At 46.3% G+C, this 57,671-nt stretch carries 36 protein-coding genes and 1 other RNA gene (2 of these 37 cut by a window edge); 13 read left to right on the plus strand and 24 right to left on the minus strand.

The genetic code is table 11. From position 1 onward, the window contains the following. The 4 genes in view from ACLHR0_RS01345 to ACLHR0_RS01360 are tightly spaced (at most 52 nt apart) and all read right to left on the minus strand, a layout consistent with a single transcriptional unit that may run on beyond the window. Positions 1–778, minus strand: the 5' portion of a protein-coding gene (locus ACLHR0_RS01345; RefSeq protein ID WP_436484325.1) for an alpha/beta fold hydrolase. It extends 35 nt beyond the left edge of the window; the window shows 778 of its 813 coding nt (coding positions 1–778); its start codon is at positions 776–778; its stop codon lies off the left edge, out of view. A gap of 52 nt (positions 779–830) precedes the next feature. Beyond that, a complete protein-coding gene (locus ACLHR0_RS01350; RefSeq protein ID WP_436484326.1) occupies positions 831–1,400 on the minus strand; it encodes a carboxymuconolactone decarboxylase family protein in 570 nt (189 codons plus the stop codon). 16 nt (positions 1,401–1,416) lie between these two features. Next, positions 1,417–1,986: a cupin domain-containing protein gene (locus tag ACLHR0_RS01355; protein ID WP_436484327.1), complete on the minus strand. Its 570-nt coding sequence runs from the start codon at positions 1,984–1,986 to the stop codon at positions 1,417–1,419. Between the two features lie 11 nt (positions 1,987–1,997). Continuing rightward, positions 1,998–2,222, minus strand: coding sequence for a 2TM domain-containing protein (locus ACLHR0_RS01360; RefSeq protein WP_429045578.1), 225 nt, complete (start codon positions 2,220–2,222; stop codon positions 1,998–2,000). Positions 2,223–2,634: 412 nt separating this feature from the next. Between ACLHR0_RS01360 and ACLHR0_RS01365 the strand changes: the two genes are divergently transcribed. Together ACLHR0_RS01365 and ACLHR0_RS01370 are read left to right on the plus strand one after the other, a co-directional pair. Continuing rightward, positions 2,635–5,106 carry a histidine kinase dimerization/phosphoacceptor domain -containing protein gene (locus ACLHR0_RS01365; protein WP_436484328.1) on the plus strand — a complete coding sequence of 824 codons (2,472 nt, stop codon included), beginning with the start codon at positions 2,635–2,637 and terminating at the stop codon, positions 5,104–5,106. 12 nt (positions 5,107–5,118) lie between these two features. Further along, positions 5,119–7,098, plus strand: coding sequence for a sigma 54-interacting transcriptional regulator (locus tag ACLHR0_RS01370; protein ID WP_436484329.1), 1,980 nt, complete (start codon positions 5,119–5,121; stop codon positions 7,096–7,098). Positions 7,099–7,189: 91 nt separating this feature from the next. Here ACLHR0_RS01370 and ACLHR0_RS01375 read toward each other — a convergent pair whose 3' ends face one another. From ACLHR0_RS01375 to ACLHR0_RS01410, 8 genes are all read right to left on the minus strand, one after another. After that, a complete protein-coding gene (locus ACLHR0_RS01375) occupies positions 7,190–10,312 on the minus strand; it encodes a glycosyl hydrolase (RefSeq protein ID WP_436484330.1) in 3,123 nt (1,040 codons plus the stop codon). A gap of 3 nt (positions 10,313–10,315) precedes the next feature. Beyond that, the gene (locus tag ACLHR0_RS01380; RefSeq protein ID WP_436484331.1) at positions 10,316–12,232 is read right to left on the minus strand and encodes a beta-N-acetylhexosaminidase; all 1,917 of its coding nucleotides are present in this window, start codon (positions 12,230–12,232) and stop codon (positions 10,316–10,318) included. Continuing rightward, positions 12,232–13,281 carry a DUF6528 family protein gene (locus ACLHR0_RS01385; protein ID WP_436484332.1) on the minus strand — a complete coding sequence of 350 codons (1,050 nt, stop codon included), beginning with the start codon at positions 13,279–13,281 and terminating at the stop codon, positions 12,232–12,234. The genes ACLHR0_RS01380 and ACLHR0_RS01385 overlap by 1 nt, the downstream gene beginning before the upstream one ends. 1 nt (position 13,282) lies before the next feature. Then, a complete protein-coding gene (locus ACLHR0_RS01390; RefSeq protein ID WP_436484333.1) occupies positions 13,283–14,392 on the minus strand; it encodes a DUF6528 family protein in 1,110 nt (369 codons plus the stop codon). 15 nt (positions 14,393–14,407) lie between these two features. Further along, positions 14,408–15,964 carry a RagB/SusD family nutrient uptake outer membrane protein gene (locus tag ACLHR0_RS01395; protein ID WP_436484334.1) on the minus strand — a complete coding sequence of 519 codons (1,557 nt, stop codon included), beginning with the start codon at positions 15,962–15,964 and terminating at the stop codon, positions 14,408–14,410. 12 nt (positions 15,965–15,976) lie between these two features. Further along, a complete protein-coding gene (locus ACLHR0_RS01400) occupies positions 15,977–19,339 on the minus strand; it encodes a TonB-dependent receptor (protein ID WP_436484335.1) in 3,363 nt (1,120 codons plus the stop codon). A 212-nt stretch (positions 19,340–19,551) separates the two neighbouring features. Beyond that, positions 19,552–20,721: a FecR family protein gene (locus tag ACLHR0_RS01405; protein WP_436484336.1), complete on the minus strand. Its 1,170-nt coding sequence runs from the start codon at positions 20,719–20,721 to the stop codon at positions 19,552–19,554. Positions 20,722–20,803: 82 nt separating this feature from the next. Beyond that, entirely contained in the window at positions 20,804–21,385 is a 582-nt protein-coding gene (locus tag ACLHR0_RS01410) for an RNA polymerase sigma-70 factor (protein WP_429045561.1), read from the minus strand. A gap of 418 nt (positions 21,386–21,803) precedes the next feature. Between ACLHR0_RS01410 and ACLHR0_RS01415 the strand changes: the two genes are divergently transcribed. Then, positions 21,804–22,319, plus strand: coding sequence for a GNAT family N-acetyltransferase (locus tag ACLHR0_RS01415; protein ID WP_436484337.1), 516 nt, complete (start codon positions 21,804–21,806; stop codon positions 22,317–22,319). A 370-nt stretch (positions 22,320–22,689) separates the two neighbouring features. Here ACLHR0_RS01415 and ssrA read toward each other — a convergent pair. The 4 genes from ssrA to ACLHR0_RS01435 all read right to left on the minus strand — a co-directional run bounded on the left by ssrA (position 22,690) and on the right by ACLHR0_RS01435 (position 27,314). Next, positions 22,690–23,063: a transfer-messenger RNA gene (gene ssrA / locus ACLHR0_RS01420) on the minus strand. A gap of 76 nt (positions 23,064–23,139) precedes the next feature. Further along, positions 23,140–24,474, minus strand: coding sequence for an RIP metalloprotease RseP (gene rseP, locus ACLHR0_RS01425; RefSeq protein WP_429045557.1), 1,335 nt, complete (start codon positions 24,472–24,474; stop codon positions 23,140–23,142). An 84-nt stretch (positions 24,475–24,558) separates the two neighbouring features. After that, positions 24,559–25,725, minus strand: coding sequence for a 1-deoxy-D-xylulose-5-phosphate reductoisomerase (locus tag ACLHR0_RS01430; protein WP_370909813.1), 1,167 nt, complete (start codon positions 25,723–25,725; stop codon positions 24,559–24,561). 89 nt (positions 25,726–25,814) lie between these two features. Beyond that, positions 25,815–27,314, minus strand: a complete 1,500-nt coding sequence (locus ACLHR0_RS01435; RefSeq protein WP_429045555.1) for a GH3 auxin-responsive promoter family protein — start codon at positions 27,312–27,314, stop codon at positions 25,815–25,817. A gap of 438 nt (positions 27,315–27,752) precedes the next feature. On the opposite strand from ACLHR0_RS01435, the gene rplU reads away from it, so the two are divergent. The 7 genes from rplU (at position 27,753) to ACLHR0_RS01470 (ending at position 32,522) form a co-directional block, all read left to right on the plus strand. Then, positions 27,753–28,055 (plus strand): 50S ribosomal protein L21, encoded by a 303-nt coding sequence (gene rplU, locus ACLHR0_RS01440; RefSeq protein ID WP_079470010.1) that lies wholly within the window; start codon positions 27,753–27,755, stop codon positions 28,053–28,055. Between the two features lie 49 nt (positions 28,056–28,104). After that, on the plus strand, positions 28,105–28,383 hold the full coding sequence (rpmA, locus tag ACLHR0_RS01445; protein ID WP_079468897.1) for a 50S ribosomal protein L27: 279 nt from the start codon (positions 28,105–28,107) through the stop codon (positions 28,381–28,383). Positions 28,384–28,447: 64 nt separating this feature from the next. Continuing rightward, on the plus strand, positions 28,448–28,816 hold the full coding sequence (locus ACLHR0_RS01450; RefSeq protein ID WP_310009742.1) for a hypothetical protein: 369 nt from the start codon (positions 28,448–28,450) through the stop codon (positions 28,814–28,816). A 120-nt stretch (positions 28,817–28,936) separates the two neighbouring features. Continuing rightward, positions 28,937–30,625, plus strand: coding sequence for a helix-hairpin-helix domain-containing protein (locus ACLHR0_RS01455; RefSeq protein ID WP_436484338.1), 1,689 nt, complete (start codon positions 28,937–28,939; stop codon positions 30,623–30,625). Continuing rightward, complete coding sequence (locus ACLHR0_RS01460; RefSeq protein ID WP_370909810.1) at positions 30,622–31,326, plus strand: PrsW family intramembrane metalloprotease; 705 nt, start codon at positions 30,622–30,624, stop codon at positions 31,324–31,326. Before ACLHR0_RS01455 ends, ACLHR0_RS01460 begins: the two co-directional genes overlap by 4 nt. A gap of 61 nt (positions 31,327–31,387) precedes the next feature. Continuing rightward, positions 31,388–32,023, plus strand: coding sequence for a DsbA family protein (locus ACLHR0_RS01465; protein ID WP_436484339.1), 636 nt, complete (start codon positions 31,388–31,390; stop codon positions 32,021–32,023). A 4-nt stretch (positions 32,024–32,027) separates the two neighbouring features. After that, complete coding sequence (locus ACLHR0_RS01470) at positions 32,028–32,522, plus strand: GNAT family N-acetyltransferase (protein ID WP_436484340.1); 495 nt, start codon at positions 32,028–32,030, stop codon at positions 32,520–32,522. A 277-nt stretch (positions 32,523–32,799) separates the two neighbouring features. Here ACLHR0_RS01470 and ACLHR0_RS01475 read toward each other — a convergent pair whose 3' ends face one another. Genes ACLHR0_RS01475 through ACLHR0_RS01490 form a run of 4 tightly spaced genes read right to left on the minus strand, consistent with a single transcriptional unit; the run spans position 32,800 to position 48,784 of the window. Continuing rightward, positions 32,800–35,283 carry a Calx-beta domain-containing protein gene (locus tag ACLHR0_RS01475; protein WP_436484341.1) on the minus strand — a complete coding sequence of 828 codons (2,484 nt, stop codon included), beginning with the start codon at positions 35,281–35,283 and terminating at the stop codon, positions 32,800–32,802. A 43-nt stretch (positions 35,284–35,326) separates the two neighbouring features. Continuing rightward, on the minus strand, positions 35,327–37,477 hold the full coding sequence (locus ACLHR0_RS01480) for an OmpA family protein (RefSeq protein ID WP_436484342.1): 2,151 nt from the start codon (positions 37,475–37,477) through the stop codon (positions 35,327–35,329). Between the two features lie 20 nt (positions 37,478–37,497). Beyond that, the gene (locus ACLHR0_RS01485; RefSeq protein WP_370909805.1) at positions 37,498–38,412 is read right to left on the minus strand and encodes a PorP/SprF family type IX secretion system membrane protein; all 915 of its coding nucleotides are present in this window, start codon (positions 38,410–38,412) and stop codon (positions 37,498–37,500) included. 58 nt (positions 38,413–38,470) lie between these two features. Beyond that, positions 38,471–48,784: a Calx-beta domain-containing protein gene (locus ACLHR0_RS01490; RefSeq protein WP_436484343.1), complete on the minus strand. Its 10,314-nt coding sequence runs from the start codon at positions 48,782–48,784 to the stop codon at positions 38,471–38,473. Positions 48,785–49,300: 516 nt separating this feature from the next. Here ACLHR0_RS01490 and ahcY point away from each other — a divergent pair. After that, positions 49,301–50,629, plus strand: coding sequence for an adenosylhomocysteinase (gene ahcY, locus ACLHR0_RS01495; protein WP_079468905.1), 1,329 nt, complete (start codon positions 49,301–49,303; stop codon positions 50,627–50,629). Positions 50,630–50,726: 97 nt separating this feature from the next. Continuing rightward, positions 50,727–51,458 carry a pyridoxine 5'-phosphate synthase gene (locus tag ACLHR0_RS01500; protein WP_429045541.1) on the plus strand — a complete coding sequence of 244 codons (732 nt, stop codon included), beginning with the start codon at positions 50,727–50,729 and terminating at the stop codon, positions 51,456–51,458. Positions 51,459–51,607: 149 nt separating this feature from the next. Here ACLHR0_RS01500 and lon read toward each other — a convergent pair whose 3' ends face one another. The 4 genes from lon to ACLHR0_RS01520 form a co-directional block, all read right to left on the minus strand. Continuing rightward, positions 51,608–54,010: an endopeptidase La gene (lon, locus tag ACLHR0_RS01505; protein WP_436484344.1), complete on the minus strand. Its 2,403-nt coding sequence runs from the start codon at positions 54,008–54,010 to the stop codon at positions 51,608–51,610. A gap of 222 nt (positions 54,011–54,232) precedes the next feature. Beyond that, the gene (locus ACLHR0_RS01510; protein ID WP_370909800.1) at positions 54,233–54,850 is read right to left on the minus strand and encodes a porin family protein; all 618 of its coding nucleotides are present in this window, start codon (positions 54,848–54,850) and stop codon (positions 54,233–54,235) included. A 113-nt stretch (positions 54,851–54,963) separates the two neighbouring features. Then, complete coding sequence (locus ACLHR0_RS01515; RefSeq protein ID WP_436484345.1) at positions 54,964–55,872, minus strand: hypothetical protein; 909 nt, start codon at positions 55,870–55,872, stop codon at positions 54,964–54,966. Between the two features lie 123 nt (positions 55,873–55,995). Beyond that, entirely contained in the window at positions 55,996–57,261 is a 1,266-nt protein-coding gene (locus ACLHR0_RS01520) for a metallophosphoesterase (RefSeq protein ID WP_436484346.1), read from the minus strand. Between the two features lie 344 nt (positions 57,262–57,605). On the opposite strand from ACLHR0_RS01520, the gene ACLHR0_RS01525 reads away from it, so the two are divergent. Beyond that, positions 57,606–57,671 carry the start of a metal-dependent hydrolase gene (locus ACLHR0_RS01525; RefSeq protein ID WP_370909797.1) on the plus strand. Its footprint extends 615 nt past the window's final position, so the window shows 66 of its 681 coding nt (coding positions 1–66); its start codon is at positions 57,606–57,608; its stop codon lies off the right edge, out of view.

Consider the following 57,671-nt stretch of genomic DNA (forward strand, 5'->3'; position numbering starts at 1 on the left):
CCTGCGGTTGAGACAGGAATGGCGAGTGGCTGGTATTTACACTGTAAATGGTTTTGATACCGGCTCCGGCGATCATACGATCCTGCAGACCCGGTGAGATCACAATGTCCCGAAGCGTTTTGATATACACCTTTTCTACCGTGCCAAAGGCGGCTGCGGTTAAGGTAACCTTGTCGCCAAATGGAATGGCCGGTTCAGCGCGATAGTTATCAATTACCTGTTGCTTGGCGGCCGGCGCACCATCGTTGATGAACAAATAGGTCAAACTGTCGCGCGCTACATCAAGTGTCAGCTTATCAGCAGACAGCGTTAGCAACGGGCCAAGTTTTGAGTCAGGGTCTGAATTTGCCAGGTCGCCAAGCGTTTGTCCTGATGTTGGAACAAAGGCTCCGATATAAACCAGCTTACTGATTTGGGCCGGCACTTTCTCCGCTACCGCGGTTACCACTACGCCGCCCATGCTGTGCCCTACCAGGATTACTTTTTCACCTGCTTTATTGATCGCGTCGATCACTTTATCCCGGTAAACATTTAAAGTAAGCGTGTGAGCCGGTGTTTGGTCGCTACCATGTCCCGGAAGTTCTACGACAATTACTTTGTTGCCTTTTTGTTCCAGATCGCTACGTACGGCATTCCATACATAAGGCGCCTGCCAGGCACCATGTACCAACACATAGGTCTGTTTTTTGGCAATCTTGTCATCATCATTATTATTGCATGATGCCAATGTCGAAAGTGTGAAAGCTGCAGTTAGCAGCGATAAAACTATTTTTTTCATTTTGTAAAAATTTATTAATGATGCGGGCTTTGTTCATTTGACTGATTTATATTTATTCATTATTGCCAGGCGCCGGTATGTCAAATCCGTTCAGAATCATAGCGATGAAAGTGTAGCCGCTGATCAGGAAGAAAAGTTCTGCCACACCATCCTTTCCCAGCAGATTTACCGCATGATTATAGGTTGAATCCGGAACAATGTGACCAGTCACCAAGGCATGCACAATGTCGTGCACGATGGCCTCCTGTTCGTTTAAACCGGATGGACGGCTGCCAGCGGCAAGTGTGGCGATAATACCCGGCGCAATGTCAAAAGCTGCTGCCATTATCTCATGTGCGTAAAGCTCAAAGCGGGCACCATAAGCACCACCTACCGTTAAAATGGCAACTTCCCTTACTGTTTTAGAAAGTGTTGCGTGCGTGTCGAGCGTCCGCAGAAAACTCAGGGCTGGTATGCCAAACTGTGGATAGTGCAGCATCGGCGCAAAAGGGCCTAACAAGGCTCCCTGTGCATCGAGCATGTTTACCTGGCTTTGACTCCGGCCAACAAGACTGGCTATCTCGTTGTGTACATTGCGGACCTCAGGGCTAAGGATATCCGGTGGCAATGGTTTTATACGCATGATGCTTGTTTGTGGATTAAACAATTTCATTGGCAAACTGCCCATCGATCAGCATAAACATCATACGGCAGATCTTACCGGACCGGTTAGCCCAGGCATGATTGGTGCCGTTCTGAATAACAATATCACCAGCCTGGATGATGGTCTCCCCCCGATCAAGGATCAATGTTATCTCTCCTTCAAGTACAATCCCGTAATCCACCGTTTTTGTCCGATGCATCAAGGGGTGAGGTGCAGCTCCATCTGATGTGGAGGCTTTCTCATCACCCATAATCCTGAATTTCGCGGCAGCATCTGCAGAGGTAAGTTTCTGTATTTCTTCGCCCTCCGGTGGAAATTCGATGACCCGGATGCGGGTACCACTTTTAGGGGGCGGCAATACCAAACCCGGTTCATCCCGCTCATCCGGTTGAGCCTGAATAAAAGCAGGTGTTTCCAACGTATGCCATACTTCAAAAAAAGTAGGACCACCCGGGCCGCCAACAAGTTGTGTATGTACTGGAGGAGCATCTGAAATAATGATTGCCTTCCCGTTTGCATCATGACCTGTTACAATACGCCTGAATGCTTTTGGTTGCTGATTCATAATCCTGGTCTTTAATTGCTTTTTGATTTTTTGAAAACAAATACCCCGAGGTAATGAAAGAGTATACCTATTGCCCACGCTGGTGTGGACCACAGCGGCCAGGGATAGGTCCGGTCGGTGAGGTACCATACCAGCCAGGTGGCCGGGGTGGCAAGCAGGAAAACAATTAGGTGGATCCTGAAACCCTTTTTAGGATCGATAGGGGTAGTTGGGTCCCATTGAGTTGAATATGTCATACAAATGGTTTTGTTGTTTCATGGCTACTTACATGCCATTTAGCAGAAACAACCCTACCAGAAAAGTGTAGATCATTAATGAATTGAAAAACAATTTTTTAGAAAAATATCAATCAGGCGGGGGCGAAAAAAATACAGGCAGGTTACTCCGAAACATTGGAGTTTAATAACAAAACTCCGGAAATATCGGAGTTTGCAATGCTATTGATCAATAAACAGGAAGAATAAAATTCTAATCAGTAAAAAATGCTATATATTGTATAAAATGCTTTCCATGTATTCCATCCCATGGCCATGAAATAAGCATTAAAAATCCAATTTGCTCCGAAGATGCTGTGATGATATTTGCTTTCTGAGTCAAAGTCCCTAAAGATCCAACTCTTCCCAGAGTTATTAATTTAAAAAGAATAACATGTCCAGGCTGACTCTTATGTACATACTGTTCGGTGTGCTGATGTTTTTTGACGGACGATCTCAAAGTTCTGCCAAAACAGAAGTGTCAGGCTATTCTTACTATCATCCGTCGAAGGATAAAGAGTCATGGCAGCGGCTGAATTTGTTGCTTAGCTCCACTTATATTGTTGTTGTAAAAGAAGGGCAGATTAGCCATGATACTTGTTTATATATGGCCAGCCGTTCCCTGGGTCTGAGCCGCTTTCCGGTGTTGGCGGAAGGAATCGGCGGCAACAAATTGTTTGAGCAATCTCATTGGATTGACCGGCGGGAACCAGGCGTTGGTATTGATCGCCTTTCAAAAGCAACAGGCCGGGAACACCTGCAATTATTGATACTCCTGGGATCCTACTATGCTTTTCAACCCGCTAACTATTACGGCTATAAGGACAGCGTTGAATACTTTCTGAACAAAGCAGTGGAAGAAAGTAAATCTTTGAAAGAAGAAAAGCTGGGTAGAATAGCACTTTGCCTGCTTGGAAAAATGTATGTACAAGTAAATGACAGTAAAGGTGATTCCATTTATAACCGGCTGATAGATGAAAGCCGGAAGGCCGGGGATAGGGAAACAGAAGCAAGGGCATTTGCCTACCGCGGCATGTATACAAGCCCCACGCGTGCTACCCTGCTTACAAAAGTCGCCGACCTGCAGAAAGCAGCGGAGCTTTATCGCAGTCTTGGCAATACAGAAGCGGAGATCAACGTATTAACTGATTTAGGCTATCTGCTCGTTGTAACCGGGCAATTGCAAACTGCCAATGAAATGTTTTCAAAAGCACTGGCGCTGGCTGAAGCAATAAACTATCCATATATCCATTATAATACGGAGGCACTTGCTATGGTTACCATGTTTCAAGGAAAATTTGGGGAACCATTAAAATATATCCTTCAAACAATCAAAGTGGCCGAAAGCTGCCGGGACAGTATTGGCTGGGGGTATTTTTATAGCCGGCTGTCGTTCCTTTACGATGCAGAGGGCAGGCAGAAAGAGAGTTTTGATATGGCGCAAAAGGCAATGAAAAGGTTCCGCATAGACCGTAATCCAACGATATACAACGTGTTAAATCAGGTAGTAAACTATCTGAACGCAGATGGGCGTGCAAAAGAAGCGCTTAACCTTACGCTGGATATGACAAAAAAGATGGGTATACCGTCGAATATTTCGGAGCAAATATTTTATTACCACACACTTTCCAACAGTTATCTATACACGGGCAACCTGGATCTGGCGGAGACATACTTAAAAAAGATAGACTCGCTGGAAACCATAGCGGAAGGCATCAGGGGGCCACTCCGGAGAACTTCGATCAATGATCAATATGCGATCATCTTGTTTGGGCGGGGCCAGTACCGGAGATCAAGAGAATTATTTGAAAACCATTTTACAACTATTTCATCAGCAGCCCGGGACTTACCATCTGACCTGGTTGCATACCGCTGGCTGATCAGTATTGATTCTGCGCTGGGCGACAAAGCGTCCGCAGCATCTCATTACGAAAAATACACACAGTTGCTCGACTCCAGTTTCAGAGTAACAAAAATCAGGCAGGCAGAGGAGCTCCGGGTAATGTACGAAACACAGGAAAAACAAGACCAGATCACATTACTACATGAACAGGCAATACTGGAAAGGGCTAACTTAAAACAGGCCAAACTGGTGAAAAATCTAACGCTTGGAGGCATTGCTGCCGTAATAATCATTGCCGGGTTATTATACTGGCAAAACCGCTTAAAACAAAAGAATAATAAAATAATCACGGACAAAAATGAGCAACTGCAAAAGTTGCTTACTGACAGGGAATGGCTGTTGAAAGAAATACATCATCGTGTAAAGAATAATCTGCAAATTGTAATGAGCCTGCTCAATTCACAGGCTATATATATAAATAACGATGCCGCATTTACGGCCATCCAGGACAGTAAACGCCGGGTGTATGCAATGTCGCTCATCCATCAAAAGCTTTACCAGTCTGAAAACATTGCCTCCATTGCCATGCCTGAATATATCAACGAGCTGGTGAACCATGTCCGGGAGAGCTTTGATGCCGGGAACCGGATAGTTTTTGAGCAGGATATTGAACCCCTGGACCTTGATGTATCGCAGGCAATCCCGTTGGGATTGATCATCAACGAGAGCATTGTAAATGCCATTAAGTATGCTTTTCCCGGTGATCGTGAAGGGATGGTGAGTATCAGCCTGCGACATAATGCGCCTGATCAGCTATTGCTGAGTATATCGGATAATGGCGTTGGCCTGCCTGCTGACCTTGATATACTGGAAAATAACTCGCTGGGGTTTGATCTGGTACAGGGGCTTGCAAAACAATTAAAAGGCCGCTTTAATATTACAAGCGATGACGGTCTGCGCATAACCATCAGCTTTGCCGTTGCCAGCAAACAAATTCCGGATGAAGCTCCAGGTAACTTTTAAGCAACAAATTTTATGAGTAAAAGAGTGCTTATTGTTGAAGATGAATTTATTGTAGCCAATGATCTGCGGTTAATATTAGTACGCGCCGGCTATGAGGTAACAGGTATTGCCGCTTCAGTTGAAGAGGCGAATGAACATCTGCTGAAGCAAGAACCGGGTCTTGTAATGCTGGATATCCGGTTAGAAGGAAATCAATCAGGTATTGACTTTGCCAGGAAATTAAGAGCTGAAAATATCGCTTTTATTTACTTGTCTGCCTACGCAAATCAACAAATACTGGAAGAAGCAAAAACAACCGAACCTTATGGATTTCTTGTTAAGCCATTCAAGGAGCAGGACTTACTGGTTACCCTGGATATTGCATGGTATCGTCACATCAATAGTCTTGAATCAAAATTGCGGCAGGAAGAACATTTGCAAAAACAGTTAACTGCAATAAGCAATGAAACTTCAGATGCGCCACAAAAATTATTGAAGGTGGCCCTGGCCATACAGCCTTTTATACCATTTGATTTTATTACATCGGGCATCAGGCCGCTTGATGCTGAACAGTTTGGTGATACAGGATATTTGCGTATCGGATTTAATGAATATCAGTTTGTTGGCGAAAAAGAATTAATGACGATTACAGGTTTAAATAAAAACCAGCTTTCCGCCATTATTGAAAATAGTTATACAGATAGCAACGCAGTTCTTTATAGCAGTAAAAACATCAATAAAAACACGTCCAGCGCTTCGCTGCAAAGGTTAATGCTGGATCATTTCCAGCTGAAGTCATATCTTGTATTTCCCGTCACGTTGGGGTATGGCCTATCTGTTCACTATTTTTTCTACAGCCGGCAGCCTAATATTTACACCAAAGATCATATAGCCTTATTGGGCCGCTTGAAGCTATGCCTGGAAGAACTGGCTGAAAAAACAATCTATTATAAAACTCCACCGGCCGGAACAAAGAACCGGTCATCTTCTGCCAATAAAGCACCGCATGAAGTATTAAACCATGCCGGGTTTAAAAATATCATCGGAAGTCATCATCTTTTGTTGTCTGCATTAGATCTTGCAGCGCAGGTAGCGCCGTATAGCACTTCTGTTTTAATATTGGGAGAGAGCGGTACCGGTAAAGAAAAAGTGGCGCAATCCATTCACCTGTCTTCGCCCAGGAAGAACGGGCCATTCATAAAGGTAAATTGTGCTGCTATTCCTCCAACATTAGTGGAATCTGAACTCTTCGGCCATGAAAAGGGTGCATTTACCGGCGCCTTTGAAAAAAGAAAAGGACGGTTTGAGCAGGCTGATGGCGGCACTATTTTTTTAGATGAGATTGGAGAATTGCCACTTGCCATGCAGGTGAAATTATTACGCGTTTTACAGGAAAGGGAAATCGAATATGTAGGTGGCAGATCACCTGTAAGAGTTGACATCCGTGTTGTGGCTGCTACAAGCCGAAACCTCGAAAAGGAAATTGCAAACGGAAATTTCAGACTTGATCTGTATTACCGGTTAAATGTTTTTCCCATCACACTGCCCCCTTTACGGGAACGAAAAACTGACATCGAAGCACTATCCATATTTTTTGCAGAAAGGTTTTGCAGGGCGTTCAATAAACCATTCAATGGCATTGCTGCATCAATGATAGGCGAACTGTACACATATAATTGGCCGGGCAATATTCGTGAACTCGAAAACATCCTGGAACAAGCCGTTGTTCTCAATGATGGTAAATCGAAATTGCAATTAGTACGAAAGCTTTCATTACCGGCCTCCAATCTCCCTGTCAGCACTGGTATCAACACCCTCGAAGAGATGAAGTACCTGCATCAGGAAACTGAAAGAGACTATATCATTTCCATTCTCAAAAAAACAAAAGGCCGGATACGGGGAGCCAATGGCGCCGCGGAATTATTGAATATTAAACCTACTACCCTCGAATCAAAAATGGCTAAGTTGAATATAAGAAGGCGGGATTTTATCAATGCAGAAGGAAATATATAACACTTATTCACTTAACCGTTTACCTGATTGTTCCACTTTTAAACCGCCAGTTCCCATCCGGAACGGCATATATTGTTGATACAAATTGACTTCAGCGCATAACTTTGATCTCGTAATCTTCTGTTAATCCGTAATCATAAACGTCATATTCATTCCCTGGTGGCTGCGTTTTTACATTGTACCATTTACCCGGATCAACCAGGCCCGGAGCCGGCTTGTTGTAAAATGGTCCTAAAACATTCTTCAAACTGCCGGTTACGGTTACTTCAATCTTATTAGTTCCCTTTTTTACAAATTCCCCGATAGACAACCTGTCGGGTTCAGCAGTGATGACGCCGGCAAGAATCCCATTGACCTTCACCGCTGCCACAGTGCCCTTCCATTTACCTAACTCCACTGCATATGACTTGCCGGGATCTGCCACTGTAAATATCTTCGTATAGGTGATACCGTGTCCATATAAAGGCAATCCCTGTTTGTTCCAGTAACCAAATTGTAATAGTTGCGGTTTAACAATGCTCCAGCCACGTGATGCCGCTTCCAGGTTGAAATCTCCCAAAATATAAACCGGTTCAATTTCAGCATAAACGCTCATAGGCGAAACGGTTACGGCCAGTTCATTATCTCCGGTTTTTAAATAGCTGCCGATCTGGTATACGCCAAAGGAGCGGTCCAGCCACCATTGCCCGGGTTCGTTTTTAATGTATTCACCATTAATTTTTACATCGTGCCAAAGTTCAGGTTGTTCTATTACCGCTTTGAAATTCCGGAAATCAACGCCAGCCTCCACATTGAAATGATAAACCGCCGTGTACCCGGTACCAGTGGAAAAAGTATCCCGGCTTACAATCGCCTGTTTAAATTGTGTACGGTTATTCCAGGGATTGCCTACGCCATCCGTAAATCCGTGGTGTTTGAAAGCTGTATTGGAGGCTACACCAACGTGTATATTGGTATAATTTGAATCCGGCTTATGTAAATGAAGATCGCAGAAATCAATCGTCAGGTTGTTGTCAAACGGCCTGCTTATTTTAGTTGCGGAAGCCTTCACAGTAGCCCATTCTGCAGCCGGTGCTTCTATTTTATATCCCGGTAATTTCTTATCCGCGATAAACAGTACCTGGCTTCCGGCTGGCGGAATATTAAAGTCGAAATGTACCTCCTGATCATGCAGCGAATAGTTAATGCGGGAAATGTTTCCCGAATTCATATCCATCTTTAACACATCCTGTCCCTGCATGTTGATGCTGCCCGAAGAAATACCGGTCATGCTGGCATTGGTCAGCAGTAATAACTCCCCGTTAGCCAGTTTACGGCGCTGATGATAAATGTTACCACCAATGCTGTCGCCTGTTCCACCCGATATGCTAAAGCCTTCATGATGGAACAGGTCCGGTAATGCCTCCCGGATCTGGCTGATGGTGGAAAGCTCATTGTTCACTGTTCCATCTACTAATCGTAATTGTTCAAAACAGATCACCCTTCCTCCCGCTGCAATATAATCTCTCAGTAAACGGAAGGTACTGCTGTTTATATTTTCCATACCTGGCGGAATCACTACCACCTTGTATGCCCGTTGTCCTACTACAAAGCTGCTTCCCTTAACACTGCCATGATCTTTGATCACGTTTTCTGACCCTAAATCATATTCCAGATGCGATCTTTGCATCTTTGTCACGAAATCATTAAAACTTTTGGTGATGTCGAAGAAACGTTTGTTCTCCCCGTCTCTGGCATAATACATCCAGGCCGAAGTGGTGGGTTCAATTACCAGGATATTGTTGTACTGCTGTCCTTTGGATAATAAATAAGATAAACGTGTGAAGTAATGATTCATGAAACGGTAATAGGGCCACCATGGCTCATGATAAGAGAAGCTGGGTGGATAATCGTATTTGCGTGCTCCCGTCAGCGTCATAAACGATAAATGCTGATTCAAAAAGTTAACGCCTAATACAAACTCCCAGTCGGCAAGGCGTTTCATATCCTTAAAAGTAAGTTCCCAACCGGCGCCACCATAGGTTTCCGACAGGGTACGTGTTTTACCCAATTGATTAGCTACACTCCCCAGCTCTTTGACGGCGCGGATATTGCCAAACTGCACCGGTTTATCTTCATTAAACTGGTTGAACAACATATCAATACCCGGCATTTGATGCCAGGCATACATGGCCATATTATCTGGTCCGTGATAAGGACTTGGCCAACCATGTTCCCAATAATGCCCAGTCCAGGTAAGCTGGTGATCACTCATATAGGTGGACACGGGTTTAGACCACCGGTCAATAAAAAGTTCCAGCAAAACCTGGTAGTAATTATGGCGTACCCGTTTCCAATCGCCTGTTTCTTTAAACAGGGATGGCAGATGTAACCTCAGATCGTACTGCCAGTCTTTATAAAACCTGTCGAACAGATCAGGAGTCCAGCGTACACAGTTATGCCCTTCGTTGATGATGGTTGGTTCGTCAGAAAAAACGCCCTTGATGGTTTTGCCAAATTCTTTGCCCACCACTTTTTCATAACTTTTGTATGCGATGTCTATGAACTTATCCGTAACGCCTTTGGCCATCAGATCTACATAAGACACGCCTATAGGACCTGCCACCGAGCCCCGGTTCGATCGTTGATAATTTACTTTTTTGAATAACTGATAATGTCCGGTTTTCCCTTCTTCGTCTTTCAAATCATTCGTTACATCTTTATAAGATCCATTTTCTTCTTTAAGAAATAAAAAGAAAGCAGAAAGGTCAGCAGGCAACCGGGTTGCTTCTTCCATATACAACATTTGACCCTGGTTGTAGGCTTCGGGCATTTGCTCTCCCACCAATCCGCCGGCAAAGCCTGTAGGGTATGAGTTTTCGTCGTATATCCAGATATTGAGTCCCAGTTTTTTTCCCTGCTGAAGGGCATATTCAAATAAATCAAACCACTCTTTTGATAAATACTCCGTAATTAAACCGGGGCGTGGATGAATGATCACACCGCCAAAGTCATTCTTCCGGTAATCATTCAGCATGGAATCGATATTTCTTTTGGTAATTTTCGTATTCCATACCCAGAATGGCACGGTACCATAGTCTCTGCCAGGGTTTTTAAACCCCGCTGCAACCTCTTCAAAACGTTCCAATGGTTGTTGTGCATTTGCATTGGAAGAAATAAATACGGCAGCGATGATCAAAGCACTGCATAAGAATTGGCGGATACTTCTTGGCATAGATTATGTTTTCGGTTTATTGTTATTATCCAGTACGGTACGCGTGATAATGCTTCTGTGGCCTGCGGAAGTAACAACCACCGTTTTAAGAATGATTGTTTTTCCCCTGGGAATCGTAATAATTATTGGTTCCCGGTATTCGTGATCATAATCGCCCGGCGGCCGGTTGTTCAGCGTGTAAAATATCCTGGCTCCCCGTACAGGTGGCTGCACTTCAAACCTGAAGGTACCGGTTACGATTGTTGTATCTGTGCAGTTAAAAACGGTGGGTACGCGGTAGTTGATACCGGCTTTGTCGAAGCGCTCCAGGTGCAATGGTAATGCTGTGCCGGCGAAACGTGGATAGTCTTTGGCCGTTTCATCTGACCATCCTGTTTCCGCCAGCGCCAGCATACGTGGCAGCAGCATATATTGGAGTTTGGATACATCAGGAATGCTTTCCGTCCATATGCAGGCTTCCACGCCCATAATGTGTTTATGTTCTTCTCCGGTCAATGCGGGGTATTCCGGGTTGTACTGATAAGCTTTCCATACCGGCTCATTACCTCCATGACTGGATGGTTCCTGATCTGAAGTGCTTTGCGCATAGTCAAAATAAAGTCCGTTATGACCGGGCGCCAGCACTATGTTCAGCCCTTTCTTAACTTGCTCAATGGCGCCCTTTTCACCAAACCGGTTCATCACCGTGATGCTGTCTTTTGCATTGCCTGCTGCTACTTCATCCCAGGCAATCAGTTTTTTGTGTTTGGACTGAATGATTTTGTTCAGCCTTGAAATAAAATAGCTTTGCAGCTCGTGGATATCATTGATATGATGTTCCTTCATAAAGTCCTGCACGGCTGTGTCTTTCTTCCAATATCCTTTGTAGCATTCATCTCCGCCAACATGAATGTATGGGTAAGGGAACAATGCTGCTACCTCGCCGAATACTTTGTCGAGGAATTTGTAAACTCTTTCATCAATAGGATTGAGGGAATTGTCTACATACATTTCAAAATCACCCGAGGGAAACCATTTGGCGAAGCTGCTGCCTGGATTCACTTTAATATCAGAATTCTGCGTAACACACAGCTCAGGATATGCTGCTATGGCCGCCATAGAGTGACCTGGCACATCAATTTCCGGAAGTATTTCAATATGTCTTTCAGCAGCGTAAAGGATCACTTCTTTCACTTGTTCCTGGGTGTAAAAGCCACTATCGGTGGCAAGCTCGCCAGGTTGTGGAGGCAGGGTATTGCCGCCGAACTCGATACGTGGCACACGCCAGGCGCCCACTTTCGTTAGTTCAGGACAGCTTTTGATTTCCAGCCGCCACCCCTGGTCGTCCGTAAGATGCCAATGAAAACGGTTCAGTTTATAGTAAGCCATCAGGTCCAGCAGGTCTTTGATCTGTTCCACCGTAAAGAAATGCCGGGAAACATCCAGCATGAGTCCGCGGTAGCCGAAGCGGGGAGCGTCTTCTATGGTTAGACAGGGAATAGCTGCTGTTCCGCTTGTTGACACGGACAACAACTGCAGTAAAGTTTGCATACCATAAAACAAGCCCGCGTTTCGGCCGGTGAGGGTAATGCGGTCTGGTGTTACCAACAGCCGGTATCCTTCTTCGGGTAGTTGTTCAGCACCGGTAGCAGTGATGAGCAGTTCCGGCTGCAGACCCGCTGCTTGTGCAGTGCCTGTCATTATTTTGTTTCTGAACTTCCAGGTACTGAACAAACGATCCGTGAAATACTCAACGGCGCGCTTCCCCCGAACGTCCGTCCGGATCAACGTGTTGGCGTTGAAGAGAAAGTTGCCCGTATCCATTTTTACAGAACGCGGCATGGGAACCAGCGCCGGTGTTGCCTGCTGCGCAACACTGCTGCCGGCACTAAAGCCCAGTAACGCCAGGCAACAGGTATATATCTTTTTGCTAAAGTACATCACTGATAATTGTCGTAAACTATTTTTATTTTGTAGAAACAGGCGCCGTTCACTATTCTTGATCCCTGCCACTGCCCGCCTGATGTATAGAAGTCAACCGTGCTGGCAGACCAGTTATTGAGCAGGCAACTGATGGCAGGACGCGGATTTTTATTAGCGTCCGGACGCACCAGTACAATCTGTCCGCTGGGTTGGTTCCCTATCCCTTTTACAAAGGTCAGGTTGTTTGTGGGGGACATGGAAAAGGTTTTTGTAGTTTTATTAAAGACATATTCCCCTCCGTTGGTAGTGACCCATAACAGGTTGGTATTACCATAGTACGCGCTTACTTCATGGCCCCAGGCAGTAGGTAACGTAACCCGGTACTGTGTTAGTTCCGTTAATTCCGGGTTGGTAGCATTGCCGCCAACAGCCAGGGCAGTGAGGATATGCGCATTATTGGATAAATCCTGACCGGTAACCCATAATCCATTAATTACCGGGTCCCATAATACGGCATGTGCCGCGCCCAGGGTAAACTCCGCATAAGTGTTGTTATCCGCCCCCTGTGAGGAAGCATACACCCTGATCCAGTTACCATCAGATGCTGCGAGGGCGATGTTACCATTGGGCAGCAGCTCTGCTGAATGCAGATTCCCGCTGATCACTTTTGACCATACCCGCTGCCCGGATGGATAGCCAATCAATGCCGCCATGCCGTTGTCGCTGATAACTGCATAGCTGGCATCCTGCCAGATTTTCATTTTCCGTACTTTGAAATCGGTGCCTCCACCAAAACTCTTAATTTCATTTGTGCTGAAGCCCAGTGCAGTGGTAGGAGACCATCTCCACTTTTTTGCATCCGCGGTGTTCCAGTCCGTGATCATTGGATCATAGATCTCTATCTGCTTGCTGGCGTCATTGGTTAATGCCAGCTGCAGTCCCGGATAAGGCTCGGGAGTTTGCACAGTTGGCGGACCGGGAGCATCTGCTCCCGGTTTTTTACTGCAGGCCATCTGAAAAACAACCAAAGCGATAGCAGCGCCCATCCGTATTATTCTACTCATCATATCAATAATAGTTTGGATCAAATGCTTTCGCTTTATAAATAGCAGCTCCGCTTACAGTACGGGAACCGGTGGCAGCACCGGTGGTGGCATTATAAAAATTAACCACGGAGGTACACCAATTACTGGCGGGATACAATGGGCAGCCAGTGCTGGGTCGTGTTTCTATAAGCGTATTCTGTCCGGGTTGACTGCTGATAGATTTCGCAAAGATTCCATAGGCCGCTCCGGGCATGTCGCTGAAGGTTTCCGTGGATATATGAAAAATATGAACACCGCCATTGGTCGTAATCAGCAGCTGGTCCGGGTTATTCACATCGGCTGCAAGGTCGTGCCCCCAGGGACGTGGCAAAGAGTCATAAGAAGTATCCAAACGCAACTTGGGGTTTGTGATAGTGCCTCCGGATCCGGGAGCGTTATAAGAGTATTTTCTCAGCGCATTTCCCAGCGCCCAGAGCACCTGGTGTGTGGCATCCCAAAGCACCGCATGAGCGGAGGCAAAATAGTATTGTGTGTTTACGCCATGATTGGGTGATGGCTGTGACGATGAATAGATACGGATCCATCCCTGCGGCCATTTTTCGCCGGCGCTGGCAACCACACAGTTGCCATCAGGCAGTATTTCCATCGCATGCAGGCTGGTGGTATCATTAAAACCCATTACCCAGAGCTTCTGCCCCTTTGTGCCTGTACCGGTATAACGGGCTATGGTGGCCAATCTATATGACGTGGCGGTGATCACCTGCGAGGTGCCGGCAAACACCGTATTGTTCCTCACCTTGATATCTGTAGGCGCCTTCCAGAGAGGTATTTCACTCGTGGCATTGTACGACAGTGCAGTGGTAGGCTTCCAGACCCATTTAGGCGTAGTCCAGGAAGCATCTGCCGGATCATATATCTCAATGTCGTTTGGGACCTCATTCGTAATAGCCACCCAGCAACAGGTTGCCAGTTCTGTTTTGGGTTGCACCTTTGCCGGCGATTGATCTTCAACTTGTATTTGATCTGCCCGCCGGGAGCAGGAAACTACGAGTAAAGCCAATACAATTGCTTTCCAATTCACACAGGTAGATCGCAGGCAGGAATTACCTGCCTTCATCATAATTTTTTTCATGACTGTGAGTTTTAGTTAGTAACCTGGATTCTGAGTAAGTTTATCATTCAGTAATACTTCTGCATTAGGTATTGGAAATAACAGCCGGTTCTGGGTAACATTATAACTTCCTGCCTGCAGATAACTATACTTCGCCTTTTGTTGAACACCAAAGGCATTCATTACGGCGATGGCATTGCCTGTCCGAACCAGATCGAGCCAACGCTTATTTTCAAAGGCCAGCTCCACTCTTCTTTCCTTTAAAATGACCGTTTGCAATGCTGCCTGATTGGTGCTGGTGATATTATGTAACGCATCCCCAAAAGCGCGTTCTCTTACTGCGTTCAAATAAGGCAATGCTTCACCTGATTTGCCCTGTTGATTCAGGCTTTCCGCCAGCAGCAATAAAACCTCTGAATAGCGGTAAACCGGCCAGTTGTCATTGGTTTGATTACCGATCGTATGCGTATGCAGGTATTTCTTTGGAAACGGCCGCCCGACTTTGCCTGCCGGCGCTGTATAATCTACGGCTGATTTAACCGCAGTAGCCGTAAAATCATCGGTGGCATTGAATGTACCTTCGGCTATAGCGATCGATGCATCAAGACGTTGATCACCTGATTCATATGCATTGATCAGGTCCTGTGTAGGGGTGTTAAAACCACCCACAGTGGTAACGCTGTTAAAGTTTACGCCAGTAACCACCGTAGTGTTGACCATGCGTGGTAAAAAATTATAAACAGATGCCTCTACATTGGCCTGTGGTACGGCCAGCCCGGTGTTGAACTGGATTTCAAATACAGACTCCTTACCATTTTTATTCACCAGCTGAAATGCATCGCCATAACCTGGAAACAACGCATAGCCCATTGCAGTTACCTGTTTTAACGCATTTTCAGCGAGGTCATATTTCTTCATGGTGAGATATACGTCACCCAGCAGGGTCAACGCCGCGCCCTTTGTAGCGCGCCCTGTTTGCGGAAAAGTGGTGGCGCTCAGTTTGGCAGCGGCATCAGTAGCATCAGCAATGATCAGGTCGTATACTTCCTGCGCGGAAGAGCGCGGGATGTAAGTCTCTTCACGGTTAAGCGGTGCGTGTTTATAAATGGGCAATCCGCCGTAATAACGCACCAGGTCGAAATACACCAGGGCACGGATAAACTTTGCCTGGCCCAGAATAGCGTTGCGATTGGCATCAGACAACTTAATATCATCAATATGATCTATGATCACATTCGCCGCTGATATGGCGTTAAAACCCAAATTCCACTTTGGAGGTGTCTGGTTATTATATTTATCATCCAGAAAATCTGCTACTGCGTAACGGTTCACCGTGGCTACTGCCTGGTCAGATGATTTGTAATCGTAGTGCGTGTTATCTGAACGCATTTCGCCCATTACCCAGGCGCTTCTGTTATTATAAAGCCCGCGCAACTGGCTATAGGCGCCGTTTACCGCCAGATCATAATCGTTCTGCGTTTTGAAGTAGCTGCCCAATGTTACATTGTTGGGATTGACTTCGGCGAGAAATTTCTTACAGGATATCTCCACCAAACTCAGTATCACTAATATTAAACAGGAAATCTTTTTCATTTTTACTGATTTTTAAAGACCGAGATTCAAGCCAAACGTAAATGTTCGTTGCAGTGGATAAGCACCCAGATCCTGCCCCTGCTGCGTTACAAATGCGAGTCCACCAGCACTTACTTCAGGGTTCCCCGGGTAACTGGTGAAGATGTATACATTTTGTGCTGATGCATACACTCTTAAGCTCTTGATAACAGGTGTCCTGAATTTTCTCAGCATATATCCAAGTGTGATATTGTTGATAGTGAGATGGGAAGCATCATAAACGAACAGTGTATTATCTGTACGGTATGCCCCGGTGGTGTTAGCTAAAGTACGCGCCACCTTTCCATTACCCGGATTGGCCTCGGAGCGCCAGCGATCAAGCAATTCCGGCGGACCGTTAAATACACCGTCCAGGTTGTACGTACTTTCCTGCATGCCATTTTTCAGCTTGTTGCCGTAAGTACCTGACATGGCGATATTCAGATCGAAGTTTTGGTACTGAAAGGTATTACTGAAACCAAATATAAATTTGGGATTAGGATCTCCGATCACCGTCTGATCATCCGGGAAAGTGATCTTGCCGTCGCCATTTAAATCCTTGAATCTCACTGTTCCCGCCTGAGAGAGTGTAGTGGTACCGGTTCCATAATATTTAGGACCGGCATCGGCTTCTGCCTGATTTTTGAAAATGCCGTCAAATATATATCCATAAAACTGGCCGATAGGCTTCCCGACAAGTGTCCGGTAGTCGGTGAATTCAGATAATGTCCTTGTCGGATTGTCGGCAAAAGAAATATTGTTTAAACCAATTCTTTTAACAAGATTTCTGTTAAATGAGATATTAAAGTCCGTATTCCATTTGAGTTTTCCGGTCAGATTTTTAGTGCTTACAGTAAACTCATGTCCCCATTGGCTGATATCACCCAGGTTATCCTGCACGCTTGAAAAACCCGAAGATTGCGGAACAGGTAGTACGAATAATAATCCCGTCGTCAGCTTATTGTAATAATCGTACGAGAAATTGATCCGGTTGTCAAATAGCCCCAGATCAAAGCCGGCATCAAATTGCCGGTTGCGTTCCCAGGCCAGATTCGGGTTACCCAAACTGGTTTGTACCTTTCCCGGAGCCAGGCCGCCTGAAAAAGAATAATTGGCATTACCAATACCTGCCACGGTAGTGTAGTTACCTATCTCATTCATACCGGTTAAACCGAAGGTCGCTCTTAGTTTCAGCAAACTCAGGTTCGGCACATTTTTAAGAAAGGATTCATCACTGGCGATCCAGCCTGCACCGATAGAAGGAAAAGTCCCCCATTTGTTATTATCCCCGAAACGTGACGACCCGTCTCTCCTGATGGTAGCCTGCAAAAAGTAACGCTCTTTATAACTGTAGTTTAAACGACCCAGAAGCGACGCCATTGTCCAGGCGTTAAAGCTGGAAGTGTTGGTAGTAAAACGGGTAGCGGCACTTAAATAGGAAACGCTGTTGTCCGGAAAATCGCGGCCCACCATATCGCTTGCAAAACCTGTAGATCGTTGTATCGTAAAACCGCCCAGTAAATCCAGTGAATGATCTTTCCCAAATTGACGCCGGTAGTTCAATGTATTTTCATTGAGCCAGGAATAATCATTATTAACGGCTGATTCACCCAAAGCAGTGTTGTTGCCTGGCGGCGGATTTTCTATAGGTATTGCATTAAAGCCGCCTATTGAAGTAGATGGAATAAACCGGTTGCGGGTCATGCCGCCAACGTCCGCACTACCGGATGTACGGAAGGTCAGATGATCCGTGATTTTTACTTCTGCGAATAAATTGGCCAAGACCCGTAACCGGTTAGCATCGTCTTTTACTTCGAGCAATTGCCTCAGCGGGTTTGCCCATACAAACTGGTTGGTAAAACCAGAAATACCCAGGGCCAGTGAGCCATCCGGGTTGTAAGGAGAGCCCATAGTAGGCATCATGGAGGCAGATGCAAAAATGGCACGCTGTCCATCCACATTAAAACCGTCCCCCTGCCTGTTGTTATGCTCCAGTTGTAAAGACGGTGCAACACCAAAACCTACCTTCACCCGTTTGCCAGGATTGAAATCACCATTCACGCGCAATGAAAAACGCTTGTAGCCGGTGTTTACAAGGATACCCTGCTGATTAAAATAACCAGCCACGATACTGTACGCAGCCTTATCGTTGCCTGCATTAATAGACAGGCTATAATTCTGCACAGGCGCATTCCTGGTCAGCACGCTGAACCAGTCCGTACCCTCTCCATATTGCTCCGGATTCTGATATACAGCAGGTATACCGCCGGTATAGCCTTCGTATTTGATCTTATCTTCATAAAAACCTTTCATGTAAGTAGCCAGTTGTGTGGCGTTCATTACAGGCGGGATCAATTCACGCATCAATGACGCAGTCCCGTAATAGGAATTAAAATTTATTTGCGTGGCGCCGGATTTCCCTCTTTTGGTCGTGATTATCACCACACCGTTGGCGGCGCGTGAACCGTATAAAGCGGTGGAAGAGGCATCTTTCAGAATGGTAAAGGATTCAATTTCATCAGGGTTAATATTATTGATATTATCAGGGTTGCCCAGCATTGGCTGTCCGTCTACTACTACCAATGGCCGTACGTTGGATGTAAAGGAGGCCGCGCCGCGTATACGCAGGTCCATCCCCTGTCCTGGCCGTCCGGTAGTTTGGGCTACCTGGGCTCCCGGCAGCTTGCCTTGTAACCTTTCAGCGAAAGTGCCGGTTGGCTGATCTTTAATATCAGTGGCAGAAAGCTTTGCTACCGAGCCCACAATTTCACGCGAATTTTGTCGGCCATAAGCGACTACCACCTCGGTGAGCTGTGAGGTGGATTGTTCCAGCTGTACGTCGATAACAGTTTGCCCTTTGATCGGTATTTCTTTGGGGGTATAACCCAGGTATTTGAATGATAACACGCCGCCTCCATCAGGCACACTGAGCATATAAGTACCATCAGCTTGTGTGGCTGTTCCAATCTGGGAGTCTTTAAGCCTTACAGCAACTCCGGGTAATGGATGATTATTGGCATCAGTAACCCGCCCTTTGATGGTCATGTTAACCAAGGTTGGTGCTGTTTGGCGCGTCACCACGATCGTGTTTTCATGGATTGAGTAAGTAAAAGGCTGACTGGCAAAGCTTTTCCGCAATACTTCTTCTACTGTTGCATTGGTTACCTGTATGGCTACGGGTTGAGCATCCTTTAAAATTTCAACATTCCATACAACATTATAACCCGTTTGTTTCCGGATCTGGCGGAATACCTCCCGGAGAGTAATTTGTTTAGCTGATAATGTTACCTTTTGAGCATAACCGGAGGCGCTGACTTCCATTAACGCTGCGATCATTAAAACAAAGGTGAGTTTCATAATCAACAGGAATTTTTTGTACGTGGCGCCGGCTTTTTTTGGGCACACGTCAGGTATGTAAAATTTCATTACATTTGGATGTTTGGGTTTAATAATCAGAAACTGTGACTACAATAGCTTTCGAAACTTGTTTTTCACAGGGTAAGCTCAAACTATCCGGGGGCGCTCCAACGCTCCCGGTTTTTTATTGCGCCCTGTTTGCAGATATTTTTTTATGGCATAACTGTGATCCTCCTTCCGTTTATTTTAAAGTGTACGGTACCTGTTAATTCCAGCATATTTAATACTTCAGAAACATTTTTTGACCGCGATAAACTACCGCCAATGGCTTTTCCTGACACGTCGCCCTGGTAGGTAATTTCTACATTATACCAGCGGCTGATTTGCCGCATGATGCTTTCCACCTTTTCATTCTCAAATAAGAAGTAGCCATTTTTCCATGCAATAGCTCCTTCTGTATCTACCTCTTTTATATTGATCTTGCCGGAAGTCCTGTTTAATATTGCTTCCTTACCAGGAGCCAGCAAGGCATTTGCCCCACCGCAATCTACTTTTACAGCACCTTCAAGCAGCGTAACAATATTGTGCTGGTCATCAGGGTAAGCGTTAATATTAAAATGTGTTCCTAATACCCTTACGGTCATAGGTGCTCCCGATCCTGCATTTACCGTTACAAAAAATGGCCTGGCTTTGTCTTTAGCCACTTCGAAATATGCCTCGCCGGTAAGTGTTACATTCCTTTCATTTCCGGGAAATGACGCGGGGAAACGCAGTGATGAACCTGCGTTGAGCCACACTTTGGTGCCATCCTGCAATGTCATCTGATACTGGCCGCCATAGGGTGTACTCAGGGTATTGTAAACGATGGAGGCAGCGGAGCTACCAGCCGCCTCCTGGTTATAAATCAGGCTGCCGCTACCGGTCTTATTTACTGAGGCATTGCCCTGTTGGGATATGAGCCCGTTTTTAGCCTCTTCCAGCACTATCTTATCACCGTTAGCTAATGTTAATATTGCTTTGTTTCCCCCGGGACCAATGTCTTTAATATCCCGGGCAATAGCAGCAGGGTGGGATGAACGGTGGATCTGCGGGTAATAAAAATAGGTGGTCAATCCCAGGATGAGCAGTACAGATGCAGCAGCAGACAGGTAGTACCAAAGCCGCCTGGTAGTACCTGGTTTGGTTGCAGGGTTATTGATTTGCTGATTCAGGCGCAGGAGCATACGCAAACGTACCTGTTCTTCTTCATCCGCATTTTCTGCCGGCCATTCAACATCGGTTTGATTATGATCCTGGTACCAGGCCATTAACTGCTCTTCTTCTGCCGGTGTAATCGTGCCGGCAAGGTATTTTTCGATCAGGTAATATATATTGTCCTTCAATGTATAAATTTTATCCTTATACAGATAGGTACCATAAGGCTGATCTTTACCCTTAGTGAGCGGAGGATTTTTTTTGAAGAAATTAAGAAAGGAACATTTTAACGATTATGATCACCCATAAATAAGGGCGATTCAATTTAACTTTCAGTACTTTCAATGCTTTAGTAAGATGTGCTTCGGCCGTTTTCTCGGCAATACCCAATCTTTGCGCTACTTCTGGTATACTTAGTCCTTCTTCCCTGCTTAGTTTAAACACCAGGCGGCATTTCTCCGGTAAAACTTCCACTATTCCATTAATGTGTTGCTGCAAGAATCTGGTGTAGATCTTTTCTTCATCCCAGGTGGTGATTATGGGATCGGCTGCCTGTTCTTTTATCTCATCCCTCCGTTTCTGCCGCACATATTGTTTAAACACAGATAGCCTCACTGCAGTAGCGAGATAGGCATTTACATTATCGATATAAAGCTCTTTCCGCCTGTTCCATAGGCCGATAAAGACTTCCTGCACAATTTCTTCTGCAATTACTTTATCCCTGCAATGATTATATGCAATGGCCAGTAATTTCTTCCAGTAGCGGTCGTAAATTTCAGTAAAAGCATCTCCCTTATCCTCGCGCAGGAACATTATCAAATCTGCATCAGTTTGTTGCCGGTACTGCGTCATGTGATTGGTATGGTACACAAGAATATAAAAATAAATCGAGTTTTTGTACCTGTATATGAAAAGATAATATTTAGGAGAAAGGGTACCGGGGCAGATGGTAAATCTTAAAGGCGAACTAAATGCGCCTGTATATTTGATACTGGATTAGTAAGTGCGGGGGGACCATCTTCTTTTCTATATTTCCTTTTCATACAGCTGTTTATGGGTAACATAAAAATATGCATGCCCGTTATGAAGTACGTATCATAGTTTTCTTTATTTTCACATGGATTTCCACTTTTCTTTAATCTGAGCGTATGTTGGATATTGTATTACAGTAATTACCGTCCAGGTAATTACATCTTCAGCTGATAATCTATTCATAGCTCCTGCGCCTTCGGCAGCGGGAGTATCTTCTATTTATTTAATTCTATCAGAAATGCACAAATACAATTATACTTTCAGAAGGGAAGAGCCTTCTGATATCGGAGCTATCGATCAGGTAACGAAGGCTGCGTTTGCCTCAGCAGCATATAGCAGTGGAACGGAATCATTCATCATAAAAGCCCTGCGCGCAAATGGCCGGCTGACCGTTTCTCTGGTAGCAGAAGAGGAGGGAGTATTGATAGGACATATTGCTATATCGCCAGTAACCATTTCTTCAGGAAGCGAAGGCTGGTTTGGACTGGGGCCCGTATCGGTAATCCCTTCCAGGCAAGGATCTGGCGTGGGGTCCGGCCTGATCAGGGCCGCCATTGACGCATTGCGGGAGTTGGACGCAGCCGGCTGTGTGGTGCTTGGCGAGCCTTCCTATTATGGCCGGTTCGGATTCAGGAGCGATGCCCGTTTGCAGTACAAGCATGCTCCTGCTGAATATTTCCAAATACATTCATTTACAGGAGCGATACCGGAGGGGACTGTGGAATACGATGATAGTTTCAACGTTACCAGTTGAAATTAATCAGATGTAAATAGAAGAGGCTGTCTCAACAAGATTGAGCAGCCTCTTCTTCTTTGGGCCTGATAGCGACCGGAAGGCGTTGAAAAATCCTCAATGCGTTCGAACGCACTAACTGTTTCTATCGGTGAACATAGGTCCTGCTCAAGTAGCTTGAAATTTTTTTAATTTATCTCCGCCGGGACGCTGGTTCAGATGAAGCAAATTGGATTACTTATTTTATAAGGGGCAATAAAAAAGCAGGATACAAAACCTGCCATTACTGTAAAAAAACACGACCAAAAAACTATTAGTTATTGCAATCAATAAGAATACTATTGAAAGGCACATAAAAAAAGCCTCTGGTTACCCAGAGGCCTAAAATTATTTGTGGAGATGGCGGGAATCGAACCCGCGTCCAAACATATTCGCCGAAAGCTTTCTACATGCTTATTTACGCATTGTTTTGTCGGGATCTGGCAGGGGCGTAACAAACCAACCATCTCCTTATCCGTTGTAGCTTCAGTATTCACTCACAGAAACCATGAATACCTATCCCTATGGGTTTATGATTCGGCGGCGGAAGTCGCATAAGGCGACAACTTCAAGCGGCTATAATGGGTGTCTAATTTATAATTAGGCAGCCATGGCGTAGTTAGATTCGCCAATTAGAGTTTGAATATTCAGATTATCGTGCTAATTATCCAACGCACGGCATGCTTACACTCTCAAAGATCTATGCTGTCAAAACCAGGCATCCCCCTGTAAAACAGTTTACAAAGATACTATAAAAAACTGGCATTTGATCATTCATCACAATCAAATGCCAGTAATATTTTTAAAATAATCCACTCAGTAGATTTCTCCACACATCCAGCCCGTTTGCAAACAACAGCAAACTAAACAGGATCAGCATACCTGCAATCTGCGCGTACTCCAGGAACTTCTCGCTCGGCTTGCGGCCTGTAATGATCTCGTACAACAGGAAAAGCACATGGCCGCCATCCAGCGCCGGAATAGGCAGGATATTCATGAATGCCAGGATGATGGATAAAAACGCAGTCATCTCCCAGAACATCTGCCAGTCCCACGCATCAGGGAACAGTTTGGCAATAGACATAAATCCTCCCAGCGACTCACTCACCTTCACTTCTTTGGAAACAAAGATCAGGCGAAGCTGCTGCACATATTTTACGAGTTTGTCGACGCTCTTGTGAAAACCGGCCGGGATAGATTCCAGGAAAGTATACTTCTTTACTTTATACTCAAAAGGATCTCTTGGATAAACACCAAATGTACCTTTCTCACTCAGCTTTGCAGCCAGGTTCAACGTGTCCTTGCCACGAACCAGGGTCACTATCACATTTTCATTCTTGTGCTTCCTGATCTCCGTTGCAAACTCATGATAGTACAGATACGGTGCTCCATTGATCGCAATAAGCTGGTCGCCGCTCTTCACACCTACCTTTGCGGCCGCAGATCCCGGAAGAGTACTGTCGGCGATATAAGGAAGACGGGGCATGGCAAAAGGCGCTTTCTGCTTCAGCAGCTGCCTGGTAAAGCCAGCCGGAATAGGAAGATCAAGGGTTTTACCATCGCGTTCTACCTGGATACTTTTGGCTTCCGAAAGAATTACATCTCCGGGGATTGCCTCAAAGGCTTCCACGTGATGGTGATCAATGGTAACGATCTTATCACCGTCCTTCATACCAATGCTGCGGGCCAGGGAATCTGTTACCACGCCATATTTTGCGGCAGAAGTAGGCAGGTAGGTTTCACCCCAATGCCATAAGATCATCGCATAAATAAAGAACGCAAGAACAATATTAACGGTAACGCCGCCGATCATAATGATCAAACGCTGCCACGCCGGCTTGGCACGGAACTCCCACGGCTGCGGGGGCTTTGCCAGCTGCTCTTTGTCCATACTTTCATCTATCATCCCGGATATCTTTACATATCCTCCCAACGGCAGCCAGCCGATACCATATTCTGTTTCACCCTTCTTTATCTTGAAGAGGGAAAACCATGGATCAAAGAACAAATAGAATTTTTCCACCCTGGTTTTGAACAACTTGGCCGGGATAAAATGGCCTAACTCATGCAACACTACCAAAATAGAAAGTGACAGTAACAACTGTCCGGCTTTCACCAATATTACCTCTGTAGTCATTTAATTGTTTCTGCTTTAATCTGCCTAATATATCAGTTTTAATACATATTCCGGCAAAACTCTTTGTTAATTTTTACTGGCAATTTATATAACGATAGAATTGATAAGGGATGCAGCGTGTTCACGTGCGGCATTATCGCATTCATAATAATCGTGCAAGGTGGGGGTTTCAATAAACGGTATTTTACCCAGCGTTTCCTCAATTACTTCCGTCATCTGCAGGAAACCTATCCTGTTTTTCAGGAAAGCATTCACCACTTCCTCATTGGCGGCATTCATTACACACGCAGCGTTTCCGCCTTTGTGCATCGCCTCAATAGCAATGGCCAGGTTACGGAAAGTTTTGGTATCCGGCTGCTCAAAAGTAAGCGTAGGATAATTACGGAAAGAGAAACGCGGGAAATCATTGGCCAGCCTGTCGGGATATCCCAGCGCATACTGGATAGGCAGTTTCATATCCGGCAACCCCATCTGTGCTTTCAGGGAACCATCCACAAACTGCACCATCGAATGAATGATAGATTGCGCATGTATCACCACTTCAATGTTTTCCGGCGCCAGGCCAAACAGCCAGCGTGCTTCAATCATCTCCAGCCCTTTATTCATCAGGGTGGCGGAATCAATGGTTATTTTAGCGCCCATACTCCAGTTTGGATGCTGCAGGGCATGGTCTTTTTTTACATTGATGAGGAAGTTCGGCTTTTTACCGAGGAAAGGTCCGCCGGAAGCGGTGAGGATTACCTTTTCCACCTTGCTGAAAGGCTCTCCCAGCAAGCATTGGAAAATGGCGGAATGTTCAGAATCCACCGGTATGATGGGTACATTTTTCCTGCGGGCGGTAGCCATTACAATATCACCGGCTACTACCAGGGTTTCCTTGTTAGCCAATGCCACCGGGGTGCCCTGTTCAATAGCAGATAATGTAGGCGCCAGACCGGCAAAACCCATGATGGCGGCCAGTACCATGTCAATCGAACTCCAGGCGGCTACTTCCACCATCGCTTTCGGACCGGCAAATACTTTGATGCCTTTATCAAATAATACATCTTTTACCTGTTTGTACTTTGCTTCACTGCCTATCACTACCGCATTAGGCTTGAATTTCAGCGCCTGCTCAATCAGCAGGTCAGCATTTTGCTGTGCAGTCAATACTTCTACACTAAACCTGTCGGGGTGCGCAGCGATCACCTCCAGTGCCTGTATGCCAATGGATCCGGTTGATCCGAAAATGGCAATCTTTCGTTTATTCATTACGGTGATTTACGTTTTTACAGTTAACAAAAATGAAGAATCAGCTGCCGGTAAAATAGCCTGACAGCCGTCCCGCCCTGAATCGCCGGTTATTTTTGTAAATACGCTGCCAGCTCATCTGCAAGCTTTCTGTCGTTACTCAAACGAGGTACTTTGTTCTGACCTCCCAGTTTTCCAATGGCTTTCATATAATCGATAAAGCCCTGCTTACGTACAGTCCTTATCTTCAGGGGTTGCAAAATATTACCGGTCAGCAGATCATCATAATAAATATTCTTCTGACGCATGTTTTCATCTACTTTTCTGGAAAATGCCTCCATGTTGGCCGGCATATTCTCAAACTCTACAAACCATTCGTGGTAAGGCAGTTCACCACTGGTTTGCACCATCGGGGCCACCGTAAACTCTGTGATCTGCACATTTTCCTCCGCTGCCGCCTTCATCAGGCTGTGTTCCACCTCTTCTCCTATCACGTGCTCCCCGAACGCAGAAATAAAATGCTTGATACGGCCGGTTACCAGCAAACGATACGGATTAGTGGAAACAAATTTTACCGTGTCTCCGAGGTTATACCCCCATAATCCGGCGTTGTTGTTGATCACCATCGCGTAATTTACACCGGTTTGTACATCTTTGAGCGACAGTCGCGTAGGATGCTCATTAAAAATTTCCTGAGCCGGGATAAACTCATAAAAGATCCCTGAATTGGTGTTCAGCAGCAAACCTTCCCGCTCCTGCGAGTCCTGAAAAGCAAAAAAGCCTTCAGAGGCAGGAAACGTTTCCACAGTGTGAATCGGCGCACCTATAGATGCCATCAGCTTGGAACGGTAAGGCTCAAAATTCACCCCGCCGTATACCATCACATCAAAATTCTTAAATATTTCCCTGATCTTTTTACCATTGCTGCGCTCCATCAGGCGGTCGAAATACATCTGTACCCATGGTGGTATGCCGCTGATCAGCGTCATATCCTGGTTAATGGTTTCTTCCACAATCTTGTCCAGCTTCGTTTCCCAGTCATCTATACAATTGGTTTCATACGATGGCAGCTGGTTGGTACGCAGGTACCGGGGAATATGATGGTTTACAATACCGCTCAACCGGCCGGTAGGAATGCCTCCCACCCTTTCGAGCTCCGGCGAACCGGATAAAAAAATCATTTTACCATCGGCAAAGGCCGTACTGCCCGTTTCCCCCATATAGTTCAGTAACGCATTACGCGCGGTATCTATATGATTGTTAACAGATTCTTTGGAGATGGGGATATATTTAACGCCACTGGTTGTTCCGGAGGTCTTAGCCAGGTAAATCGGCTGCCCTTTCCACAGTACATTTTGTTTGCCTTCCTTGATTTTTTCAATATAAGGCTTAAACTGCTCATAATCCCGCAAAGGCACAGCCTGTTTAAATTCTTCGTGGGTTTGTACCCCGCTAAACTTGTGATCTGTTCCGAATTCCGTCTTTCTGCCTGTCTTCAAGAGCTCCTGCAGGATATTATCCTGATCTTCTACCGCCCTTAACATTTCCTTCTTTATCTTATTATGTACGATAGAAGCAAATGGTTTGGCCAGCAGTGATTTAAACTTCATGCCTGTTGTTTTATAATTGAGAGACTAAAGCTGAGCATATTTATTTATCTGGAGATTTAATTGCACTGATTTTTAGGGAGTTCCGGAAGAAATATTCCACTCTGGCAATTAAATAAGCAGGTAAATAAATGTCCTCATCCTATCTGTTTTTATTCGTGTAAACGACAAAAGTATACAAAATTGCGTTGGTTTGCACAGCAAGATAGCTGTTTTTAAATGATCCCGAAATAGCATAAAAATGTGCATATAGCGGTCAGGCGCCGGAAATCATTATTTGTTAAAATAATTTAAAATTCAAGAAAGTATGTATCTTTGAAAAGATTAAGCTTTAGGCGGTCCTTCATATGTGTTTATACATGGTGATTTAAAAAAGACCGAAAAACTTTGTCTATTAGAAAACAAAAGGTTACTTTTGCGGAAATTATATTTTGGATAATTATGTTTGCAGTTGTAAAAATCGCAGGTCAGCAATTTAAAGTACAAAAAGACCAGGAAATTTTTGTACAGCAGTTACAAGGAAATATTGGAGACAAGGTGGAGTTTTCCGATGTACTGTTAACAGATAATGCTGGTGCGCTGTCCGTAGGCACTGATGTAAAATCAGTAGTAAAAGCAGAGATTCTGGCTCATGTTCAGGGTGACAAAGTCATCGCTTTCAAGATGAAGAGAAGAAAAGGCTTCAGAAAGAAAGTTGGACACCGTACCCACTTTACAAGAATCAAAATCAATGAAATAGCTTAATCCTGTTAAGCTAAACTTATTTATTAGACAAGTTTAAAGTAGTAATACAATGGCACATAAAAAAGGTGAAGGTAGTGTAAAAAACGGCCGTGACTCCCACAGCAAAAGGCTGGGAGTAAAAATCTTCGGTGGTCAGCCAGCTATCTCCGGCAACATTATCGTTCGTCAGAGAGGTACGGTTTATCATCCTGGTCAAAACGTAGGCGTTGGTAAAGATTTTACCATTTTCGCAGTAGCAGACGGTGTAGTGGAATTCAGAAAAGGTCGCGAAAACAAGACTTACGTTTCTGTTAAAGCATTTGATACCACTGCTCAGGCGGAAGCCTAATCAGTGTTAGCCATAAAGTTTTTTTTAATACCCAATTTTTTTACTAACCCAAATTCAAAAAACAATGGCAACAATTAAAAAAGCGGCTGCTAAGAAAGCTGCACCTAAAAAGAAAGCTGCTGCTCCTAAGAAAGCTGCTGCTAAAAAAGCTGCTCCTAAAAAAGCCGCCGCTAAGAAAGCTGCTCCTAAAAAGAAAGCTGCTGCTAAGAAAGCCGCTCCTAAAAAAGCTGCTGCTAAGAAAGCTGCTCCTAAAAAGAAAGCTGCTGCTAAGAAAGCCGCTCCTAAAAAAGCTGCTGCTAAGAAAGCTGCTCCTAAAAAGAAAGCTGCTGCTAAGAAAGCCGCTCCTGCTAAGAAAGCTGTTGCAAAGAAGAAAGCTGCTCCTAAAAAAGCACCTGCTGCTGCACCAACAGTTCCTCCAGCTCCGGCTAACTAAGATCGGAATTACAAAATGTAGTTATAAGGATCCTGGCATCTATGCCGGGATCTTTTTTTATGCCCATTCCCCAACACATTCCCCCTCCACAATTTCCGCGTAACTCCGTATTTTTACGGCATGGATAATTATTCAATCTCAGATAACTTCTCCCTCCTGTCCAAACTGATGGACATCCACGGAGAAAACAGTTTCAAAGCCAAATCCTTCGCCAGCGCAGCATTCACCATAGAAAAGCTGCCCAGTCCACTGAAAGATACCCCCCGCGATGAAATATTCCGGATAAAAGGCATCGGAGAATCCACCGGGAAAAATATCCTCGAAATGCTGGATACCCAACAATGCTCCCTCCTGAACCACTACATAGAAATTACCCCCGCCGGCATCCTCGAAATCATGAAGATCAAAGGCCTGGGACCTAAAAAAATCGCCACCATCTGGAAAGAGCTGGAAATAGAATCCATGGGCGAACTCCTCTATGCCTGCAACGAAAACCGCCTCATGCTCCTCAAAGGCTTCGGCGCTAAAACACAGGAAAGCGTTCGCCAAAATATCGAATTCTATCTCTCTAACCGCCACCGCTTCCTCTTCGCGGAAGTGGCTACCACCGGGCACGAACTGGAAAAACAACTGCAGCAGCTCCTGGCCCCCGCCGCGGTTTCGCTCACCGGCGCGTTTCGCCGCAACAGCATCATCATCGATGAAATAGAATTACTCGTCGCCGCCCCGGTGGAGATAGTACAACAGCAACTCGCCGCCCTCCCCGGTTTTTCACTCACCGCCGCCAATGCCGGTAACCTGGTATGGCAGCTGAACGAAAAACTCAAAGTAATAACACATAGCTGTACTGCTGATAACTTCGCGGCTACCTTATTTACTACCACCGGCTCACCCGCGTTTATCGATAAATTCAACGCCGCAGGCGGCGCCGCATTCCTTCACAACGCCGCCTCGGAAGAAGCTATCTTCAGCGCTGCAGGAATGGACTATATACCCCCTTTCCTACGGGAAGGCATCAACGAATTAACGCTGGCCCGCAACCGTCAACTGCCGGAACCCATCGTCGCCACCGATATCAAAGGTATTATCCACTCCCACAGCAACTGGAGCGACGGCGAATCCTCCCTGGAAGAAATGGCCATCGCCGCTAAAACACAAGGCTTCGAATACCTCGTGATCAGCGATCACTCCCGCTCCGCTTTCTATGCCAATGGCCTGCATATAGAAAGGATCTTAGCACAACACGCAGAGATTGATGAACTGAATAAAAAACTGGCGCCGTTCCGCATTTTTAAAAGCATAGAGTCCGATATCCTCAACGATGGATCATTGGATTACCCGGATGAAATCCTGGCAAAATTCGACCTCGTAATTGCATCTGTGCATTCCAATCTCAAAATGACAGAAGACAAAGCAATGGCCCGCTTGCTGAAAGCCATCGAAAACCCATACACTACTATCCTCGGGCATATGACCGGCCGCCTGCTCCTGAGCCGCAACGGCTACCCCGTAGATCATAAAGCCATCATAGATGCATGCGCCGCCAATAACGTGGTAGTAGAACTCAACGCGCACCCACGCCGGCTGGATATCGACTGGACCTGGCTGCATTATGCACTGGAAAAAAAGGTGCTCATCTCCATAGATCCCGATGCCCACAGCATCCAGGGCTTCCAGGATATCAGGTACGGCACCCTCGCCGCACAAAAAGGAGGCATTACAAAAACAAACAATCTAAGCAGTTACACTGTTGACATGCTGAATAATTACCTGCTGCAACGCAAGCAACAAAAAAATATCCTCCCATGATGCTATTGGCATTGGCGGTGGCGCCGGGTTTTGCTATCTGTCTTTTCATTTACCTGGTGGACAAATACGACCGGGAACCTACCAGCCTCCTGGTAAAAAGTTTCCTGCTCGGCATGCTCTGCGTAGCACTGCCGCTGGCAGTGCAGGGTCTCGCTGTGGAACTGGGCCTCCGCGAAAATAATGGTACCCTCCTGGGAACCGCCGCATTCGCATACGGCGTAGTAGGCCTCTCGGAAGAACTGGCCAAATTCCTCGTACTGCTGCTCTTCGCCTACCCCAAAAAAGCATTCAACGAACCCCTGGATGGTATTGTATACGCAGTAATGATCGGGATGGGCTTCGCTACGCTGGAGAATATTGCGTATGTAAGCAGGTTCGGCGTAGGCACCGGGATCGCCCGCATGTTCCTCTCCGTACCCGCCCACGGCGCCTTTGCAGTACTAATGGGGTATTATGCCGGCATGGCTAAATTTGTACCGCAGAAAAGCAGTTCGCTGCTATTCCAGGCACTCCTGGTTGCCATTTTCTTTCACGGAACATTCGATTTTTTCCTTTTTCTCGGTAATAACATCTTCCTCATGGGAGCCTCCGTGATCACCCTCATCTTTGCGGTACGCCTATCCATCAAGGCTATACGAAAGGATAGCGCCCTCTCCAAGAAACTGTCTGAGGAACACTTTTTTGAAGAAGAGAACACCTGATACCACCTTTTTGGCAGTCAGCTTTTAGTTACCTTTGTCAGGGGCCTAAAAGCCGACTGCTATGAGATTCATTTACATTTACGATCCGCTCTGCGGCTGGTGCTATGGCTTTACCCCCGTGGTACAGCAACTGCAGGAACGCAGCAGCGGGAACATGGAATTCAATATCCTCTCCGGCGGAATGATCACCGGCGATAACCGCCATCCCTTCTCTTCCATGAAGGCCTACATTCAGCGGGAACATACCAACGTGGAAAACGCCACCGGCGTGAAATTCGGCGCTGCCTTCCTGGAGAAATTACTTCCGTCGGAAGAAATTATGGACTCCGAAAAACCCAGTGTCGCCCTCACGGTATTTAAACAATACCAGCCGGAAAATGCCATCACCTTTGCACACGATATGCAGGTAGCGCTCAACTATAATGGCCAGAGCCTTAACAACGACAGCACCTACCGCTCGCTGATAAAAAAATTCAGCCTGCCGGAAGATGAATTCATCAGCCGCCTGCATGATGAAAATTACCGCTACGAAACCCAACAGGAATTCCAGCTGATCCAGAACTGGGGCATCACCGGGTTCCCCGCGGCCATCCTCGATACGGGCAAACAACTTTATCTCTGCGCACGGGGATACACGCCCCTCGACAAACTGGAAGAAACCATACAAAATATATTGAGAGAAAATAACAGCTTATAACTTTATGTACCACGTCAAAACAGCTACTGTAAACGATATTCCTGTTATACAGGAACTAACAGAAAAGATATGGAGACCTACCTATCAGTCTATTCTGACCCCGGAACAAATAGAATACATGATAGACATGATGTACAGCACCTCCTCCCTGAACAAACAGATCACGGAGCTGCAACACCAGTTTCTCATTCTGCAGGATGATAACAGCCCCATTGGGTTTGCTGCCTACAGCACCACCGATACCCCCGGCATCTTTAAACTGCATAAGATCTATCTCGATGGAAATTACCAGGGAAAAGGAATCGGCAAATTCCTACTGGAACACGTGGCCGGACAGGTAAAAAACCACGGCGCAAATACCCTCGAACTCGACGTAAATCGCTTCAATAAAGCAAAACAGTTTTACGAAAAACAGGGATTCAGCGTGTATAAAGAAAAACAAACCGATATCGGCAACGGCTACATCATGGACGATTATGTGATGCGTAAACCACTATAAAAAAAGCCCGGTAAGGAGATACCAGGCTATTCCCAAGTTAACCATTAAAAGACACAACTCTTTTTTAAAAAAAATAATGTTAATCTAAGGTTATGTACGATAACGCCCGGTAAGCGGATTTATCCATAGATTAAAAAAGCAGTATCTTTTATATTCTAATATAAAAGATGCTGCTTTTAAGTTTAATATCTTTCTAAAAAAAATTCCCGCATAGCTGACTATGCGGGAATGCAGGTGTGCCTGAAGCGCGTATATCGGTTATTGATCCAAGCCGTTATTATTTGGCTGTGAGCACGGTGCCTTCATCGTTATCATCATCATGGATAACAGCAACCGCCTTATTCAGTTTCAGCTCAGGCGAAATTTTCAATACCCCTGCATTGGCAGCAGCAGTAGCATCACGCAGTTTCACAGATACCAGTGCATCTATTTCTTTCACACGGTCGTTTACCAGCGCTACCTGTATATCGGTTTCGCTGAAAGCGCAATCACCGGTAATCTTAACCATGTCGCCGTTCATGATCACATAATCCTTACCGTAAGCCGCCGTACTGGATGAATCCACACCAAAGAAGATGTTGATATCACTACCGGTGCAATTCGTTTGCACGGTTTGATCCGCAGCTTTCACCAGGATACATTTAAACATGCTCACAGGCGCCGTAGCAGATTCATTGGCATCTGTCAGTTTCACCAGGGTAATGTAAGCCGCCTGGTCCTGTATGTACTGGGAAGCTGAAATGGAAGTTACATCGCCGTTATAACCTACCACCGCCTCATTCTCTGCTTTAATTTCGCTTAACACCAACACAACGGTCTCCGCCAGCTCAAAGCGGTTGTCGTCTTTTATCTTTACATTCAAACTCGCAGTAGTAGCGCCGCTGTCGATCACAAAAGGCGCTTTGATGCTGCTTACAAAGTCGGCGCCCGGCAGCGCAGTGCCATTACCAAACTTGTAAGTCAACCTCACTGGTTTGGAGGTGGCATTGATCAACGGGGTATTATCCCGCTTGAACAAACCGGCAGAAAACACCACATCGGTAGCTGGCTCGGCGCCATTGTTACCACCAATGAATTTCACCATAGCCGGCTGATCCAGGATCGTTACCTCTCCTTTTGACTTGGTAAGATATAACTCCGACGCATCCAGCACTTCTACATGGAAAGCTTCTTTACCTTCCAGCAGGTTATCACTCTTTACAGGGATCTGGATAGATTTGGAGATAATAGCTCCGGCAGCAAACTCAGAAGGCACAAAGGAAATAGTTCCTTCCGTAACATCAAAGTCGGTTGAACCGGCGCCGCCTTTATGCGGAATCGTTTTATAATGAACGTTAACGGGTGTACGAACACCATTGCTTCTTAAAAACCCGGATAAGGTAATGGTGAGCGTAGCGTTGGATAAACCATTCAATGGCTCGGAAACAGCTATATCGTTGATAGATACGCCATGACTGATCTTAATGATACGGTTGCCATCTTCGTCACCACCGCCTGCTGCCAGGATTTCGCCGGAAGGGCTCATCAGCAGCGAAGCCAGCGTGGTTTTTGCATCATACTTGCCCAGCTGCTTGTCGAACATCATTTCACCATCAGGACTCAGCTTAATCATGCGATAGCCTTCTTTTGCCGCCACGCAGATTTCATCGTCTTCGGTGAGTAACAGGTGCTGGAATACAGAACCCAGGTTTTTATCAATGGAAACAGTACCGTCCGGGAGCAGCTTCACAATCTTACCCGTGTTGTTGCTCACATTGCCACCTGCCGCCACTACTTTGCCGTTTTTGCCTACTTCCAGTGCGTATAAAGCAGCATCTGTTTCTTTGTTGAATAACTCCGTGCCATCAGGACGCAACTTAACAATGCGGCCATGATCTTTTTCTTCCGCACAGGCGAAGATCTGGCCCAGGTCGTTCACTTTGATGGCATTGAACTTGCCATCCGCGGTACTGTACTCTTTATCAAATACTACCTGGCCCTCCGCATTTACTTTCGCAATGCGGCTGGCATTGCCGGTACCATAAGCGCCACCGCCCATCGCCAGCACAGCGCCATCTTCCAGCAGCAACATCTTTTCAAATGTAGCACCTGGTTTACCAAAGGAAAGCTCAAATTGTTTTTCTCCCTTTCCATCCACCTTTACCATGTATGCCTTTCCCTGTCCATCACCCACGTCGCCACCTACAGCAACAATGTTGTCATCTTCATCTATCAGTACATTGGTAAAAACATTGTGCGCACCAAAACCTTTGTCGAATTCTACTTTGCCATCGGGCGACATCTTGGTGATGCGGGCCTGCGCAGGCTTACTACCATCCACGCCAACGGTAATATAGTTGCCATGACGATCCGTAATGATCCGGGTAAAATAACCACCCTGACCGTTACCGATGCTCTTGTCAAATACTACTTCACCGGTAGCAGATAATTTGGTAATACGGGCATTGCCATATGCAATGGTACCACCGCCTACTGCCACCAGTTCATTCTTCGGCAGTAAAAGCAGGTCCTGGTAGGCTACCAACCCGCCTTTATTCAGTTTGGCATTGTAAATAAGAGTGCCCGTTGCAGATAACTTGGTGATACAACCGTTATCTGTTCCGCCCCCGATGGCAACAATAGCATTGTTCTCCGCAATAGCCAGTTTCTTATACTGGTTTTTGGGAGCACTGAAGCTCTTGTTAAACACAACAGGCATCTCCTGTGCGAAGGCCTGTGTGCCTACCGCCAGTAATAGCATTAGTGAGGAAAATTTGTTCATTTGTATTAGTTTGATATACGCTAAAAAATAACCGATAAATAGTTTATTGAATCTTAATCTCACATCTTCTGTTGATACCCTGCAGTTGTATAAAGTATTCCCTGTTAGCCTCGAGCCGCTGGCTCCCCGCCATCCATACCGGGCGGGTAGATCCGAAATAATTGATCCTGATTTTATCAGGCGCTACTCCCCTGCTCAGCAGGCACTCCTGGATGTATACTGCCCGGTTCTTCGACAGCGACAGGTTATACCGCTCGGTGCCAATAATATCTGTATGCCCGTTCACCAATATGATCCGGTGCGGGTTCGACTTCCATATCCGGAAAATAGAATCCAGCTTACGCCATTCCTGGTCCTGCGGCACAAAAGAATTCAGGTCGTAGTATATCACACCGGGCACTTTCCACAATGCTTCCAGCACTTTCACAACACTGTCTTTTACCAGCGTATAACCCATACCGTTAGCAATGGCATGAGGGCCGCTAACCGACTGCTGCCACGATACCATTTCCGGGCTGCTATAGGCAGCCTGGCCGGCATAGGCCGACTGTGCTATAGTGGTGGCCGCAACTGCCGGTTGAACATTGCTGTTACCAGGATGATCATTTTGCCAGGGAATAATTTCGGGAGAACTGTCTGCTGCGGTGTTGGTGTAATCCACCATGTTGCGCTCCGGACTAACGGCAACGGCTACTGCAGGAACCGGTTTTAACACAACGCTATCTATCACCGGCGTTGCCACAGGTAGGTTGTCGTATTGTTTGGTTCCAATTAAAGTCAGCTGTTGACGGGTATCCGTCTGATTCATGGTATAAGGCACTCGGTCGTCTTCTTTTACTGGCTTGCCGGGATAAGGCAGGTCCAGCTGTTTCAAAGGATTTTTCTTCAGGTTTAACACATAGATATGATCGTTATCATGCGCGCCTGAACGGTCTGACGTAAAATATAATAACAGTTTGCTTTCATCCAGTACGGGATTCAGATCATCAAACTGCGTATTCACAGGATACGGCAAATGTACAGTTCCTTCTTCCGGTTTTTTAATATTTATCATAAAGATGTCCAGTCCACCAAACCCACGAAGGCCATTGGAAGAAAAGAACAACTTATCACCTACCACAAAAGGATACAGTTCATTTCCATTGGTATTTACCTGCGGACCCAGGTTCACCGGCGCTTTCCACCGTTTGGCTTCCTTGTCCCAGTCGGTGTAGTAAAGATCGGTACCACCCTGACCACCAGGCATATCGGATGCAAAGTACAAACGTTTACCATTAGGTGCAACTGATGGATGAAGGAAAGAATATGTTTCCAGGTTTTTCCCCAGCTTCACTGTCAGCGGCTTACTCCACATATCATGATCGGGCTGGTAAACAGCAGATAATAACTGCGTGCCGTTATTGTAATTAATATAGGAATTCTTATCGTTCTTTACATCCGTAAACCGGTTGGAAGTATAGATCACCTTTTGCCCGTTATCAAAGAAAGAAGCAGGTCCTACCTGTAATACTCCGCGCAGGCTATTGTTAAAAGGCTCTACCCCATCTTCAGAAATCTGGTATAATTTGGAATTGGTATAGAAAGATTGCTGCTCGTTTTTCCGGATATCATTGGAAAGAAAAACAATGTTATTGCGGTATAAGGCAAGTCCATACTGGTACCCGGGCAAATTCAGGCGAAGACTGTCCACCCTTATATTCTCCATGGAATCACGGTTAAAGAAACCGTAATAATTCACCAGCGACTCTTTCAGGTTGGTAAACCGCGCATTGTTCTTATAGTTATTGGCATACACTGCGCTGATCTCCTGGGCTTTCAATACCCTTCCGGTGCGCTTCAGCAAATCAATGTAATTGGTTACATCCGTTACCAGCACGTCTTTTTCCGGCTTGTACAACAGCTCGTCGTATAAACTGATCGTTTTTTCAAACTGCCTGGTTTCAAAGTATACCCGCGCCAGCTGCAATTTAGCCCGGCGTAAAACTTCTTCACTGCCGCCATTATTTATTACTTCATTACACAAAGAGATCGCTCTCTCGTATTCTTGTCTCTTGTAAAGCCGTTCCGCACGCTTTACCTTAGCCATACTTCCCAAGCCACCTATTTGCACTCGGTCTTTTACAAAACTGCAGGAAACAAACAGGGAAACAATGCTCAGAAAAAGTATGAGGGAAGAGAAACTGTATTTTCGCATACCATTCTTGATTTTTAAAATTAGAAATAACGCGGTGCTACCACTTTCCACTTCGACCACGAGAAGCGGTAATTAATCATCACTTCATGCGACACCGTTTGCGCACCTTTCAGATTCGACTGCATAGGCGTATCATACGAATAACCGATCTGCAGGTTCTTCGTTGCCTGCACCTGCACCAAACCCGTCATCGTTTTTTCAGAGCGCCACGATGCACCCAGCCAGATCAGGTTCTTCAGAAGGATATTGGCATTCAGATCATACTGAAAACCCGCTCCCTTCACCTGGCGTAACAACACGTTTGGCTTTAACTTCACATCATCATTAATATTGATCAGGTAACCCGTTTGCAGGTAATAGTGCGATTCCACCACCACTTTATTCACGCTGTTACCAAGGTCAAAACTTTTAAAAGTAGGCGACGATAACCCGATAAAGAACCGGTCTGTAAACAACATGAAACCAAAACCCACATCCGTTTTCCAGTAACTCTGGTTTTGCGCAAACACCGGATCAGTAGTAGTCAGGGAGCTGTTGTCTTCCCTGAAGTGCGACATGCCGCCCTTCAGCCCCAGGGCCAGGTAAATCTTTTCATTAAGCTTCACCCGCTGGGAAATATTCAGGTTCACCGCCGTCTGCGAATTCACCGTGATCTTTTCATTCATCAGCGACACGCCAAAACTGGTGTTGGTGGCTTTAATAGGAGTATAAAAGGAAGCCGTGGCCGTTTTAGGAGCCCCTTCCACACCTACCCACTGGTTACGGCCTACTGCCGTAAGACTGGAAGATTCATCCATAGAAGGGTAAGCCGGATTGATAATCATGCCATTGAACATATACTGCGAGTACAACGGTTCCTGCTGCGCAGCAACCTGTAAACAACAACACCAGCATAAGATAGTAACCCCTAAAGCTTTCATAAGATGCTTTTTCATAGGTATCAGCTTAAATATTTTTTTGTCAGATGCATCCTGCTTAAAATTCGTATGCCCGTTAACGTTTTATCACAATAAACCCGGTGTAACGCTCTTTCTTACCATCTATCTCTACTTCAATATTGTAGAAGTAAGAACCATCCGGCACATCATTTCCTGAACTGCCGCCTGCATTTGCCTTACCGCGGAAGTTCTTCGATTTGTTATCGTAGTGCTGCAACTTAAATACGGTGCCGCCCCAACGATTAAATATCACTACCTCATTATTTGGATACTTGTCGATATTTTCAATATACATCACGTCATTTCCCATGCCATCGTTGTTAGGGGAAAGCGCCGGGTGTACGCGAATCTTACCGCTGTTGTTATTGATCTGGCGGCCATCCGTACTATACTTTTCAACAGCATCGTTTACACCATCTCCATCAGAATCCAGGTCGAGGAAGTTAGGGATACCGTCTCCGTCTGTATCGTCGTCAAATGGATCACCATTGCTGTTGATGTCTTCCTGCTTATCTGTTAATCCGTCGCCATCTGTATCACAACTGCTGCACATCGGATCATCATTCAGGATCATACCGGTAGCTTTGGAAGGCTCACCTAAAGTTGGCGTATGCTGGCCGGAAGGAACTGATACCGTAGTCATCTTCAGGATGAAGGTTTCATTCTGTTCAAAGGTCGTATCCCCTTTAACATTCACTGTTACCTGCCCGATCGTCTGCAACGCCGGGATCACCGTTTGAGTAACTGTGTTGTCGAAATCATTACCCGGCGTGGCTTTGAAGTCCATGTAAGGATAAGATACCCCATCTACCGAAGCCTCAAAATCATAGTTAATCGTAATCGGACGGGAACTTTGCCTGCTCAACTGTACATTAAACCTCAGCGGTGTATTCTCCCCGGTATTGCCTTCTTTCACGCTGAATTTGTCGGCAGCAAAAGTGAGGGTCAACGGATCGTTATCCGTGATCGCAACCCTTGCAGTATCCGTAGCCCCGGCTTTATATACCAGGGTACTGCTGCCGCCAATGTAGGGCAGTATCGCTGCTTTCAGGAAGCCGTCATCGTCATTGATATCGTTATCACCGGTGGTGATAATAAACGAGTGTTGCTTTGTAAGCGCCGGCATGTTGATGGTTAAGATGTTACCGCTTACGGTACCTTCACCGGCTGTAAATGTACGGGCGGCATCCTGCGTAATGCGGAGGCGTACCGGCACATCGTAGGCCGCAGATGCGGGCGATTTCAAGGTGAACTTCATACCGCTTCCTTCAGCCGCAGTAACAGCTTCTGCTGATATTTCCACCACCAGCGTATCATTATCATGAATGATTACATCAGCTGCGGCGCTCCCAGATAACGGCCAGGTAATACCTGCCATACTGCTACTCACTGCGTCCAGCTGTACTTTCACATCTTCATCTCCCTCAACAATATTGTTGTCGATCGGTGTTACTTTAATGTCTGCACCATTCTGGCCGGCGGGGATCATCACAGTGCCACTCAGCTTACGGTAACGGGTGTCAGCTACAGCAGTACCGCTAACGGTATAGGTTACATTCACATCTTTCACGGCAGATAACTGTGTATCGGAGAACCGTACACGGAAAGATCCTGGTACATCCGGCTCGGTGGCATCTGCTGTTTTCGCAATCATCATCTCCCGGCCCGGAGCAGAGCTTTCATCATCATGCACTATCAGGGTAACAGTATCCTTATCATCTACATCCAGCGCGATGTTCTTATTAAACCGCTTCATCTGTGCCAGCATTAGTGCCAGCTTCACCTGTTCATCGCCCTCTATCACTTTATTGTCAATCACATTCACGGGAACGGATATACTATTCTGACCGGCAGGAATCACCGCGGATGTTTGTACCGGTGCAATGTTGGTAGTGCCGGCAATGCTGCTTACGTAAAACACTACTTTCACATCAGCTGCTGCAATGCTGCTGCCCGGCAGTTTCACCGTGTATGCCCCGTTTGTAGCCGGTTCTGCGGCGTCTTTGTTCTTTTGCAATACTACGCGCATATCACCCGTTTCAGGGATCAGCACCATACCTGGCTGGGAAAGTGTATAACCCGTTGTTGCCAGCTGTGCGGTAAATTGCAGTTGCTCGTCTCCTTCCAGGATATTATCGCCTGTTAATTTCAGCTGATATAATTTACTATGTGCTCCGGCAGCCAGCGTTACCTGTGCAGGCATACCACTGTAATCTGCATCATCTGCAGTAGATACGGCGTTTCTGCTGATATTGATCACTACATCTTCGGAAGAAATGATCTGGCTGTTCACAAACCCGATGGTCACATCACTGTTGCTGCCTTCGTGTATAACGGAGGAGTCGATACGCATTTCTACTTTCAGGTTATCCGGATTCAACCGCGTAGCGTCATCAATCGTTACAGATAATTTATCTCCTTTCATACCTGCAAAGCCCTGTGGCGTTGCGGCGATCCATAACAGCTCCGGTTTCTCCAGTATAAAGTCTGTTTTGGCAGTAAAGGAGAAGGTAGCATCAGGTATACCTGCAGGAATGATTACGGTAGCCGGCAGGTTATCAATATCTGCTGCTGTTGCTACGGATGTTGCATCCCTGTTCAGGGTAACAATGATATCCTTGCTGGCAGTAACACCTGGCGCCAGGCTTACCTTCATCTGGTAAGTATTTCCTTCCAGTACTTTGGTACCCGCTGTTACGGAAGTAAGATGTATGAACCCGGTAACCGGATCATCATGTGTTCTGTCTTTGATCGTAATGGTGGTATCTCTTACAACAGCCGTATTAAAAGTAGCATCTGTAATGCTGCCATTAAATACCACGGTTTCATCATCTTCCAGTACCAGGTCTTTTAATGCCTTCAGCACAAAGGTGTGGGTACCCTTGTTTTGTCCTTTTTTAATAATAATATCATAAGGAGATGGCAAGGCATTATGATCTGCGTTTACCGCGGTACTCAGCGTGTTATCTTTTGTTACATGCACCGTGATGTCCTTGCCCGCCAGCAGGTTGTTGGGCAGCTGCGCACTCAGCGTTGCACCGGAACCGTTTTCATCAATAGCAGCCAGTGTGCTGTTGAGTACAACAGGCGCCGGCAGCGGATACTGCGTTGGATCATCCTCAATGGTGAATACCGGTTTATTGATGGTGTAAGTACTGATGCCATCTGTAGCGCTGGTATTGATGATAAAATTCTCGGGCCCCTCTGTGAAGTTATCTTTCTTAATCTTCAAACCGGTAACGATACTGTTGCCGCTGTTCAGGTAAACGTCGGGCGCCAGGGTGTAATCCAGCCCGGCTTCCGCACTGCCTGCCGATTGTGGCAGTAATATATGAACAGGTACATCAGTGGTAACGCCGGCAGGTAAACTAATAGTTACCGCGCCGCTATCGCCTTCTGTCAGTGGTGTTTTCCAGGCGCTAACATTCAATGCCAGGTTAGCAGCATCGCTGCGGGTAAGGTCCTGTATCGCCAGCGGCAGGTTATTAACCGTATATCCATTAATGGTAGCATTCACCACCAGTGTTTCGTTCTTCTCCAGCACCTTGTCAGCCACTGTTTTCAGTAGCTCAAAGGTAGCAGTGGTTTGTCCGTGCGGCAACACGTAGGAAGTGGCCGACAGCGTATAGTCATCAATGTTTTTAGCGGTAGTAAGCGGATTATTTACCGCCAGCTGTATGCTTACATCTTTTGTAGACGCATAAGGCACCGTCACAGTCACCATCACTTTATTACCTTCCGGCACCAGTGTGGCATCCGGCGTAAGCGTCATTTTTCTTGCGTTCGGTTGCTTCTCTGTGTAGTCTTTGATATACACGCCTGCACTGGTAGCTGGCATGTTGGTATTCCCCTTGTTGCCTTCAATGACCAATATTCCTTCATCATCCAGTATGGCATTGGTACCCGCCGTAATGGCCGGAGCAGATGCAGCGGAGGTGTTGTTCAGGATGGTCACACTGGCTGGTACCGCCGTATGACGGGCATCAGCTACAGTAGAAGCGGCAGCATCCTTCGCCAGGTTGATCACCCAGTTTTTACCGGCTTTCCAGCCATGTGGGAAAGTGGCCGTTATCACCGCACTGCTTCCTTCGTAAATGCTGTCGGGCGTACTCGTGAGGATAATGGAATCGCCCACAGGGAAAGGATACTGCGCATCTTTAATACTCATATCCATTGTTGCAGGCAGGAACGTGTACACGGTGCTGAGTGCATCACTTACTGCAGGAGTAATATGTATGTCTTCTGCATCTTCTACCAGGATATCTGATGCAACCTTTAACTGTGCAATACCCGAAGCACCGGTAAACGTAGTATCCGCAGGCAGGTAATAATCAGTATTACGTATAGCCATTCCGGTAGCGCCGCCCATTGTAATCTTAACCGGTATCTCGGTGGTTACACCGGCAGGTAAACTGAAGCCAATATTATTGATACTGTTTTCATTCACCGCACCAGATGGCAGCGTGAAGGTGATCTTTGTTTTAGCCGCATCCCTGCGGGTAGCGTCATTAAGCTGGATAGCCGCATCTGTAATCGTATAGCCGGTAGCGGTACCCTTTATCTTCAGTTGTTTATCGTTTTCTATCACTTCATCCGCAACGGCTTTAATAACCGGTGCAGCGGTGGTGAAGGTGTTGCTGTTCTTCGGGAACACAATGCTTGTCTGCAATGCGGTATAGTCGGCCGCTGCTGCATCCGTACCGGTTGGATTGGTTGCCAATGCAATCGTTACGTCTTTGGCGGCTGCATAGCCCGCTGGTAACGATACCGTGAAAGCAGTGCTACTGCCTTCTGCAAGCGGGGAAGTGACCGCTGTTAAAGTCAGTTTCTTCTGCGCAGGATCAGTACCATCCGTAATATTAATGATAGCGCTGGTAGCCGGCATATTGGTGTTACCGGCATTGCCATCTACTTTGATAAAGCCACCGTCGTCGAATACGTTGTTGGTTTTAGTGGTAATAGCTGCGGTAGTGCCGGATGCGGCGTTGGTGGCAATGGTCACGGAGGCAGGGATCGTACCATGACTGGTATCAGCTGTCGTAGAGCGCAGGGCATCTTTCGCCAGGTTGATGGTCCAGGCTTTACCAGCTTTCCAGCCATGCGGGAAGGTAGCGGTAATGATAGCAGAACCGCCTTCCGTTACCGGGTCAGGCGTGCTGATCAGCAATACGGAATCTCCCGCAGGGAAAGGATACTGCGCATCTTTAATGCTCATATCCATTGTTGCCGGCAGGAACGTGTACACGGTGCTGAGTGCGTCACTTACCGCAGGAGTGATATGTATATCTTCTGCATCTTCTACCAGGATATCTGATGCAACCTTTAACTGTGCAATACCCGAAGCACCGGTAAACGTAGTATCCGCAGGCAGGTAATAATCAGTATTACGTATAGCCATTCCGGTAGCGCCGCCCATTGTAATCTTAACCGGTATCTCGGTGGTTACACCGGCAGGTAAACTGAAGCCAATATTATTGATACTGTTTTCATTCACCGCACCAGATGGCAGCGTGAAGGTGATCTTTGTTTTAGCCGCATCCCTGCGGGTAGCGTCATTAAGCTGGATAGCCGCATCTGTAATCGTATAGCCGGTAGCGGTACCCTTTATCTTCAGTTGTTTATCGTTTTCTATCACTTCATCCGCAACGGCTTTAATAACCGGTGCAGCGGTGGTGAAGGTGTTGCTGTTCTTTGGGAACACAATGCTTGTCTGCAATGCGGTATAGTCGGCCGCTGCTGCATCCGTACCGGTTGGATTGGTTGCCAATGCAATCGTTACGTCTTTGGCGGCTGCATAGCCCGCTGGTAACGATACCGTGAAAGCAGTACTGCTGCCTTCTGCAAGCGGAGAAGTGACTGCTGTTAAAGTCAGTTTCTTCTGCGCAGGATCAGTACCATCCGTAATATTAATGATAGCGCTCGTAGCCGGCATATTGGTGTTACCGGCATTGCCATCTACTTTTATAAATCCACCGTCGTCGAATACGTTGTTGGTTTTAGTGGTAATAGCTGTGGTAGTGCCGGATGCGGCGTTGGCGGCAATGGTCACGGAAGTTGGGATGGTACCATGACTGGTATCAGCTGTCGTAGAGCGCACCGCATCCTTCGCCAGGTTGATGGTCCAGGCTTTACCAGCCTTCCAGCCATGCGGGAAGGTGGCAGTAATGATAGCAGAACCGCCTTCCGTTACCGGGTCAGGCGTGCTGGTCAGCAATACGGAATCTCCCGCAGGGAAAGGATACTGCGCATCTTTAATGCTCATGTCCATTGTTGCCGGCAGGAACGTGTACACGGTGCTGAGTGCGTCACTTACCGCAGGAGTGATATGTATATCTTCTGCATCTTCTACCAGGATATCTGATGCAACCTTTAACTGTGCAATACCCGAAGCGCCGGTAAACGTAGTATCCGCAGGCAGGTAATAATCAGTATTACGTATAGCCATTCCGGTAGCTCCGCCCATTGTAATCTTAACCGGTATCTCGGTGGTTACACCGGCAGGTAAACTGAAGCCAATATTATTGATACTGTTTTCATTCACCGCACCAGATGGCAGCGTGAAGGTGATCTTTGTTTTAGCCGCATCCCTGCGGGTAGCGTCATTAAGCTGGATAGCCGCATCTGTAATCGTATAGCCGGTAGCGGTACCCTTTATCTTCAGTTGTTTATCGTTTTCTATCACTTCATCCGCAACGGCTTTAATAACCGGTGCAGCGGTGGTGAAGGTGTTGCTGTTCTTCGGGAACACAATGCCCGTCTGCAATGCGGTATAGTCGGCCGCTGCTGCATCCGTACCGGTTGGATTGGTTGCCAATGCAATCGTTACGTCTTTGGCGGCTGCATAGCCCGCTGGTAACGATACCGTGAAAGCAGTACTGCTGCCTTCTGCAAGCGGAGAAGTGACCGCTGTTAAAGTCAGTTTTTTCTGCGCAGGATCAGTACCATCCGTAATATTAATGATAGCGCTGGTAGCCGGCATATTGGTGTTACCGGCATTGCCATCTACTTTGATGAAGCCGCCGTCGTCAAATACGTTGTTGGTTTTAGTGGTAATAGCTGCGGTAGTACCGGATGCTGCATTAGCGGCAATGGTCACGGAAGTTGGGATGGTACCATGACTGGTATCAGCCGTCGTAGAGCGCAGGGCATCTTTCGCCAGGTTGATGATCCAGGCTTTACCAGCCTTCCAGCCATGCGGGAAGGTAGCGGTAATGATAGCAGAACTGCCTTCCGTTACCGGGTCAGGCGTACTGGTCAGCAACACGGAATCTCCCGCAGGGAAAGGATACTGCGCATCTTTAATGCTCATGTCCATTGTTGCCGGCAGGAACGTGTACACGGTGCTGAGTGCATCACTTACCGAAGGAGTGATATGTATATCTTCTGCATCTTCCACCAGGATGTCTGATGCAACCTTTAACTGTGCAATACCGGAGGCACCGGTAAACGTAGTATCCGCAGGCAGGTAATAATCAGTATTACGTATAGCCGTTCCGGTAGCGCCGCCCATTGTAATCTTAACCGGTATCTCGGTGGTTACTCCGGCAGGTAAACTGAAGCCAATATTATTGATACTGTTTTCATTTACCGCACCAGATGGCAGCGTAAAGGTGATCTTTGTGTTGGTAGTATTCCTGCGGGTGGCATCATTAATGATGACTGCTGTATCTAACACGGTGTATCCGGTTAAACCAAACACACTGCCCGCCAGGCCCAGTCGTTCGTCATTTTCAATAATATGATCATCCCCCACCGCATTGATAACAGTATAAGTAGTAGTATAAGGAGAAGGGGTGTTGGCCGGTAACCGGAGGGTATCTTCCGTCATCCAGCCAAAGTCTGTTACACCGGCGTCGGAGCCGGCCACTTTTCTTGTCAGCGCAATTACAATGTCTTTTGCAGAGGTATATCCGGCAGGCAGCGCAATAGTAAAACGGGTACTATCGCCTTCTGGCAGATGATACGTCAGGGGGGCAATGGTTAATTTCTTCTGGGCAGGAGAGGTCGCGTCATTGATGATCAGGGTAAGACTGTCCTTTACCAGGATACCTGCATCCGCAGTGCTTCCCACTAGTACCAGCTTGCGGGTATCATCCAACACCTGGTTGGTGGTGGTTCCAACAATTACCGTATCAGAGAGTATCCTGGCTGCTGGTATGGTAACGGTACCCGATGGGAAAGTATAGGTGCCCGCTGCCGCTGTTGAAGAGCCGCCGGGCGTAAAGTTAACCTGGATAGGGATTTCGGTGGTAAGACCCGCTGGCAGTTCTGCCCATACGCCCGGAGACGTGCCTTCATTAATGCTGTTGGCAGCAATATGTAAGATAACAGGAGCCGTCATTGGCAACTGTGCATCGGTAATATTTACTACAAACGGTGTAACAGTTGTGGTATAAGTAGTGGAAGGTATAGGGTCTGATGCAGTAAGTTCGATCTCTATCTTCTCTGTTCCTTCTATAGCGTTATCACTTTTAATCTTGAACGGAACCGTGATGCGACCAGCTCCCTGGGGAATAGTAACGGGTCCGGTAAGTTCATAGTCCGTACCATCAGTAGCAGTGGAAGTGCTTTTTTTATTGATGCTCACATCAATCGGCAGATCGGTAGTAACACCGGTTGGTAAAGATATGGTTACCAGCCCGTCGTAAGGCTCTTTCAGCAATGCAGGAGCATCTGTTGTAAAAGAAAGCACCGTTAAAGTAGGATCAAGCCGGGTAGCATCCTCAATGTGGAGCGATTTGGAAGAAGTTTGTGGTTGTCCCATCACCACCGCGTCCGCTTTGAAATTTACCAGTTCGTCTTTTTCCAGGATACTGTCTTTTACAGGTCTTACCGCGATGTTTACCCCGTTGGAATCTTTCTCTATATAAGCAATGTTGTTATAGGTAAAATCTGATGCAACCGCCTCTGTGCCGGCCACCACTGATAAATCCACCTGGGTTCTTTCAGAAGCCAGCACTCCTGGAGGAAGTGTTACACGAACCGAATCAATAATGCCTTCCCGGATCTTTGCCGGAACCGATAAGGTAATATGTTTGGGTTCATCATCCTGGATAGTGTATACGCTGGTCGTTCGCCCGGTGATGTTTACCAGTTTATTTTCGGTAACGGGTACCAGCTGAAAGGTCATATGCCGGCTGTATTCCAGGGCGTTGTTACCAATGATTTTTATGTTACTCAGTCGTATTTTATCCCCGGGTACATATGCTTTCGCAGGAATCATAAAACCGCCGTAAAAAGTAAAGTCGGTTCCCTGCACCGCATTATGCAATCCCCCCGATGGAGGCACCAGCGCCACTTTTACATACATCTCCGAGGTAACGGTAGCGGTATTGTTCACCACCAGGTACAAATCCGGTGAGGCGAGATCCCCGTTATTTCCTTCCAGGCCGGTGGCAGAGTCTTTTTCAAACGACACGGAAATAGGATCAGTACCGGTACTAAGGGGCGATCCCTGGAGATTAATATGCACCGGTGTATTGTCATATCCATAATCAACTGCCACACGGGTACCAATAGCTTTGGTGGTGGGTTTCACGCCAAGGGTGATACCTGCTGCCAACCCTTTAGGGGCCGTGTTTACGCCGCCTTCATCAATGGCGTTTACCAGCATGAAGTTGTTAAAGTTCTGCCTGTCTCCTGCCGACTTGGCCACATAGGAAGAAAAGGTGCTATAGGCGTGATAGGTATGTGAGAATTCGCCTACCGTCGCGTTGGGATAATCGGAATTAAAACCAGGCGGTCTTATAAAACCTATGATGTCCGGATTGGGTCCCCCACCCGGAGGATTCATATACCCGGTAGCACTTCTGTTATTATCCAGTATAGGCCCCACCGGATCATCCTGCATGGTGGGAAATTCACTCAGGTACAGGTAAAAAGTGGTAGAGGGCCTGTCGTTATAAAAAGTATAATCCAGTACAAAGTAACTGTTGGGCACCACGTAGGTGATAGTCATCAGCACGGTGGCAACAAATGGCCCCCTTCCTGCATTTTCATAATACGAGAGGGAGTCAACCAAACAAACCTTATAAGGGTCCGCAACGGTGCCGGAACCCATTACCTCGGATATCTTTTCAAAATTAATGTCAATAGGGGTCGGGGTCTGAAACCCGCTGGTATTTTGCATCTTGAAATTCGACCGGATCCCCATCACGGAGCTTGAGTTTTCCTTCCTGGATTCAGATCTTCCATTCCTGGTTACCTCGTAGGTGCCATCCGTATTGATCTTTATCCTCAATCCATCGGTAAGCGTATTTCCTCCAAGGGGGTTGATGGTTACCTGCGCCTGTACACCCGTACTGATCAGGAAAAAAGCGGCTATCAGGAATAACGCCTGGCACAGGAATACGGGGATACGATGGGGCATACCTTGCTTAATTAATTTCGTAGGATAGGAAAGGAGTAACATATAAGCGTGTAAATTTCTATTTATACATATAGATTTTAAGTCAAAAATGTGAAAAACAGTCCTTTGTAAAACCCTATATGCGAATCTCTGTAATTGGCTCTCCCGGCAGGCTCTAATATTGCTCCTTCTTCTCTTCTGATGAAACTGAAAAACTAGCCGCCGGCAATTTATAATCTCTATAATCGTATAGTGGTGGGTGCCTAAGACGCGCTAATGGGCGTTTTTTATGATTTTTATAATTATGCCATACCCTTCCATCTGTCACACATCTCTAAACAATTAAATATAAAATCATATATTTTAATTAGCAAATTTATAATAATATTTATATTAAATCAAATTAATTTATCTAACCATAAGTGAGGGGGCCGGAAACAGTGATTAACAAATTTTTAAGGCAGATAACGCCTTATATATCCGTTGCGGTTATGTTAAAAGTTAAAATAACCCTAGATTTGCAAAAAACAATTCAGAATGTCAACAATTGCAAAATCAAACATTGACTTTAGCCTCGGATACAAGGTAAAAGACATGTCTCTCGCGGCCTGGGGTCGTAAAGAGATAGAACTGGCAGAAGCCGAAATGCCCGGACTGATGTCACTGAGAGAAGAATATGGTAACAGCAAACCATTGCAAGGTGCACGTGTTGCTGGTTGTTTGCATATGACTATCCAAACTGCCGTATTAATAGAAACCCTGGTAGCCCTCGGTGCTGAGGTGCGCTGGAGCTCCTGCAATATTTTCTCTACGCAGGACCACGCTGCCGCTGCTATCGCCGCTGCAGGAGTACCCGTATTTGCCTGGAAAGGTCTGAATGAAGCAGACTTCGACTGGTGTATTGAACAAACCCTGTTCTTTGGCAGCCCCGACCGTCCGCTGAATATGATCCTGGACGATGGTGGTGACCTGACTAACATGGTGTTCGACAAATACCCTGAGCTGATCCAGCACATCAAAGGACTGAGCGAAGAAACCACTACCGGTGTTCACCGCTTATACGACCGCATGAAAGCTGGTACTTTACCAATGCCTGCGATCAATATCAACGACTCCGTTACCAAATCAAAATTCGATAACAAATACGGTTGCCGCGAATCCTGCGTAGATGCGATCCGTCGCGCTACAGATGTGATGATTGCCGGTAAAGTAGCTGTTGTTGCCGGTTTTGGCGACGTAGGTAAAGGTTCCGCTGAATCACTGAGAGGTGCAGGCGCCCGCGTTATCGTTACTGAAATTGACCCTATCTGCGCTTTACAGGCTGCAATGGAAGGTTATGAAGTAAAGAAAATGAACGACGCCGTTAAAGAAGCCGATATCATCGTAACCACCACTGGTTGCCGCGATATCATCACCGGCGAACACTTCAAACTGATGAAAGATAAATGCATCGTTTCCAATATCGGTCACTTCGATATCGAAATCGATGTAGCCTGGTTAAACAAAAACTACGGCAACACTAAAGTTGAAATCAAACCACAGGTAGATAAATACACCATCGATGGTAAAGATATCATCCTGCTGGCAGAAGGCCGCCTGGTAAACCTCGGTTGCGCTACCGGCCACCCTTCTTTCGTAATGAGTAACTCCTTTACCAACCAGGTACTGGCTCAGCTGGAACTGTGGCTCCACTCAGAAAACTACGAAAACAAAGTATACGTACTGCCTAAACACCTGGATGAAAAAGTTGCCCGTCTCCACCTGAAAAAAGTAGGCGTGGAACTGGATGTACTGACCACCGCACAATCTGAATACCTCGGTATTCCTGCAGAAGGTCCATTCAAACCAGACTACTACAGATACTAGTTTTTTACGACTGACAAATACAAATGCAGCGGAGAAGAAGTCACTACTTTTTCTTCGCTGCATTTTTTGTAAAAGCTAAAAGCCGTAATTTTGCCACATGACAAAGCTGAGTGTAAACATCAACAAGTTTGCTACCCTGCGCAACGCACGTGGAGGCAATCTACCGGATATATTAAAAGTGGCCCAGGATTGTGAACGCTTCGGCGCCGACGGCATCACCGTTCACCCCCGCCCCGATGAACGCCATATCCGCTACCAGGATGTAAGAGACCTGAAACCATTGGTCACCACAGAGTTCAATATCGAAGGATACCCTTCCCAGGACTTTATGGACCTCGTACTGGCGGTTAAACCTCACCAATGCACACTGGTCCCCGATCCTCCGGATGCCATCACCTCCAACACCGGGTGGGATACCATCGCATACCAGTCGCAGCTGAAAGACGTGATCTCCACCCTCAAAAAAGCAGGGATCAGGGTCTCCATCTTCCTCAATGCAGATGTTACAAAAGTAGAAGGCGCTAAAACCGCTGGGGCCGACCGCATAGAACTCTATACCGGCCCTTACGCAGAAGAATATACGAACGCACGCACGCAGCCGCAAAACCTGCAGCTGTTCAACGACTATAAAAACACGGCAAGAGAAGCCACCGCTATTGGCCTGGACCTCAACGCCGGCCACGACCTTAACCTCGATAACCTCCGCTTCTTTAAACTGCATATACCACAGCTGAAAGAAGTATCCATCGGCCATGCACTCGTGGCAGATGCACTCTACTTCGGTCTGGAAAATACCATCCAGCTGTATAAAAGACAACTGGCCGACTAACTTATACAAAACAATAAAGCCATTCCGTATTATTGGAATGGCTTTATCAACCCTTAAAACAATCAACATGAAGTTCATAACGGGGTCACAACAAAACCGGTATGAACAGTATATAGTTTGCCGTCATGACTGACAGCAATGTTACACACTTACTTCTTTAATAACGCTATTTCCAGCACTTGGTTCATTTGCTTTACATAATGAAACTTCATCCCCTTAATATAAGATGGATTGATCTCCTTAATATCTTTTTCATTTTGCCAGCAAAGAATAATCTCACGGATACCTGCCCTTTTGGCGGCCAGTATCTTTTCCTTAATACCACCTACCGGTAACACCTGTCCGCGAAGCGTGATCTCACCCGTCATAGCCAGGTATGATTTTACCCTCCGGCCCGTAAATACAGAAGCCAACGCTGTAAGCATCGTGATGCCCGCACTCGGACCATCCTTTGGAACAGCGCCCTCCGGCACATGCACATGCACACTCTTCTGCGTAAACTTCTTCGGATCAATACCCGCTTCCTCTGCATGGGATTGCAGATAAGTCAGTGCTGTAACAGCCGACTCCTTCATCACATTACCCAGGTTACCCGTCAGCTTCAGATCACCCTTACCCTCGCTCAAACTGCTTTCTATAAACAGGATATCCCCGCCTACATAGGTCCAGGCAAGCCCCACCGCTACTCCCGGCGGATTACCTACCTTATAGATTTCATTGGAATAACGGGGTTTACCCAATATCTTCTGAAGCCCCTCTTCGGTTAACGCATCCGGTAATTTCTCATCCATCGCCACCTGCTTCGCCAGGTTGCGCATAATAGCGGCAAACTGCCGGTCAAGCTCACGCACCCCACTCTCACGGGTGTAATCGGCAATCAATTGCTCTATCACCGTATTGCTGATCTTTACCTTCGTATCCTTCAAACCATGTGCATCCTTTTGCTTGGGCAACAGGTGCCTCTTGGCAATCTCTACTTTTTCTTCAATGGAATACCCGCTCAGATCAATAATCTCCAGCCTGTCACGCAGCGCCGGGTGAATAGAACTGATACTATTGGCGGTAGCAATGAACAACACCTTACTCAGGTCGTACTCCAGCTCCAGGTAATTGTCGTAGAAAGTAGCGTTCTGCTCAGGGTCCAGTACCTCCAGCAATGCGGAACTCGGATCGCCGCGCATATCGTTACCAATCTTATCAATTTCATCGAGGATCATCACCGGGTTCGACGATTTGATTTTACGGATCGACTGTACCACCCTGCCCGGCATAGCGCCGATATAGGTTTTACGGTGCCCGCGGATCTCACTTTCATCGTGCAAACCACCCAGGCTCAGGCGAACATATTTACGGCCAACAGCGTTGGCAATAGATCGGCCCAGGGAAGTTTTACCAATACCCGGAGGGCCTACGAAACACAGAATGGGTGACTTCATATCCCCCTTCAGTTTCAGCACTGCCAGGTATTCCAGGATGCGCTCCTTTATTTTCTCCATGCCATAATGGTCATGGTCCAGTATCTTCTTCGCCTTCTTCAGATCATAACTATCCGTGGTGTACTCGCCCCAGGGCAGGTCCAGCAACAGATCCAGGTGATTATACACCACGCTGTAATCCGGTGTGCTCGGATGCATACGCTCCAGTTTTTCAATCCCCTTCGCAAAAGCTTCCGCAGCGGCAGCCGGCCATTTCTTTTCTTCCGCCTTGCGCTTCATTTCCTTCAGCTCCCGGTCGTTGGCATCTCCACCCAGTTCTTCCTTGATCGACTTCATCTGCTGCTGCAGGAAATAATCCCGCTGCTGCTTGTCCAGGTCGGCCTTGGTTTTGTTGGTAATTTTATTCTTGAGCTCTGCCAGCTGTAATTCTGTTTGCAACAGTTTCATCAGCAATTCCGCACGGGTACGGAGGTTATTGATCTCCAGTAACTGCTGCTTCTCTTTCAGATCTGAGTTCAGGTTGGAAGAAACAAAATGCACCAGGAAAGAAGGATTCTCAATGTTCTTTAAAATGATGCTTGCTTCTGAAGGCAGGTTAGGAGAAAGCTGGATGATCTGTGCTGCCAGGTCTTTGATGGAAGATATATACGCTTCAAATTCTGAATCGTCTTCCGCCGCTTCATCGTGCAATACACTGATCTTGGCTTTGAAATAGGGATCTTCCGTCACTATCTCGTCTATCTTAAAGCGCTTGCGGCCCTGTATGATGATAGTGGTGCCACCATCAGGCATTTTAATGAGCTTTACAATACGCGCCACGGTACCCACTTCACTCAGATCTGTCACACCCGGATCTTCTATCGTACTGTCTTTCTGCGCTACCACCCCGATCGACTTGTCGGTTTTGTAGGCGTCATTGACCGCTTTTATGGATTTATCCCGGCCCACCGTAATCGGCAGCACAACACCCGGAAATAATACTGTATTTCGTAATGGTAATAATGCCAGTTCATCGGGAATCTTTTCATCCTCCTGTCCTTCCCCGTCTTCATTCAAAGGGATAATAGGCATGAACTCCATTTCATCTTCCGAATTTCCTAAATAAAATCTGTTCATCTGAGATATTTAAAGCCTCATGAGGACATTCTGTCATACAACCCGGCAAAAGTCCTCGTTTTTTTATGTATCCCTATATAGTCAAGTTTGATGCCAAGTGACGCTCTGGCAGGAACGGAAGAACGCGCAACAGCGTTCCTTTTATCACAAAAAAGCAGCAAAGTTAAAGTATACACTTTAATCTTTGCTGCTTCATCAAAAGTTAACGCTGAACGCGGGAAACTAGAAGGATACGCCTACACCCAGCTGGATGCTCTGGTTTTTCCAGTTACTGGTGTTAGCTACATCTTTGTAATTGTTTACGTCATTAAAGCCAATCACATAACGTGCACTCACATTAACAATTGGCAGTTGCAGCCACAAACCGGCTACACCTGAAATGTCGCCGCCTTTGAATGCTTCATTGGCAGCGCCCAATACTTTTTTATCGCTCACTAATGCGCTGAACTGAGGTCCTACCTGTAGTTTCAAACGCGGTGTTCCCAGGTCAATGTTGGCCAGCAAAGGAATACTGAGATAGCTCATAGTAATCTTCTTACCATTATCTTCCAGGTTTCCAGTATTATAAATTTCACTGAAATCGTCTGTAGTTTTTGTTTTGGTAGAAGAGAAGATTAACTCACCCTGAACTCCGAATCCTTTCACCAGATTCACCTGGGCAAACCCACCGATGTGATAACCTAACTTAAATCCATCCTGAAAACCGGTACCATCAAGCTTTCCAAGATTAGCACCCCCCTTCACACCAAAGCGAAGGAATTTCGTTTGTGCATTAACAGTTGACACGGTTGAAACAGCAGCTATCATCAGCACTGCTACGGCGAAAAACAGTTTTTTCATAAATCTATGTATTGTTAGTAATGGTTAAAATATAGACGTCCGGAGTAAAAAATACCCCTATGTTGTAATTACATTTCCAGTAATTACAAATTCCGTGCTATTTGTTAATAAAATCAAAAACTGTATAAAATACGTGCCGTGAAGTAACTCATAATACCCTGATCTGTACCGGTTAAGGGCTTAAAAACCGTATAGGAAGGCGCCAGGTTTATCCGCCCGATAAAATAGGATACATTCATGGAAACATCTATTGCGCGGGGTTCAAATTCAGTGTGATCTTCAAAATTAAGCTCGCCACCGGGAGGGTTGCGGAGCTTCACCATATGGGGCGACCGGCTGATATATTGAAATGCTTTGAGATTACTGTAATAGTTAGCCGTTCCCAGCGTCATGTTCACAGAAGGCGTCACCATCAGTACATCAAACCGGCCCACCACGCCGGAAAAAATAAAAGGATGCCTTACAGACGCTATCACATTGAAATCATTGCCATGCAGCGTTTCTTTGGTATATAAGCCCTCCGATACATGCTTTCCCCAGCCGTAATCCAGGCTCAAACCGGGTTGCACCCACCACTTCCGGTAATAGAAGTAGGCAAAAATTTCATTCTTGATCGGGGTGGAAGGCACATCTGAAGAATCGGCGAAAATATATTTTGTATAAGAGATACCAGTAAGAAAGTTCCTGCTTTTCGTATAGTCGTAACCGGCGGTGAAGTCCCATTCAAACCAGGGCTTATTTACCGAGTTAAAAAGATAATACGCGCTAACGCCGGCATACAGGCCGCTTTTGTGATAATAACTTAAAGAAGGTGCGATGAATGTTTTTAAAACGAGGGGATATTCAAAGTTAGCTACTTTACTGCCATAAGCAGGATTGTTCCCGTACCCGATACCGGCCACTACTTCGCTTTTCTGCTGTTTCTGCAACAGCGAATCCAGCTGTCGCTCCAGCTCTGCCAAGCTTTGTCCCGATGCTACACGGCTACATAACAACAGGAAGGTAAAGAAGTATAGGCGCATGTTTTAAAAAGTACGTCGCTGCAAGATAAGCGTAAATCACTTTCATTTAACCCGGCATCCGCGAACAGGACGAATATGTGGTTAAACAATGCTTTTCTGTCGGTCAATGCGCACAATACCTTCTTATACCAGGTCGATCACCGTAATTTCCGGCAAAATACCCACTCTTCCTGGATAGCCAAGAAACCCGAAGCCCCTGTTTACATACAGGAACTGCTCGCCCTTCTTATATAACCCGGCCCACTCTTTATAAAAATATTGGGCAGGACTCCATTTCAAACCGGGTATCTCCACACCAAACTGCATACCGTGGGTATGGCCCGCCAGCATCAGGGCAATGTCGGGATACTCTGTACGCACCTGCGCATCCCAGTGGGTGGGGTCGTGCGACAGCAAAATTTTAAACGGTATATGTTCCGCTCCTTCGTAAGCCCTTTTCAGATCGCCGTAACGGGGAAAACGTTTAATGGCGCTCCAGTTTTCAATACCAATCAGCGCAATCTGCTCACCGTTGCGGTCCAGCACCACGTTCTCGTTCATCATCAGCTTCCAGCCCAGCTTGCCATGCACCGCTTTCAATTCCTCCAGGTTCTGGTGCTGCAACGCACTGTAGCCATTGGCGTTTTTATCCGGCCAGGGGTAATAATCGCCATAGTCGTGGTTACCCAGGGTGGAATACACGCCCATCGGGGCTTTCACCTCCCGGAATACATCCAGCCATTCCGCCATTTCCACCGCCCGGTCATTAACCAGGTCACCGGTAAACAGCACCAGGTCGGCCTTCTGATCATTGATCATTTTAATCCCCTTCATAACCGCCTCCCGGTTAGCAAAGCTGCCGGAATGGATATCAGAGATCTGCACAATGCGCAGTCCTTTAAAAGAGGCCGGCAAATGCTTAAAGGCCATTTTTATTTTATGTACCCGGTAGTTGTATTTATTGGAGAAGCCGTACAACAGCGTACCAAAAAAAGCGCCTCCGGTGATGAGTCCCAGCCGGTTAATAAACTGTGAACGCGATAATCCGCCCGCTGCCGGGCTTACAGCCGTTGCAGGCGCACTGCTGAATTTGCGGATCAGCCACAATACCCCTCTTCTGATGTCATCTATCAGCAGGAACACGGTCACCAGCAGCTTTGCCAGCACCAGGCCCATGAAAATCGCCATCAGGTAGGATTTGAGCGTAGGCGACCAGTTATGCCAGTTGATATACGGCAACAACGCTATCATCACCACACAGCTGAGAGATATAAACCAGTAAATGGAATAAGTGATGTTCCTTACTTTTGGAGTAGACATGTACACCATGGCCCTGATGGCCTGGAAAACGTAAATATCCAGCAACAGCAGGAAAACAATGAGTATGACGGAATTCAGTCCGGGTCGCATTATAGAAATTTAATATAGATACCTAATAATGAAGCAATTTAACACAACTAACCGGGTCTGAAAAGTTAAAACCGGTGCTTGTAATTATACTAGACGAATAACAACGGGAAGAATTGTATGTTTTATTTTTTTTTACCCCGTTAACAGGTTACGGGGCTTGTTCTGCGAACACTTTGTGTATAAATAAATATACTACAGCGCCCGAATTTTAGGTAATCGTTGTATTTTTGTCCGATTACGCTACTTTTAATAGAGTTACTTTTAAATATAAGGTGTAGATTAATCACGGATGACGGAGAGCAGATTTCCCCGAAGTTGTCGTGATGTATTCAAATGGATTGATTATGAAGTATACTTGCTATGGACATTCCTGTTTTGCGGTGGAGATTATGGGGAAAAAGATCCTTTTT

Source organism: Chitinophaga sp. ARDCPP14 (genome assembly GCF_051362515.1).
GTDB lineage: Bacteria > Bacteroidota > Bacteroidia > Chitinophagales > Chitinophagaceae > Chitinophaga.

Bases quoted from the DNA above. Each gene is read 5' to 3' on its own strand.
- ACLHR0_RS01350 (WP_436484326.1), bottom strand. From the start codon at position 1,400: ATGCGTATAAAACCATTGCCACCGGATATCCTTAGCCCTGAGGTCCGC.
- ACLHR0_RS01355 (WP_436484327.1), bottom strand. From the start codon at position 1,986: ATGAATCAGCAACCAAAAGCATTCAGGCGTATTGTAACAGGTCATGAT.
- ACLHR0_RS01360 (WP_429045578.1), bottom strand. From the start codon at position 2,222: ATGACATATTCAACTCAATGGGACCCAACTACCCCTATCGATCCTAAA.
- ACLHR0_RS01365 (WP_436484328.1), top strand. From the start codon at position 2,635: ATGTCCAGGCTGACTCTTATGTACATACTGTTCGGTGTGCTGATGTTT.
- ACLHR0_RS01370 (WP_436484329.1), top strand. From the start codon at position 5,119: ATGAGTAAAAGAGTGCTTATTGTTGAAGATGAATTTATTGTAGCCAAT.
- ACLHR0_RS01375 (WP_436484330.1), bottom strand. From the start codon at position 10,312: ATGCCAAGAAGTATCCGCCAATTCTTATGCAGTGCTTTGATCATCGCT.
- ACLHR0_RS01380 (WP_436484331.1), bottom strand. From the start codon at position 12,232: ATGTACTTTAGCAAAAAGATATATACCTGTTGCCTGGCGTTACTGGGC.
- ACLHR0_RS01385 (WP_436484332.1), bottom strand. From the start codon at position 13,281: ATGATGAGTAGAATAATACGGATGGGCGCTGCTATCGCTTTGGTTGTT.
- ACLHR0_RS01390 (WP_436484333.1), bottom strand. From the start codon at position 14,392: ATGAAAAAAATTATGATGAAGGCAGGTAATTCCTGCCTGCGATCTACC.
- ACLHR0_RS01395 (WP_436484334.1), bottom strand. From the start codon at position 15,964: ATGAAAAAGATTTCCTGTTTAATATTAGTGATACTGAGTTTGGTGGAG.
- ACLHR0_RS01400 (WP_436484335.1), bottom strand. From the start codon at position 19,339: ATGAAACTCACCTTTGTTTTAATGATCGCAGCGTTAATGGAAGTCAGC.
- ACLHR0_RS01410 (WP_429045561.1), bottom strand. From the start codon at position 21,385: ATGACGCAGTACCGGCAACAAACTGATGCAGATTTGATAATGTTCCTG.
- ACLHR0_RS01415 (WP_436484337.1), top strand. From the start codon at position 21,804: ATGCACAAATACAATTATACTTTCAGAAGGGAAGAGCCTTCTGATATC.
- rseP (WP_429045557.1), bottom strand. From the start codon at position 24,474: ATGACTACAGAGGTAATATTGGTGAAAGCCGGACAGTTGTTACTGTCA.
- ACLHR0_RS01430 (WP_370909813.1), bottom strand. From the start codon at position 25,725: ATGAATAAACGAAAGATTGCCATTTTCGGATCAACCGGATCCATTGGC.
- ACLHR0_RS01435 (WP_429045555.1), bottom strand. From the start codon at position 27,314: ATGAAGTTTAAATCACTGCTGGCCAAACCATTTGCTTCTATCGTACAT.
- rplU (WP_079470010.1), top strand. From the start codon at position 27,753: ATGTTTGCAGTTGTAAAAATCGCAGGTCAGCAATTTAAAGTACAAAAA.
- rpmA (WP_079468897.1), top strand. From the start codon at position 28,105: ATGGCACATAAAAAAGGTGAAGGTAGTGTAAAAAACGGCCGTGACTCC.
- ACLHR0_RS01450 (WP_310009742.1), top strand. From the start codon at position 28,448: ATGGCAACAATTAAAAAAGCGGCTGCTAAGAAAGCTGCACCTAAAAAG.
- ACLHR0_RS01455 (WP_436484338.1), top strand. From the start codon at position 28,937: ATGGATAATTATTCAATCTCAGATAACTTCTCCCTCCTGTCCAAACTG.
- ACLHR0_RS01460 (WP_370909810.1), top strand. From the start codon at position 30,622: ATGATGCTATTGGCATTGGCGGTGGCGCCGGGTTTTGCTATCTGTCTT.
- ACLHR0_RS01465 (WP_436484339.1), top strand. From the start codon at position 31,388: ATGAGATTCATTTACATTTACGATCCGCTCTGCGGCTGGTGCTATGGC.
- ACLHR0_RS01470 (WP_436484340.1), top strand. From the start codon at position 32,028: ATGTACCACGTCAAAACAGCTACTGTAAACGATATTCCTGTTATACAG.
- ACLHR0_RS01475 (WP_436484341.1), bottom strand. From the start codon at position 35,283: ATGAACAAATTTTCCTCACTAATGCTATTACTGGCGGTAGGCACACAG.
- ACLHR0_RS01480 (WP_436484342.1), bottom strand. From the start codon at position 37,477: ATGCGAAAATACAGTTTCTCTTCCCTCATACTTTTTCTGAGCATTGTT.
- ACLHR0_RS01485 (WP_370909805.1), bottom strand. From the start codon at position 38,412: ATGAAAAAGCATCTTATGAAAGCTTTAGGGGTTACTATCTTATGCTGG.
- ACLHR0_RS01490 (WP_436484343.1), bottom strand. From the start codon at position 48,784: ATGCCCCATCGTATCCCCGTATTCCTGTGCCAGGCGTTATTCCTGATA.
- ahcY (WP_079468905.1), top strand. From the start codon at position 49,301: ATGTCAACAATTGCAAAATCAAACATTGACTTTAGCCTCGGATACAAG.
- ACLHR0_RS01500 (WP_429045541.1), top strand. From the start codon at position 50,727: ATGACAAAGCTGAGTGTAAACATCAACAAGTTTGCTACCCTGCGCAAC.
- lon (WP_436484344.1), bottom strand. From the start codon at position 54,010: ATGAACAGATTTTATTTAGGAAATTCGGAAGATGAAATGGAGTTCATG.
- ACLHR0_RS01510 (WP_370909800.1), bottom strand. From the start codon at position 54,850: ATGAAAAAACTGTTTTTCGCCGTAGCAGTGCTGATGATAGCTGCTGTT.
- ACLHR0_RS01515 (WP_436484345.1), bottom strand. From the start codon at position 55,872: ATGCGCCTATACTTCTTTACCTTCCTGTTGTTATGTAGCCGTGTAGCA.
- ACLHR0_RS01520 (WP_436484346.1), bottom strand. From the start codon at position 57,261: ATGCGACCCGGACTGAATTCCGTCATACTCATTGTTTTCCTGCTGTTG.